Origin of the sequence: Halorientalis litorea (assembly GCF_023028225.1) — an archaeon.
Classification (GTDB): domain Archaea; phylum Halobacteriota; class Halobacteria; order Halobacteriales; family Haloarculaceae; genus Halorientalis; species Halorientalis litorea.
This window is the reverse complement of sequence record NZ_CP095483.1, coordinates 111,669-156,912: the sequence shown is the minus strand read 5'-3', so window position 1 is coordinate 156,912 and position 45,244 is coordinate 111,669. Positions and strand designations below refer to the sequence as shown.

The following is a 45,244-nucleotide window of genomic DNA, read 5'->3' as shown; positions in this document are numbered from 1 at the left end:
GCCGGGGAAGACTGCCACCCGAGGTCTGGTCGGGCCGGATGTATTCGGGTTGTTACTTGGGCCTGTCTGGACGGTCGCACGCCCGGTACACCCTATGTCGCTATACAATCCCGTCAGGATGGCCGTCGACGAACTACTGCGTCGTAACCCTCTCTGGACTATACCTTCGTAGGTAGTAGGGCACTCTTTTCTCGGCCTCTGTCGGTGCTGATGCAGGTGTCGCACAGTCACGGGACCGTGCGACCGGACGTTATATGACGGAGACGGCAGTACTGACCGACAGTGCTGTCCGCAACCACCCTGTTCGGGGAGGATGCACCTATCCTTCGAGACAGGAGTTTCCGGTTGCTCCTCCTCGCGAACCTCACGCCACCGCTGGGAAACGCGCTCGTCTCGCCTCTACTCGACACGCTGGTCGGCCCGCTCGGGACGAGCGAGGCAGAAATCGGCCTTCTCCTGACGATGTTTACGGCTCCGAGCATCTTTCTCATTCCGCTCGCCGGGATGTTGGCTGACCGCATCGGCCGGAAGTACGTCCTCATCGGCGGCCTCCTTCTGTTCGGGGCTGGTGGGATGGGTATCGCCTTCACGACCGACTTCCGGGTCGTACTGGGGCTGCGACTGCTACAGGGCATCGGCTTTGCCGGGCTGACGCCGATTATCGTGACGAGCCTCGGGGACCTCTACCGCGGGAGCGAGGAGGCCACCGCACAGGGAATCCGCTTCTCCACGTCCGGGCTCTCGATGATGACGTTCCCGTTCGTCGCTGGCGTACTCGTCACCATCGCGTGGCAGTTCCCGTTCTTCCTCTACGGCCTCACCGTCCCGACTGCACTGCTGTTGTTCGTGCTCTTCGAGGAACCGATGGGCACGGACCCGACCCGTGGGGAGTCCGGGACCGATATCAGAACGCTAGCGCGCTTCGTCAGCAACCCCCGCGTCGCGGCGGTGCTGGTGGGCCGGAGCGTTCCGAACTTCCTGTACACGGCCTTTCTCACGTACAATTCCTTCGTCGTCGTCCGCGTTATCGGCGGGAATCCCAGCGAAGCTGGCCTACTCATCACCGCCGCGAGTCTCATGCACGCCGTTTCGGCCACGCAGGCGGGCCGCATCACTGACATGTTCGAGACGAGACTCTATCCCCTGCTAGGTGCGACCCTCAGTATGGCAGGCGGTCTGACACTCGTGGGACTTGCCCCGTCACTGCCCGTTGCCCTCGTCGGCGGCGGTGGCGTCGGCCTCGGGTTCGGGCTCTCGCTGTCGCTCTACCGGAGCGTCATCACAGACCTCACCACCGAAGCGACCCGAGGGAGCGTCGTCGGCGTCGGCGCGTCGCTCGGCCGAATCTCCTCGACTGTCGCACCCATCGCGATGGGGTTCGCTGTATCGGTCACCGACCCGATACTCGGGTTCGACATCGCAGTCCGTGGCATTGTCGCTGCCGCCGGCCTGCTCTGTGGCGTCGTCGGCGTGATTTGTCTGCTCGTCGCCAGCCGTTCACCGGAGGTCCGTAGCGGGGACGCCAACCCGACGTGAAGGGCTGGAATGGTTCCGTCCGGTCGGGCGCAATTTTAACTGTCACAGGAACGGTGTGACGGTATGGCACAGTCCATCGTCGAGCGGTTTCGGAAGTTCGATTCGTGTGTTGTCGGAGATGCACTGGACGCACACGGTATCGACGGTGTCGCCGCTGGAGTGACTCCGGTCCGGTCCGAGTATACGGCCGTCGGCCGTGCGCACACGCTCTCGCTTGAACGGGCCGTTCCGGAGGGCGAACTGGCCGAGGAGACGACGAACTTCCCCAACGCGATGCTCTCTGCCCTGCAGGCCGACCGCGTCCTCGTCGTCGACGGTGTACACGGCGTCTCACACTGGGGTGGAAACGCTTCGCGGCTGGCGGCCGAGGCAGGGATGGCTGGTGTCGTCATCGACGGCAACTATCGGGACGTGCCGGACGTTCGTACCGCCGAGTTCCCCGTATTCGGCCGCGGCCCGACGCCACGCTCCGGCCAGCGACGCCTCCACGTCGCGGACAGCGGTTCGACGGTGACCGTTGGCCACTGTACCGTCGAGACGGACGACATCGTCGTCGCGGACGCGACGGGTATCGCCGTCGTCCCCGCGGACCGTGCCGCGGATGTCGCCGACACCGCCGACGACATCCTCTCGGAGGAACTCCTCATCGAGCGGAAAATCGACACCGGCGCGACGGCACAGGACCTCATCGGCGACGACCACGAGTTCTGAGCAGCGCGCGATGGCGACGGGGCCACCGTGCTGAGCCAAGGCGTTCACTATCGTGGAACGAATTTGGCTGAGTTCCCCGTGGATACCGAAACCGACCGATTCGGCCCCAGTACGGACTCGACAAGTCACTCCAACGAGAATTACAAGTATATCAGTGTAATACTTAGCGAGTTGTCCTTCGGCTCACGGTTGGCGGCGGCGGCACACGGGTCCACTCTCGTTGGCGAGGAGTCGTCCTCACCTGTCCGACGCCGTTCAGAGTGACCGAACGGTACTCGACGGGGAGTGATACAGACAGTGGCAACTAGACGACGTTGTGGAACTGTCCAGAGCGAACGTCGCCGGGTCTCCTTTCGACGTTCACTATCGTGGGACGGCGACTATCGGGGCGGCAACCAGTCGGCAAGGGAGGGCTGCAGGTAGATTTATTCGAGCGACGGCCGACGGTGATGTATGGTCTCGATACCGGCTGTACGACAGCGAGAGCTGAAACCGTACTTGGCTTTCCTCCGACGACTCGACGATGACGTGTCGCTCGACACTCGGCTGTTCCACGTGTTGTACGAGTTCACCGAAGCGGACTTCCAGCGGGTGGGGGAACTGCTGGCGGACAAGGGCGTCCGCGCCGGGTTCTCTGTCCCCGGACGACGCATCGAACAGCGCGAGAGTGTCGAGCGTGCCGTCGCTGCCCTCGCGGATGCCGGACACGATATTGTTCTGCACGGACACCGCCACACGTCGTTCATGGACACGCCGTACGAGACTGCCCACGACGAACTGTCGCAGGCAGTGGAGACTATCGAACGCGTTACGGGTACGGCACCGACGGGGTTTCACGTCCCGTACATGCTCGCAAGCGACGGCGCGATGCGGGCGGCGGCGGACCTCGGCGTCGAGTGGGTTGTCGGCCGTCCCGAGTCCGACGAACAGGACGTGCCGACGATAGAACCAGTCTCCCCGTACGACCTCCAGTTGCTCGAATCGGGGACCGAACCGACCGAGACGTTCGAGCACATCACACGGAACCTCGACGACAACGCGCTCGTCCTCGCACACCCGAACATCCACCTGTACCACGACGCGACAGCGGCCTTCGAGGCGTGGCTGGAAGCTCAAACACCCGAACCACCGGCGGCCGCCGTCACTGGGACGGCCGCTGTCGGTCTCCTCTGTGACTGCTTCTCACCGTTCCGCCTCCGGTAGTCGGCCAATACGCTTCCCGTTTGGTCCTCTCCGATAGCCGTCAACGGGTGGCGGTGGTGCCACCGTGAAGGTTATATTGTATGCTACCAAACCACGCACTGATGGCCAAAAGCGGTGAGCAGCGTCCCTCTCGTCACTTCCTCCAGTCGCTACGGTGTCACGTTCTGTCGCCGCCCACGACGGCACTGAAAACCGTGCGGCGGGAACGGGACGAAATACAGGCCGAACGTCGCGCTTTCGAGTCGTTCGCGGACCGGGTCGCCGATGTCCCGTGCGACGCACCGGCACCCGACGTTCCGACGATAATGGTCGACAGCGAGTCCGGTGCAATCGAACGTGTTCGTACTGCGTACCGGGAGACAGTCATGGACACCGACCACTACGCGGATGTCTACGACAACACGCTCCGGGCCGACATCGCCTCGGAGTTCGGCAAGGGCGTCGCGGCGGCACTCTGTTCGGACACGCCGGTACAGTTCACTGACCGACTCCAGCAGTTCCTCCTCGCCGCCGTCGAGGAGAGCATCACGGAACGGGAGACGGTCCTCGACCGTCTCGACGACGAGGAAGCCTCGCTCACGGCCGCGAAAGACGAACTCGTAGACCTCGTCGACAACCTCGACGGCACGCAGATTCCACAGTGGTACGCGACCACGTTCACCGAGCGACTCGACAGACTCGCCGCCGACAGACAGGACAAGATACGGAGCCACCGGTCGCTCGGCCGTCTCGACGGGCACTCGCTCTGTGAGCACCTCTACGCCGAGGAGCCGTGGACGTACCCGGTGCTTACCGCCATCGGTCGCGTCCGCGAAGCCGTCGTCCTGTAAGTCGGGCCACCGAGGGACCGGTCAATCGCTGTCACTGGACGGACTCGAAAACGGAAGGACGTGGCGTCGTTTCGTCGGGAGCGGTCTCGAACCGGTCTGCTGTGGTCAGCCTTCGTACTCTTCGAGGCTGGTCAGGTCGTCGCTCCAGAGGTCGTTTTCGCGGTAGTACTGCTCGGTACCGGGGTGAACTGGGACCTCGCCGTTCCTGACGAGGAACTCGGTGGCGAAGTCCGGGCCGTGTTCCGAGAGGACGGCGTTGGCGTTGTGGACCTGTTCGGTGTTCTCCATGAGGATGCGGGTCATTTCGTAGACCGGTTCCGCCGGGATGTCGGCCGGGATGGTCGTGAAGTACCCGATGGAGATGGTCGGGAACGAGTCGACGCCGATGTCCTGGTCGAACACGTCCGCGGGCGTCTCCGAGTAGATGAGCGGTGGGTCGGCTTGTTCGACCTCCGATTCGCCGAACGGGAACGTGACGACTTCGAGGTCCGTCGTCGAGGAGAGTTCTTGAATCCAGCCGATGATGGTCTGTGTGTTGGCGGTGTAGACGGTGGCGATGTCGATACGGCCGTCGCGCATCGCACCGGCTTGGTCACCCAGCCCCATCACTTCGAGGTCGAAGGTTTGTTCCGGGGAGTCGACGCCAGCGAGGGTGAACGCGTCCGCCATCGTGTCCCACGCGGAGGTGCCCCGCGGTCCCCACGACATGTCGACGGACCCGTCGGTCGGGATGTCGGTAATCGTCTCGATGTCGCTCAGTTCGTCCGTGTTCCGCTTGACGAGGAACACGTCGAGCGTGAAATAGGAGAACGTCTGGCACATCGTCGTCTCCAACTCCGGGTCTTGGTACGGGTCTTGGCCAGTGTTCGCCCGCCAGACCATGGGGGCCGTACTCTGGGCGATGTCGATGTCACCCTGGTCGATGAGGCGGGGGTTGGCCGTGGTGCCGCCGGTGGTTTGGGCACTCATCTCGATGGTGTCGCTGTTCTCGCTGACGATGCTGGAGAAGGCGACACCGGAGGCGTGCGTCGCCGTCTCCTCGCCGCTGGTCCCGATGGTCCAGTTGTAGTTCTGTTGGCCACCACCGCCGTCACCGTCGCCGCCACCGTCGCCGTCGCCGCCGCCACCATCGCCGCCGCCGTCACCGTCGCCGTTCTGTGAACATCCCGCCAGTCCGAGCGCGGCGATGGGTGCCGCGGTTTTCAGAACAGTACGCCTATCGACGTTCTTGTGGCTGTCTGCCATCGACTACCTAATTGGACAGTTGATTAATAAACATTTGGGTGTGTATGACATCCATGTAAAACTGACACACGGCTAGTCGTTCGGACTCGGAAGAACCGGACACGGTGTTTTAGGCCGCTACGTCACGTCGTCGACGGCGACTGTCACGGACTCTGTATCGCCGAAAGAGGGATGGAACAGCGAGTGACGGCCGGTGCCGCCGGTGACCGTCACGACGAACTTTTCGGGACTGGCGGCAATCGGGACGAGTTGGTCGTCGTCGAGGCCACGTGCGTGTCGCGGCAATCCGCCGTCCTCCGGGTCGTACATCCCGTGGTCCCGGTGTCGGTGACGCGGAATGCGGGCGTGGTCGTAGAGGAAACGTTTCACGTCGGTTTTGGTCCAGTCCGCCCGGGCGATGGTTGCCGCGTGCTCCGGCGACAGCACGAGGTGTGGCTCCCCGCGTGCACTCAGGTAGGCTAGGTTAGTCCCCACCTTCGCCATCGTGTCAGCGGCGGTGGTGAGGATGCCTTGGGGGGTGTCGGCGACGTGGTCGTTGACGTTGTGGGGTGATTCGGCACCGAAGACGGTGACCGTACTCTCGGCGGGGTCGAAGCCGCGTTCGACGTGGAGGGGGTCCCACGGCGACGCTTCTTCGTTCTCCGCCACGCAGAGGCCGAACTTGTGTGGCCCCCCGTGTGTGGCTTTGTCGCCTTGTCCCTGCACCGCGCCACCCGCGTTCATGTAGACGAGGGTGAGGGCACGACCGATGGTGGCGTTGGCCCGGGTCCCCTGTCCGTAGGCGTTGTCCGCCCCGTTGATGCCCACTTTCTCCGCAATCGGTCCGTTCACTACCACGGACGGCCAGCAGGGGTGCGTCGTGGCGAGGACGCCGTAGAGGTTGAACTGTTCTTGAAGGCTGGCCTCTAGTGCGGCCAGCACGACGGGGAAGTGTTCCGGTGCGCATCCCGCCATCACCGCGTTCACCGCGGTCGTCTCGACGGTAATCGGCGTGTACGAGGGGGGAATTTCCCCCACTGTCTCTTCGCCCGCCCTGTCGGTGATGGCGAGGAAGTCGTCGACACGCTCGCGGGTCGGCTGTACGACCGGCAGGCCGTCCGGAGAATCGACTTCTGTCATCCGGGACTCAGACCTCGTCCGTGTACCGGCCCCCGTAGCGGTCACGTAGTGTCTCGGGGTCGCTGGTCAGAGCCTCGACCACCTCGTCGCAAATGGCGTCGGTGACCCGCTCCTCGCGCACCACTTCGGGGGCCACGTCGGCGATGGGGTGTTCGAACTCCACGATGGGGAGGCCGGGACAGGACTGGTTCTCTGACTCGAACTGACAGAGCGTGGTAAACTCCTCGGAACAGAACACGACAGTCGGGATACCGGACTCCTCCAGTTGGATGGCGTCGTGAATCGTCCACGACGAACAGGACCCACAGTCGCCGTACGCCGTCAATACCGCGTCGTACTGGCCCAACTCCTCGTAGATATCGTCGGGCGCGGCACTCGTCGCCGTCGGCTTGTACACCACGTCTGAGACATCGATGTCGGCCACCGACTGCAGGTGGGTGCCGACGCTCTGCAGGAAGTGGTCGGAGTTTTTCTTCGCGTTCGACAGCAGGCCGATGCTGGCCCCGTCGAGCGTCGCCGGTCGGTCCGTCAGCACGGACTCGTCCGTCCCGGACTGGCTGGGTGTGGGGTCGAGAATCTCGTCACTCTCGGACATATACCACCATCCACGCCAGTAATCGTCTTATATGTTTTGACGGGGCTGACGCACGTTCAAGACCGAGAGGGCGTTAGACCCGCCGCGTGACCGATTTGGTGTCGCCGAACGAGGAGCAAAACAGCGAGTGGCGACCGGTCCCACCGGTGACCGTTACCACCACGTCCTCGGGCCGTTCGCAGGGTGGAACCGTCGTGTCCGGCGGCACGTCCGTCGCCGGGCCGTGTCGCGGGCGCGTTCCGTCCCTGTCGTCGTCCATCCCTTTCCCGCGCAGTCGCTCGACTGGGATGCGGGCGTGGTCGTAGAGGAAACGTTTCACGTCGGTTTTGGTCCAGTCCGCGCGGGCGATTGTCGCCGCGTGTTCCGGCGACAACACGAGGTGCGGTTCCGCGTTCGCCGTCAGGTACGCCGTGTTCGCGCCGAGTGCCGTCATCGCGTCCGCGGCGGTGGTGAGGACGTCTTGGGGGGTGTCGGCGACGTGGTCGTTGACGTTGTGGGGGGCTTCCGCGCCGAAGACGGTGACCGTACTCTCGGCGGGGTCGAAGCCGCGTTCGACGTGGAGGGGGTCCCACGGCGACGCTTCTTCGTTCTCCGCCACGCAGAGACCCCGTTTGTGGGGACCGCCGTGTGTGGCCATGTCCGTCGTCCCCGGGTCGGCCCCGGCGACGTTCATGTAGACGAGGGTGAGGGCGCGGCCGATGGTGGCGTTGGCCCGGGTCCCCTGTCCGTAGGCGTTGTCCGCCCCGTTGATGCCCACTTCCTCCGTAATCGGTCCGTTCACCACCACGGACGGCCAGTGCGGTTCCGTCGTGGCGAGGACGCCGTAGAGGTTGAACTGCTCTGCGAGGCTGGCTTCCAGCGCGGCCAGCACGACGGGGAAGTGTTCCGGCGCGCACCCCGCCATCACCGCGTTGACCGCGAGTTTCTCGACGGTGACCGTCCGCTCGCTCAGCGGGAACGGACCGACCGTCTCGTCGCCGCTCCGGTCGGTCGCCGCGAGGAAGCTATCGACGCGCTCGCGAGTCGGCTGGACCACCGGCAGACCGTCCGGCCCGACGTCGGCCATCGGGTTACCCGCGCAACTCCGTCAGGTCCGTGTCGATGGACAGACCGAGTTCGTCCTCGAAGGCCTGCGCGTAGCCGATGTACCGCTGTGCGGTCTGGATGTTGGCGATGTCTATCATGTCGCCCTCGTACCGGACGGCACTCTTGCCCTCGGCCTCCGCGTCCCGCATCGCTTCCAGCGCGCCGACCCAGTACTCGACCTCGTCGGCGTCCGGCAGGAAGATTTCGTTCGCGTGTTCGACGTGGGAGGGGTGGATGGCGACGTAGCCGGTGTAGCCCATCTCCTTCGAGAACTGCATGTCTTTCCGCAACCCCTCGATGTCCTCGACGTCGACGTACGTCCCGGCCAGCGGGTACTCGACGCTGGCGGCGCGGGCGTCCATCAGGGCCTGCTCGCGGAGGTGGACTGTTTCGATGCCCTCCCGGCCGGGGCCGGTCCAGTCGAACCCCAGCGCGTAGTTGGTGTCGGTGCCCTTGACCGCACCGCACCCGATGGTCGCCACGCGGTCGGCGGCGTCACAGAGTTCGTACACCTGCCGCATCGCTTGGGCCGTCTCGATGCTGACGTTCAACTCCGTGCTCCCGACTTCGAGTCCCTCGCGGCGTTCGATGTGGGTCAACACGGCGTCCAGTCGCGCCACGTCCTCGGGTTCGCGGGTCTTCGGAACGACGAGTGCCTCGACCTCTTCACGGACCACGGCCTCGAGGTCGTGTGTCGTGAACCCCTCCGTGTCGTTGGGGTGGCCGTTGACGCGGACGTGGACGCGCTGCCCCTTCTCGTGGAGGTCCGCGACGTTGTCGGCCACGATGTCACGTGCCGTCTCCTTCTCGTCTGGCGGGACCGAGTCCTCCAAGTCGAGGACGATGACATCGGCACCGTTCTCGTGCGCACTCTCGACCCACGACTCGCGGTTACCCGGGATGAACAGGGCTGAACGTGTCGGCTCCATAGCCCAAATCCTCGGGTGACGGACTTATAGGTTGTCCCGTCGGGCGGTCTCTCAGATGACGCCGTCCTCGCGCAGTTTTTCGATTTCGGACTCGCTGAGGCCCAATCGTCCGCCGTACACCTCGACGTTGTCTCGCCCTTTCTCGGGCGAGGGTTCGATGTCCGGCAGGTCGGAATCACCCAGCCGAATCGGGAGGCCCGGCACCGAGATGTCGCCGTAACTCGGGTGGTCGATTTCGTTTATCATCCCCCGCTCCTTGAGGTGGGGGTCTTCGGCGACTTCGTCGAGTTCCTTGACCGGGCCACAGGGGACACCGGCGTCCATGAGAATCTCGATGATGTCGTCGCGTTCGCGCTCGCTGGTCCAGCCTTCGACCATCTCGTCCACTTCGTCGAGACGGTTCGAGCGTTTGACGTTCGTGTCGTACCGCTCGTCTCCGACGAGGTCCTCGCGCCCGATGACTTCGAGCAGGGCGTGCCAGTGGTCGTTAGTCACGCCGAAGATGGCGACGTAGCCGTCGGACGCCTCGTAGACGTTGTACGGACTCTGTGCCAGTCCGCTGTGGCGGTTACCGGTCCGCGGGGGCGCGTCGTCGTCGTTGTGGTACGCGCCGAGGGGCGACATCAGCGTGGGGTAGACGGCGTCGTGCATGCTCACCTCGACGTACTGTCCCTCGCCGGTAATCTCGCGCTGGTAGAGGGCCGTCACGATACCGGCCATCAGGTGGATGCCGCCCATGAAGTCGCCGACGGCGATGCCCGCCTTGACCGGCGGGCCGTCGGGGAACCCCGTCACGTCCATCACGCCACCGATGGCCTGAATCGTGAGGTCCATCGCCGGGTACTTCCGGTACGGGCCGTCCTCGCCGAACCCGCTCCCGTGTGCGTAGATGAGCTCTGGATTGTCCGCTTTCAGCGTGTCGTAGTCCAAGCCCAGACGCTCCATCGTCTCGACGGAGTAGTTCTCCACCAGCACGTCTGCGTCGCTGACGAGTTTCTTGAACAGTTCCTTCCCGCGCTCGCTCTTGAGGTTGAGCGTGATGCCCTCCTTGTTCGAATTGAGCATCACGAACTCCGGCGGTTCGCCCTCGTCGACACGGGCACGGAGTGGTTCGCCGTCCGGTGGCTCTATCTTCGTCACGTCGGCCCCGAGATACGAGAGCAGCATAGCACAGTACGGGCCGTTGTATATCTGCCCGAGGGTAACTACGTCTACTCCATCCAGTGCTTGCCGGTCCATACCAATATACCCCGCAATGTCGACACAAGAATCTTGTGTCAAAATCAGATACTTTCGACGCGGGGCTGTACCTCGTTTCCGAGCAGTTCGAGTGCGCCCATCGCCGTCTCGTGGGCCATGCCGGGCCACTGGACCCGGGCGACGACGTGGTCGACGCCGATACGGTCGTGCAGTTCCTCCAGTTCTGCCACCACGTCGTCCGGTGACCCGACGAGGTACCGCCCCTCGCGGGCCGCCTCGAACCGTTCTCTGTCGTCGTCCGGTCCCTCGTCCGCGGCCCCCCACTCCGCCAGCGAGTCGTACTTGTCCAAGAGGTAGGGCATCGCCGTCTCGACGGCGTCCTCTGTGGTCTCGGCGACGTAGATGTCCCGCCGGATGGGGCGACAGTCCGGGTCTTCGTCCAGTTCGCGCTCGTAGAGACCGGTCGCCTTCTCCAACTTCTCCACCGTCGAGACGGGGTCGATGAGCCACGCGTCGCCGCGGTTCGCCGCCCGCCGGACGGCCGCGGGCGCGGACCCGCCGAGCCAAATCGGTAGGTATGGTTCCTGTACTGGCTGGGGGTGGGCGGTGACGTTCTCGTAGTCGTAGAACTCGCCGTCGTACGTGGCGTCTTCGGTGGTCCACAACTGCCGGAGTACCTCGACGCTCTCCGTGACGCGGCCCTGTCGCTCGTCCTTGTCGATGCCGAGCGTTGCGAACTCCTGGTCACGGTAGCCTGCGGCGGCCCCGAGGACGAACGACCCGTCGGTGATGGCGTCGAGTGTGGCGGCCCGTTCGGCCACTAGACCCGGATGGTGAAGGGGGAGCAGGCAGACGCTCGTGCCCACCAGCATCTCGTCCCGGACGGCCCCGGCGGCCCGAGCGAGTGCGGTGAAGTTGTCGAAGTAGATGTCGTCGGTGAAGCGGTGTTCGCCGACGAACAGCGACGCGAACCCGTGGTCCGAGGCGGCCCGGGCCTGCCGAACTATCTCGTCCATACACCTCGCTGGGTCGCGGTCGTTCGGGTGCTGTGTGAGTGCCATCAGGCCGATGTCCATCCTCACGCACCTCCGAAGACGGCCGCCGGGTTCTGGCGGGCCATTCGGTCGAGGTCGGACGCGGAGACGCCGGCCGCCCGCAGTCGCTCGTGGAACTCGCCCAGTCCCGCCGGTGGGGACTCGCGGTCCGGTTGGCCGTAGTCCGTCGAGACGAAGTTTCGCTCGGGGCCGGTCTGCTCGATGGCGGTGACGATTTCCTCGAACATCGCACCGGGTTCGAAGGCGTCGGAGGCCGCCTGCGGTGCGTCGTCGCGGAACAGCGAGGTAATCCCGTCGGCCGTGGTGACGTAACACCGCTCGTAGTAGACGCCCTCGGTGGCGAGTTCTGCTTGCTCCTCGGGTGTCAGTCCCACGCCGTCGCGCGCGGCGTGGAACTCGGGGTGGGTGACCACTACGTCGCCGCCCGCGTCGGTGACGTATTCGACAACCTGCCGCGTCTCCTCGACGCCGATGTGGCCGGTGCCGACGGCCATGTCGTAGGCGAGCGTCTCGTCCAGTACGTCCCGTGCTGTCGCCGAGAGCGACCCCGACTCGTCCAGCAGGTCTACCGTCTCGGGTTCGCCTTGGTCGAGCATGTTCCGTCTGGCGGTCATCGTCGGGAGTTCGACCCGCACCGCCCCCATCTCGCCCGCGGCCGTCACGGCGTCGACGTTGAGGCCGCCGACGGACCGATTGAGGACTATCATTCCGGCAACGTCGATGTCCACGTCGTCGTCACGCTCGACGGTGGCCGCGAGCATCGCCGTCGGGAGGTGGTGGTTCTTCAGTACCAATCCGCCCATTCCCATCGCTGTCGCTTTCCGGGCGAGGGTCAGCGCGTCGTGTTTCCGCGGCCGAACGTCCGGGCCGGCGTGGACGTGGGTGTCCCACGCGCCCGCGACTGGGGTGGTAGCTGTCATGAGACTCGTACCGGTGAAAGGCCGCGCGACGGGAATAAACGTACCGCCCCGCCCGGTGGCTTTAAGACCGAGAACGCGCTGTCACGGTACATGACGCCACTCCGACCGAGCGAGGAGGTCGACTCGTGCAGGTAGCCGTCATCGGTGCCGGGGCACTCGGCTGTCTGTTCGGCGGCCGCCTCGCCGCCGACGGCCACGACGTGACGCTCCTCCACTACAGACAGGCCTACGTCGACGCCATCAACGACGCGGGCCTCCGCATCGAGAGCGACCTCGACGACACCGAGACGGTCGAGGTGTCGGTGCCCGCGACCACGGACGCGGCCGCCGCCGGGCACGTGGACCTCGCGCTGGTGTTCGTGAAGGCCCACCAGACCGGGACGGCACTCGACCAGCACGCCGCCTGCATCGGACCGGAGACGACTGTCCTCTCGCTCCAGAACGGCCTCGGTCACTACGAGGCACTGTGTGACCACGTCGGCGAGGAGCGCGCGCTCGCGGGCGTCACGTACCAGGGTGCGGTGGTCGAAGAACCCGGACTCGTGGAGCACACCGGGAACGGCGTTTCGACGTTCGGCGGCGCGGACGGCGAGGCGACGGCCCGCGTCGCGGCCATCCTCTCGGACGCCGGGTTTCCGGTGGAGACGACCGACGACCCCCGCGTGACAATCTGGCGGAAACAACTCATCAGCCTCCCTATCAAACCCCTCGCGGCACTGACGCGGCTCCCCAACGGGCAACTCGCCGCCGACGAGGCACTGGTCGACCTGATGGACCGCATCGTCACCGAAGCCGAGGCCGTCGCGGCCGCACGGGGCATCGACCTGCCCGACGAGGACTTCCTCGACACCGTGCTGCGGACCTGCGAGGGGTCCGCCGGGCACCGGTCGAGCATGCTGCAGGACGTGCTGGCGGGGCGGAAGACGGAAATCGACGCCGTGAACGGTGCCGTCGTGGACATCGCTCACGAGGAAGGCGTCGACGTGCCCGCGAACGAACTCGTCACGCGCCTCGTCCGCGGACTGGAACGGAGCTATCTGGACTGACTGCAGTCAGAAGTTCACTGCGTCCTGCCCTTTGAGGCCGAGGAACTCCCGGACCTGCGCGGGTGAGGCGGGTTCGCGTCCGGCCACGTCCCACGCTAAATCGACGATTTTCTCGACTTGCTCGGCGTTGCTCTCGGCGAGCGTGCCGCGTTCGAGGTAGAGGTTGTCCTCCAAGCCGACGCGGACGTTCGCCCCCATCGAGACGGCTTGGGTTCCCAAGGGGAACTGCATCCGCCCGGCACCGATGACGCTCCAGGAGGCGTCGTCGCCGAACAGCCGTTCGACAGTCTCGGCCATGTGTTGGAGGTGGGACTGGTCCGCGCCGATGCCGCCGTGGATACCCATGACGAACTGGAGGTGAATCGGCGTGTCGAGGATTCCGGCGTCCACGAAGTGCTTCGCGTTGTGGATGTGGCCCACGTCGTAACACTCCAACTCCGGCATCGTCCCATGCTCGTCGAACATCTCGAAGGCAGTCTTGAGCGACTCGAAGGTGTTCGGGAAGATGTGGTCCCACGTGTTGTCGAGGTACGCCTCCTCCCAGTCGTACTCGAACTCCTCGACGCCCCGAATCATCGGGTACAGGCCGAAGTTCATGCTCCCCATGTTGCAGGAGGCCATCTCGGGCTCCAGTTCTGGCACGACGGCCATCCGCTCCTCGACGGTCTGGTTCATCCCGCCCCCGGTCGTCGGCTGGACGATGGCATCCGTCTCACTCTTGATGCCCGACGCCACCTCGCGGAACAGGTCGAGGTCGCTTACCGGTTCGCCCGTCTCCGGGTCCCGGACGTGGATGTGGATGATGCTCGCCCCCGCCTCGGCGGCTGCGATACCCTCCTCGATTATCTCGTCCGGCGTCACCGGGAGGTGTTCTGACATCGACGGGGTGTGAATCGCGCCGGTGAGAGCGCACGCTACCACGACGTCGTCCATGCTGCGGGTCATGTGTCGGGCTGACAGATGATACCACTCCTCAAAAACGTTACTCCCGGCCGTCCTCGGCAACGACGCCCGCCGACACGAGGTCCGCGACGGTTCCCTCGTCGTAACCGAGTTCCGTCAGTATCTCCCGACTGTGTTCCCCGAGTGCGGGCGGGTCGCGTCGCTGTGTCGCCTCCATCCGGTTGCCACGAACCGGCGTCATCGCCGTCCGCCGTCGCCCACCTTCCACCCCCTCGAACTCTGCGAGGAGCCCAGTCGCTTCGAGGTGCGGGTCGTCCAGCAGGTCCGACGGCTGGTTGACCGGCGCGGCCGGAACGCCCTCCTCGCTGAGTGCGTCGACCAGTTCGGTGCGGTCCCACTCCCGCAGGTTCGACTGGACTGTCTCGACGAGCGCGTCCTCGTGTTCGTGGCGGGCGGCGGCCGTCTCGAAGCGTTCGTCGGCGAGCAGTTCCTCCATCCCCGTGGCGCGACAGAAGGCGGGCCAGTGACGCTCCGTCGTCACGCCGACGAACACGAGTTCGTCCGCTCGGTCCGTCTCGAAGATGTCGTACAGCGCGAACGAGGGATGAGAGGACCCGAGCGCGGGGTGGTCCGACCCGGTGATGTCGGCGTAGGTCATCCAGTATCCCATCCACTGGGTCGCCGAAGCGAACAGCGAGGCGTCTACTCGCTGTCCCTCGCCGGTGGCGTCACGCTCCCGGAGCGCGGTGAGGACGCCGATGGTTCCGTACAGTGCCGCGCCGATGTCGGCGATGGACGTGCCGACGCGGAGCGGTTTGCCCCCCGGTTCGCCCGTCATCGCCGAGAGACCGGACATGGCTTCCGCGACCATGTCCATCCCCGGTCGGTCGCCGTACGGCCCGTCGAAGAAGCCTTTGATGGAGAGGTAGACGAGGCCGGGATTATCGCGCGCGAGGTCATCGTAGCCGACGCCAAGGCGGTCCACTACGCCGGGACCGAGGTTCTCGATTACCACGTCAGCCGTCGCCACGAGGTCACGGTAGGCGTCCCGTCCCGCCTCGGACTGGAGGTCCAGTGCCAGCGAGCGTTTGTTCCGGCTGAAGGCGTCGATAATCGCCTCGCCGCTCGTACCAGCCTCGCGGACCACGTCGCCCGTCTCCGGGTGTTCGACCTTCACCACGTCCGCACCGAGATCGGCCAGCAGCAGGCTGGCGAACGGTGCGGCGACGATGTTCCCGACTTCGACGACGCGTGTTCCGTTGAGCGGGCTCGTGCTGTCGCCCATACGCCGTTCACCGCGCTCTGGGCAATAACAGTACCGACGGTCACTCGTCGCTGACGACGAAGTAGGAGACGCGCCCGAGTGCCACCGTCTTGCGTTCACCCTTGTACTGGGTGGTCACTTCGACTTGGATGACCGCCAGCGAGGACCCGGCGCGCCGTATCTCCGCGTCCGCTCGCAGGTCATCCGTCGACGGGCGGAGATACGAGACGTTCAGGTCCGCCGTCGCGTAGTCCGCCGTCTCGGGGTTCGAGAGCACCGTCCGCAGTGCCGTCCCGGCGGCGTTGTCGACGAGCGTGGCGACGGCCCCGCCGTGGACGAAGTCCGTCCCGGCGTTCACGACATGCTCGCTGTGCGGGAGCGTCAGCGTCGCCGTCCCGTCGTCGACGCTCTCGATTGCGATGTCCAGCCACGAGAGTAGTTCCGTGCCGTCGCGGAGGGCTTCCGACTGGGCGCGCCCGTAGTCCGGGTTCGATTCGGTCATTTGTCGGTGCCAATTCGGGGACGGGACAAGAAGGTTCCCCCGCTACCGGTGGGCCGCGAGCGTGGCACGCACGGCGTCTGCCCCCTCGGCGAACCGCTCGCGTTCCCACTCCGAGAGCGACCACTCGCGGATGGTCGTCACGCCGGCGTCGCTCACTTCGACGGGCACCGCGAGTGCCACGTCGGACTCGCCGTACTCGCCGTCGAGGGGCGTCGAGAGGCACAGCACGTCCTCCCGAGCATCGAGTATCGTCTCGACGGTGCGCGCGACGCCGGCCCCCGTCACCCAGCGCGACGAGTCGGCCGCGCCCCGCATCTGGACGATGTCGTACGGAATTTCGCGCACGTAATCGACGAGGTCGTCACGCTCGTCGTCCGTCACGGTCACCGACTGGCCGTCGATGGTCGCCCGCGAGAACACCGGCACGACGTGTTCGCCGTGCTGGCCCACGGTCGGTACCTCGACGGACGCAGGCGGCACGTCACGGCGCGCCGCGAGGCCGTGTGCGGTGCGGGCAGTCTCGGAGAGCGCGTAGCCGAGGAACCACGAGCGGTCCCACCCGACGAGGTCTGACAGCCGCTGTACCATCCAGTCGAGGGGATTCGTGACGACGAGGACGGGCACGGGGTCGATACCACGGAGTGCCTCGGCGACGGATTCGGCGACGGGGACGTTCTCGGGGAGGTACGTCTCGCGGCCGCCGCGCTGGTCGCCGCCCCGTTGGCGTGGCGCGCTCGCGGTGACGACCACGCAGTCCGCGTCTGCGAGCGCGTCCACCGAGACGGGGCCACCGCGGACCGTCCCGGTCACGTCGTCCCCGTGGGTCCCGCTGTGTTGGATGTCGATTCCGTGGCCGCGGGCGGCGTCGCCGTCGGTATCCAACAGCGTGATGTCGGGGTCGGACCGCCCGTGACGGAGCGCGAACGCGACTGTCGAACCGATGGTTCCGCCGCCGCCGACGATTGCGACGTGCATACGCGCTCTCTCGTGGGGACCCTCAAAAAACTGTGTCTTGGGTTGTCACACCGACCTATCGCTCGGGTTTCTCGGAGTGGGTCGGGACGCCGCGGACGGTGAGAACCTCGCCGATGACGAACGAGGCGGCGTCGCTGACGAGGAACTCGACCACGTCGGCGATCTCCTCGACGCGGCCGATGCGGCGGTCGACGGCCGAGCGGTCGATGCCGGCGGGGTCGACGTCGCCCGCCGAGACGGCACTCTTCGTGGCGATGAACCCCGGCGCGACACAGTTGACCCGCACGTCGTCCTCGGCCCACTCGTGGGCGAGCGACTTCGTGAAGTTCTCGACCGCGGCCTTCGCCGCGCCGTAGTGCGTCTCGTTGGGCGAGGCTTCCTGCCCGCGGACGCTGGAGACGTTCACGACGGACCCGCCGCCGTCTTTCAGCGCGTCGCTCGCTGCGTGGGTGCAGTTGAACACGCCGTTGAGATTGATGTCGAGGATGGTGTCCCACGCGTTCCTGCTCATCTCGTCGAACTCGACCATGAACGCGGCCCCGGCATTGTTGACGAGGATGTCCAACCCGCCGAACTCCTCGACGGTGCGCTCGACCATCGACTCGACGGACGCCTCGTCGCGCACGTCACACTCGATGGGGAGCGCGCGGCCGGGCCGGTCGCTCTCGTTTATTTCGTTGGCGACCGGGTCGACGTTGCCCTGCTCTCGCGAGCAGACGACGGTGTCGATGCCGTCCGCCGCGAACTGTTCTGCGATTCGTTTGCCGATACCGCTCGAGGACCCGGTTACGATAGCTACTGACCCGGGAATCCGAAACTCGGTCGTCACCATGCTAACTCGGTCCACACCACGAAGTCACCGTAGATAAAACTGTAGGGCACTGCGCGCGAGACGCTACCGGCGGCAGCAAAGAGTATATTACCCAACCGCCAGTACGTCGTTACCATGCCGGACAGTAACACGAGCGAGCAGGCCGACTCGGAGGGCCGTGGCTCCCGATTGCTCCGGGCCAAGTACGCGGCACTGCTCGCGCTCGGTATCGGTGGTGTGATTTACCATCTCTGGTTCGCCTACACGGGCGGCATCGAGATGGACAAACACATGATCATCCACCTCGGGATGATGATGCTCGCTGTCGGCATCGCTCAGTTCGACGTCAGGGCACTCTCGGGAGGACTCCTGCATCGACTGGACAACCTCGTGGTGATTCCGGTCGAGTCAGCCGCTGGCGTCGCCGTCGCCGTCTACTTCTGGACGAACTACAACCGACTCGCCTACCAGTCCATCGGCATCTACACCGAGATGGACTTTATCGTCGGCACCGTGTTGATACTGTTGTCGCTGGATTTGACCCGCCGGGCGTTCGGTATCATGCTCCCGCTGGTCGGCCTCGCGGGGCTCGTGTACGCGCTCTTTGGCCCGTACTTCCCCGGAATCCTCAATCACCAAGGCCTGCCGCTCGAACGGCTGGTGACCTCCTCGACGGTGGCGTTCAACGGCATCTACGACATCATCCTGCAGGTGTCGGCGACGTACATCGTGATATTCATCATCTTCGCCGCGTTCCTCGAGTCCTACGGCGCGCTGGGATACTTCATCAAGGTCGGCGCGAAGGCCGGGAGTTACTTCAAGTCGGGCATCACGCAGACGGCGGTGATTTCGAGCCTCGGGATGGGGTCGGTCAACGGGAGCGCGGCCGCCAACTCGGCGACGACGGGTGCGTTCACCATCCCCCTGCTGAAAGACCAAGGTATCGACAGGAACACGGCCGCTTCCATCGAGTCAGTGGCCTCGTCGGGTGGCCAGATTATGCCACCCATCATGGGTGCGGCGGCGTTCATCATGGCCGATATCACCGGGACGAGTTACACCCACATCATCACTATCGGACTCCTCCCGGCACTGTTGTTCTACGGCACAGTCGCGTTCGCAGTCCACTCGCTGACGCTCAAAGAGGGTGCTGACCTCGAAGAACTGACCGGAAACCTAGAAGAGGCCGATACCGAATTCGACGACGACTCGGAGGATGTCGTCCGGACGGTGGACGACATCTCGCTCGGCACACAGTCTGACCGGTCTGGTATTCTCGATGACACGAAGAAGTCAGGAGGTGTCCTCTCGGCACTCGTCGAGGGGATGTACCTGTGGTTGCCGGTGCTCGTTCTGGTCTACCTATTGATGGTGTTGCGGTTCACGCCGCTGTTCGCTGGCTTTTGGACTATCGTGGTCACGATTCCGACGGCGTTGGTCCAGCGGATACTGACGACAGACGACAACCGCGAGGCGGTGCGGACGTTCGTCGGTGACACGCTTGACGCGTGTCGGTTGGGTATCGTGAACACGGCTGCAATCGCACTGGCGACGGCAGTGATGGGCATGTTCGTGGGCGTGTTGAATCTAACTGGGTTCACGCAGACGTTCGCGCAGAGTCTGGTGAACCTCTCCGGCGGTGTGTTCGCGCTGTTGCTGCTGTTCGCGATGGTCGCTGCCATCCTCTTCGGGATGGGCATGCCGACGGTTGCGGCGTACATCGTCAGCGTCCTCCTCATCGCGCCGTCGCTGGCACAGCTCGGCGTGCGCATCGAGACGGCCCACTTCTTCGTGTTCTACTTCGCGATTCTGTCGGCGATTACGCCGCCGGTAGCCATCGCGTGTATCATCACGTCGGAGTTAGCGAACGGGAAATTCTGGCGGGTCGCCAAGAAATCGCTTCTCTTGGGTGCCCCACTGTTCGTACTCCCGTACGTGTTCGTAGCCAACGAGGAGTTGCTGTACTGGAGCGTACCCGGGACACTTGTCACCGCCCCGCTCGCGTTCCTCGGGTTGATAGGCATCTCGAACGCGTTGCTGAAGTACATGAACGGTCCGCTCAGTCGCCTCGAACAGGGCGGGTTGCTGGTGGCATCAGTGGGCGTGCTGTTCGCGCCGGTGCTGCCGATGAACGGGTCGATGGCCCTCGGCATTCGAGTCGCGTGTGCCGTCGCACTCCTCGCGTTCCTCGGCTGGAAGAACGACGTGCCGGCGCAACTCCGTCGTATCGCCGGGGCGGCGTAGCGTCGTCACCCGGTCCTACTGGTTCTGATAGTTCGGCTCACGGTCTTCCGCGAACGCCGTGACGCCCTCCTTCGCGTCCTCGGACTGGAGGAGGTGGTACTGGAAGGACTCCTCCAACCGCATCGCGTCCGACAGCGACATGTTCCGGCCACGGATGGCGAGTTCCTTGACGGCCTGCACGGCGAGCGGTCCGTTCGAGAGGATACGCGCGGCGAACTCCTCGGCGGTGTCCATCACTTCGTCGTCGGGGACGACGCGGTTGACCAAACCCCATTCGGCGGCCCGTTCGGCGTCGACGTGGTCGCCGGTCAACAGTATCTCCATCGCCGCCGTGTAGGGGAGTTGGCGGGCCGCTCGTTGCGTGCCGCCGTTGCCGGGGAGGATACCGCGTTTGACCTCCGAGAGACCGAACTCCGCGCTTTCGCCGGCGATGCGGATGTCCGTGGCGAGCAACAGCGTCGTCCCGCCTGCCAGACAGTAGCCGTCGACGGCCGCGATGACCGGCTTCCAGATTTCGAGACCGTTGTTCAGTATCTGCTCCTCTTGGGTCCGCCAGAACTCCGGCCACTCGACGGTCCCGGGTTCGACGGCTTCCTCCAGGTCGGCCCCGGCGGAGAACGCCCGGTCACCCGTACCGCTGACGATGGCGACCCACGCGTCCTCGTCGGCTTGGAACTCGCGCCACGCCGCCGAGAGGGCGGCGTACGTCTCCGAGTCCATCGCGTTCAGTTTGTCGGGGCGGTTGATTGTGACGTGTGCGAGGTGGTCCTCCACGTCGTACAGTACCTTCTCCGTCTCGGCGAGGATGCTGTCCGCCATGGCGACAGTCTGTGTCCGCGCGTGGCTTACAACTATCGGTGGTTGCGGGGGGTAGGCGGTCGGTGCCGCCCGGAGTGTCTCGACACGACGGGCCTCGACCGATGAGACGTAACTCGCCCCTACGCTACAGCTCCCACGTGTCGCCTTCGTGGGAATCGAGCCGTGCGGTCGTCGCTTCGGTCAGGGAGTAGTCGCCGTCCTCGACGACGACGAGGCCATCGTCCCGGAGGTGTTCGAGGTGGGCGTAGGACTCGCCGGGGCCGTGGAGGACGTGGATGTTTTCGAGGCTCCCGAACAGGTCCGCACTGACGGTCCACGCGTCGGCTGACCCGCGGCGTTCGAGTACTCGCAGGACGCGGAGGGCACGCTCCTCGTGGTGGGTCTGGATGTGCCGCGCTCGCGCAGTCGGGTCGTCGATGTGGTCGCGGTGGCCCGGCCACGCTCGCTCGAAATCTCGGGCCGCGAGTCGGTCCAGCGTGTCGAGGTACTTTGCCAGCGGCGCGTCGACGCGCACGTCGGCACCGCCCACGTTCGGGGTGTACTGCGGGAGGAGTGCGTCTCCGGTGAGTACCTCGGTTCCGCCCTCGACCACGAACGCACAGAGACCGGCGGTGTGGCCGGGAGCGTGGAGGACCTCTAGCTCGTCACCGGCCACGTCGAAGCGGTCACCGTCGGTGAATGTCTCCACCGTCGCGGGTTCGCCGTACCCGTCCTGTGACCCGTCGAGATAGCCGACGAGACCCTCTTGTTTCGCCTGCGGCATCCCCCACTGGTCGAACAGATTTTCGTACGTCTCGAACAGGTCGCTCCACGCGTCCTCGTCGCCGCTGGCGAGGAGCGCGTCGTCCTCGTGTACGTACACGGTGGCGTCGCTTTCGGCCTGAATCTCGCCGACCAGTCCCGAGTGGTCGGCGTGGTAGTGCGTGAGGAAGACGCGCTCGATGTCAGAGAACGAGAGTCCGTGGTCCGCGAGTCCCGACTGGAGCTGTGCCCGCGTGTCGGGTGTCGAGATGCCGGTGTCGACGAGCGTCGTCGGTCCCTCTGTGAACAGATACGCGTTGTTTTCGCCCTCGAAAACTGTGTTGCCAAGTGACAGCCGGTGCATGGCCCGGTGTTGGTCACACCGTGTCAAACCGGTTTCGGTCGGTCGAGGGTGCGGTTTTAATTACCGTGGCCAGCAATGCTGGGCTATGTTCGAAGTCGTCCTCGCAGTCGACACTGACACAGACCGCGCCCGCAATCAAGCCGCCGCCATCGCCGAACTGCCGGATGCCGCCAACTCCGTCACCGTGACGGTGTTACACGTGTTCTCGGAGCTACAGGGCGACGAGGGCCGTCAAATCGACATCGAAGACTACGCCGACGTGCCGGATGCCGTGCGAGTCGCCGTCGAGACACTCGAAGAACACGGCGTACACGCGACGGCGCGAACCGAGAGCGGCACCCCCGAAGCCGAGATACTCCGGGTGGCGCGCGAACTCGACGCCGACCGCATCGCCGTCGGCGGCCGCAAGCGCAGTCCCGTCGGCAAAGCCGTCTTCGGGAGCGTCTCGCAGGGACTCATCCTCAACGCCGACCGTCCCGTTCTCACCGTCGGGAACTACGAGACGGAGTGACTCCGGTCGCGTCGGTGCCGGAGCGGCTACTGCGTGGAGTCCAGCGCGCCGCCGTCGACCGGTATCGCCGCCCCGGTGACGTAACTCGACAGGTCCGAACTGAGGAACGCGACCAGTTCCCCGAGTTCCATCGCGTCGCCGAACCGTCCGAGCGGCACCTCGTCCGCGGCGACGCTGGCACTGCCCGAGTCCTCCCGGCGGGGCGTGTCGAACAGCCCCGGCATGATCGCGTTGACTCGCACGTCGTCCCCGAACTCGTAGGAGAGGCACTTCGAGACGCCCATCGTCGCCATCCGGATGCAACTCGACAGCGGGTTGCTCGGCGACGCCTCCTTGGTTATGAGCGAGGTAATCGAGACGATGGTGCCGCCGCCGTCGGCGCGCAAGTGCGGTTCGGCCGCCCACACCGCCCGAACGACTGCCATGACGAGCAGGTCGAACGTTTCGTACCAGTCCTCGTCGGTCGTCTCGAAGAATCCTATCCGTGGCGGTCCGCCCGCGCTGGTCACCAGATGGTCGAGACGGCCGAATTCCTCGACCGGTCGGTTCACCAACTCCACGATGGCCTCGGGGTCGGTGATGTCGGCGCGGTGGCCGACGACGGCCACGCCGTCGGCTGCCGCTTCTCTCACTTCCTCGACGGCCGCGTCCAACTTCTCCGGGTCCCGGCCGTTGACCACCACGTCGACGCCCTCCCGCGCTAGGGTCTTGGCCGACGCCTTCCCGAGACCGCTGCTCGATGCCGTCACCAGTGCCGCGTTCCCGTCGATGCCGTAGTTCATGGGTCGTGTCCCTCACTGTCGGTCCGTGCCGTTCGTCCTCGTGTCCGTCTCATCGGCCTCGGTACTCCGCCTCTCGGTCCTCGAGGAAGGCCTCGATTCCCTCTTCGCGGTCCTCTGTACTGAACAGGAACGACCCGGCGACGCGCTCGAAGTCGAGTCCCGCTTCCTCGTTCAAGCCGCGGTTCATCGCTTCCTTCGCCATCCGCTGGGCGACCGGTGCTTGGCTGGTCAGTTGCCCGGCCATCGCGTCCACCTCGTCCTCGAACTCCTCGGCCGGGTAGACGTGATTGGCGAGTCCGATGTCCTCGGCTTCGTCGGCCTTCACGATGCGGCCCGTCAGGACCAGTTCCTTCGCCATCCCGGTTCCGACCGCCTGCTGGAGGCGTTGGGTCCCGCCACCGGCGGGCAGGACGCCGATGGTGACCTCCGGGAGGCCGAACAGGGCGTCCTCCGAGGCGAGGCGGATGTCACAGGCCAGCGAAATCTCCGTGCCACCGCCCAGCGCGGGGCCGTCGACGGCGGCGATGGTCGGCTTGGGTAGATTCGCGACGTAGTTGTACAGTCCCTGCGCGTGTTTCGTCACGTACTCCATCGCCTCCATGTGGTCGAACTCGGAGAACGAGTCGATGTCGCCGCCCGCGATGAACGCGCCGTCGCCGGCACCGCGGAGGACGACGGCCCGCACCTCGTCGTCGTCGGCCACGTCCTCGAAGGCCGCCCGGAGTTCCTTCCGGGTCGGGATGTCCATCGCGTTGCGCTTCTCCGGCCGGTTCACGGTGACTGTGGCGGTGCTGTCCTCTCGGTCGACTACCACGCGGTCTGACATCGGCCAATGGTTTCGCGTGTGGTATAATAACTCTTGTCAGGCGTCGACCGACCAGCCGACGAACTCCTCGTCTTCCTCGATTGGTATCGACAGCGCGCTGAGGAACCGCTGGGTGGCGAGGTAGTGCGTCGCCAGCAGCGTCACGCCGACGAGCGTCGACTCGTCGAGAAACTCCGCGGCGGCGGCGAAGACGGCGTCGTCCACGTCGTCGGTGGCGACGGCCTGCGCGTAGGACAGGACCGCCGCTTGCCGGTCGTTGAGGGCGTCGAGGCGGTTCTCGGAGATGGCGGCGAGTTCGTCGTCCGTCACGCCCTGCTCGCGAGCAACCGGGAGGTGTTGGTGCCACTCGTAGGCGGCGTCGAGTTCCCGGCCGACGGCGAGGATGACGCGCTCCACGTCGGCCCCGTCGAGGCCGCAGTCCTTCCACAGTGCCGACCCGTAGCGCATGTACGCCTGCAGCGTGTCGGGGTTGTTCGCCATGACAGTGAGGAGATTGATTTCGCCCATCGCGTCCTCCGAGAGCAGGTACTGGTAATCCTCCGGAAGGTCCGACTGCGTTCGGTAATCGAGCCGTGGCATAACACAGTACACGGACAGCATCGTCAAGAATCTCCCGGTCACGAAGCGGGGGATGCCAGCCGCCCGGAAGAAAGCCGAATGACCGCATCCCACGCACGGAACCGCCGGAATCACATGACTTATTTTCCGGTGGCCGGAAGTCGGTTGGCGTGGAGAAGCAGTGGCGCGTGTTGGGCGTCATGTTCGTCGTGCAGGTAGTCGGGAGCTTCGCGTACATCGCCTTTACCGTCCTCACGCCCTTCTTCAAGTCGGCTTTCGAGGCGTCGACGGGCGAAATCGGGTTGCTCGTGACGCTGCTGTACCTCGGCTACTTTCTCTCGCTGACGCCGGGCGGCATCATGACCGACCACGCGGGCGAGCGAGTGACGCTGATGGCGGGACTGGGGAGCGTCGCGCTGGTCGCCGTCGCGCTCAGTGCCGTCACCGAGTACTGGATGCTGGCCGGGGGTATCCTCTTGGTCGGACTCGCGTACGGTACCATTCCGTCGGGGACCAACAAAGGTATCTACGACGCGTTTCCGCCCGACCAGTTGACCGTCGGCATCAGTGTCAAACAGGCGGGCGTGATGGTTGGCGGGGCGGCCTGTGCGGCCCTCCTCCCGTGGGTGGCACAGACGTGGGGGCTGGCGCCGACGCTCGCGCTCGTCGGCGTCCTCGTGTCGGGGACGTTGCTCCCGCTGTACGTCTACAGGGGCGAGGACCCGGCCTCCGCCCGGCGGGTGCCGTCGACCACACACGTCGGCGAACAGTACCACCGGATGTGGGGACTCGCGACCGAATCCCGGGTCTTCCCACTCCTCGTCAGCGGCGTGTTGTTCGGCGTCTCCCAGTTCACGCTGATGGCGTACGCCGTCCTCTACCTCACGGAGTCGCTCCTCCTCGCCCCTACTATCGCGGGACTGGTGTACACAGCGATGCAGTTGGCGGGACTCGTCGCTCGAACGGCTCTCGGCGTCCTGACCGATTCGTGGTTCCGCACTCGAAAGCACGTCGTCCTCGTCGCACTCGGTGTGGTCGGCGCGCTCGGCTACGTCCCGCTCGCCGTCCTCACCCCGGGGGCCGAGTTGTGGCTCGTCGTCGCCGTGAGCCTCGTCGTCGGTGCTGTGTCGCTCGGGTACAACGGCGTCTACCTCACCATCGCGAGCGAATTGGCCGAGGCGGACGAAACCGGCGTGGCGACGGCCATCGGCATCTCGGCCGTCATGGTCGGTGCGGTCACGTTCCCGCCGTTGTTCGGGACGCTCGTGGACGTGACGGGAAACTACAGCCTGCCGTTCGCGTCTCTGGGCGTCGTCATGCTCTGTGCCGGGGCGTTCGCGGCGCGCATCGACACTGGCGAGTGAGCGCGCTCAGTCGAGCGGCATCGGGTCGATGTCCTCGTAGCCTTTCAGCAGGTTCCGTGCAATCGTCTTGAGGTGGATTTCGGTCGGCCCCTCGCCGATGCGGCGCACACGGGCCTCGCGGAGCCACCGTTCCAGCGGCAGGTCGCCGTCGACGCCCATCCCACCGTGAATCTGGACCATACGGTCGAGCACTTCCCACAGCGTCTCGGTGGACTGGTACTTGGCGATGGACGCCTCGTGTCGGATGTCGTTGCCCGCGTCGAACTCGGAGGCGGCGTGGTAGACGGAGTACTTCGCGGCTTGGAAGTCGACGGCCGACTTGGCAATCTTCCACTGGACAGCCTGCTTGGAGGCGAGTGTGTCGCCCCCGACGACCCGGTCGTTCGCCCAGTCGATGCCCATCTCGATGGACTGGTGAATCGGACCGAGGCAGTTAGCGGCGTACAACACTCGGGACTCGCCGAGACACTCTTTCGCAATGCCGAGACCCTCGCCCACCTCGCCGAGGACGTTCTCCTCGGGGACGCGCACGTCCTTGAGCGTCACCTCGAAGGGATACTCCGGCCGGATAACCGGCATGGACCGGCGGGAGATGCCGTCGTCGTCCGTCGGGACGAGGAAGGTGGTGATGCCGTGTTCGTTCACATCGCTAGTCTTGGGTTTCGTCCGGGCGAACAGGATGATGAAGTCCGCGTCGCCGGCCCACGAGATGTAGTGTTTCGTGCCGTTGATGACCCACTCGTCGCCCTCTTTCTCCGCACGGGTCTCCATTCCCCGTGGGTCGGACCCGGCGGCCGGTTCGGTCAGCCCGAAACAACTCTGCATTTCGCCGTTGATACAGGGCTGGAAGAACCGCTCTATCTGGTCCTCGTTCGCGGTTTCGAGATATGCCGACGGCTCCCCGACGGTGAGACCTGGCCCGAGTTCGATAACGCCGAGTCCGGGCTGGTACAACCCCATCTTGTGTTTCGAGAGTTCTTCGAGGACGACACACCGCTCGACGAGGCTCAGGCCGCCGCCGCCGTACTCTTCGGGGACGCCCATCGCCCAGAAGCCAGCTTCTTGGGCCCGCTCCCGGAGACGTTCGCGGTCGTCCTCGGGTATTTTGATCGGGTGGGGTCGGACGTTGTCGGTCAACTCTGGGTTCTCGGGGTCGAGTTCGTGATAGCGCTCGATCTCGTCGCCCACTTTGTTGAGTACCGGTCGGAACTCCTCGTCGACGAACCGGCGTATCTCCTGCCGCAGCATCCGCGTCTGTTCCGAAAACTCTAGGTTCATCGTACCACACCTCGCTTCGGAAAGCGTCGAAGTAAGTGTTGTGGTGACCCACAGCAGGCGATTACTTGTACGCGATATCTAGCTCAAGTTCGTTCCGGATGCCGAGTATGCTGTCGGGGAGTTCCTCGGTGAACCAGTCGCCCCGCATCCGGTGGGCCGGCCCCGCGACGCTGATGGCACCGACCACCTCGTCGGATTCGTTCTCGACGGGGGCGGCGACGGCCCGCAACCCTTCGATGTGCTCCTCGTAATTGAACGCGTAGCCGCGTTCACGAACCTCCGCCAAGGCCGCGAACAGTTCTTCCTCGTCGGTGATGGTGTTCGCGGTCAGTTCGGGCAGTCCCTTCCGCTCGATGACCCGGTGGACCTCGGACTCGGGGCTGAACGCGAGGATGGACTTGCCCGCCGCCGTCGCGTGGAGCATCGACCGCCGCCGGCCGAGGCGACTCCCGGTGCTGACGGCACGTTCGCCCGTGGCGATGCGGACGTAGACGCCGTCCCCGTGTTCCTCGACGACGAACTGGACTCGCTCCCCGAGGTCCGCGGCGAGTTCCTGAATCTTCGGCTCGACGAGCGTGTATATCTCGTTGCGGTCCTTCACGAACTCCCCGAGTTCGAGGAATCGAAGGCCGAGCTTGTACTCGCCGTCCTCTTGGACGATGTACTCGTTCCGCCTGAGCGTCGCGAGGTGATTGTGGACCGTACTCTTCGGCCACCCGAGGCGGTCTGCGAGTTCCGTGACGCCGACGCCGTCGTGTTCCCGCAGGAGTTCGAGGATGCGAATGGTCTTGTTGACCGCTTCGACTTCGTTCTCGTTCTCGCCGAGGTCAGGGGCCATACCACCCTCATGAACACACACCCTTGTAACGTTCACGCTGGCCGAACACCGCGGCGTTGCCCAGTATAGGCTGATTCAGCCCCCTCCGTGTCCTCTGTGGAGACACGACCCGAACGATGGTGTTCTGTGTGAATGAACGCGCTTGACCGAATCGAACCAACAGACAGCTCGGTGACTTACGCCGCTACTTCTTCCGGAGAGACAAAAATACGAAGAACGGACGTGAACGCGCCTCTCCAGCCGGTCGGATACTGCAAAAATGTTCACTGATACTGAACCAACTGAGGTGATTGTTCTCGTGCCACACGGAATGCGTTCAGAACGTCTCGAACTTATCACGCCGGTAGAGGTTCATCTCACTCACCGTGTCGACATCTTCCTGCCGGAGCATGAACCGGATGGCCGCACCGATCGCCTCGGGGTCGGTCACCGCTCCTTCGTCGTACCTGTCTTTGGACTGCTCACCCCGGCCGGACCCGAACTCCGTCCGGACTTCCGAGGGGTTGACGACAGAGACGGCTACCCCGTCGCCGCCCACCTGTCCCTGTAGACTGTGTGCGAACCCGCGCGTCCACCACTTCGTCGCGGCGTAGACGGGGTTCGAACTGCGGGGGTACTGACCGGCGAAACTCGCGACGAACACCACCGTGCCGTCCGTCTTCTTGAGGTGGGGGAGTGCCGCACGGGACGCGTAGAACATCCCGTCGGTGTTGACGTCCATCATCGTGTGATAGTCCTCGTCGTCCATCGTCTCCACCTCGCCTTCGAACACCAGTCCCGCGTTGTTGACGAGTGCGTCGAGTGCTCCGTGTTCGTCGACGGCGGCTTCGACGAGTTCGTCGACTTGCTTCCGCTCGGTCACGTCGGTTGACACCGGCGTCGCCGTGATGTCGTGTTCCCGTTCGAGTGTCGTTGCGATGTCTTCGAGTCGGTCGAGTCGGCGGGCCGCGAGGACGACGTTCGCGCCCGCTGTCGCGACAGCGTGTGCCGTCGCGCGCCCGATACCGGCACTCGCGCCCGTGATGACTACCGTGTTGCCGTCGATAGACTGCATACGGCACGGGACTACCGAGACGGGCAAAAGCGTTTCCCGCAGACTCGTTCGCTACGTAGCCGACGGTCCACACGACGACCCACGCGGCTGTTCAGTATCGTAGGACAGCCGCCCAAAGGTAAATTACATACATATACGTGTAATGCCTGGCGCAGAGACCGCAGCTAAACAACTCAGTTTTAGTAGAATATCTTACTATCTAGAACTCGGATTTAAAAACAATGACGAGAAAGGCATCGTTCAGATGCAATACCATTCACTAATGTGTTATATAAAATTTACTTGTACTCTCTCGCGGTAGAACCGTACTACCGGTACCTGCCGCCGGCCGAAAGAGCTGGCTGTCTCGGTAAAAGCCTCCTACTGGTCCGAACCGGCGGTTCCGGGCCGTCGGGAGTGCGGGCCGTGCCGCATGCCTGCATCGACCGACCGGTCGCCCCCGAGCACCGTCTCCGGGTCAGGAATCTCGTCGCCACGCCTCCGTGAGCCGTTCTCGCTCGCACGTACTCTCATATTATGTGCGATATAACAATCCGGCTTCTCCGCGGGCCTGTGGACATGATACGACGCACAGAGAGGACGCGGAAAACCAGTCCCACGGAGAGACGCCCGAAACGATGAGCTACAAGGAATCCGAGTCGGGAATGGCGCGGGTCCTCCTCAGCCACGTTCGGCATCACTCGGACCTCCTCCTCATCGTCGGGTACGCCGCCGTGATGGACGCCGTCCTCATCGACGGTGGATTCGGCGGGCCGCTTGGAGTGCTCCTCGGGCTTCCCTTACTCGCGTTCGTCCCGGGCTACGGACTGCTCGCCGCCTTGTTCCCGCGACAGTACAGAACCATCCCCGGCGAGCGGTCGTTTGCAGAGGTGGGCCGAGGCGCGCTGAGTGCGTTCGAGCGAGCGACGCTCTCGTTCGGCGTGAGTGTCGCGCTCTTGCCACCGTTTGCCCTCACGCTCGAACTGCTCGGCGTCGGCTTCGGTTCGACGACTGTCGTCGCCGCGCTGAGCGTCTTCCTGTTTGTGGTGGTCGTTTTCGCGCTGATTCGCCGGCTTCGCGTCCCGGAATCCGAGCGGTTCACCGGGTCACTGCTCGACTGGGGGACACGACTTTCTGCGACCCTCTCCTTCGAATCACGGCTCGACGCCGTGCTGACTGTCGTCCTCGTCGTCGCGGCACTCGTCGCCACGAGTGCCGTCGGTGTGGGCATTGTCGCGCCGTCCGACGGCGAGACGTTCACGAACGTCGCGCTGTTGACCGAGGACGCGACCGGGAACCTCACCACCGCGAACCCCGAGTCGAACCTCACTATCGGTGAACCCCAGTCGTACGTCGTCGCCGTCGAGAACCACGAGGACCGAACCGTCGGGTACACGCTCGTCGGGGAGATACAGCGCGTCGACCGCACCGACGGGAGGGTCGATGTCACACAAGAGCGGGAGTTCCTCCGACGGTCGGACACTCTCGCGTCGAACGAGTCGTGGCACGCGAACATGTCCGTGACGCCACGGACGACCGGTGACGACCTGCGAATCACTTACCTCCTCTACCGTGGTGACCCGCCGAACAACCCGAACCAAGCGAACGCCTACCGGTACGTCCACGTGTGGATAGACGTGTCTGACACACCGGCCTGACCGGTCTGTTCGACGTGGATGGCCGGTTACCCCCGCGGTGTCGGGCCGTAGGGTCGCCATTACAAAGACTGTTTCACGCTGATTCATCGACGAGATGGAGTCGTACCCGTTCGTCGACCAGCCAACGCGTCGCCCGGAAAGTGTAACTCGGACGCTACCCCGTCGCCGACGGGGCGGACAGTGGGGTGAACCGCCGTGATGTTCGGCCGCCGAACCGCGAGTGACTGTTCGGTGGGTATCCTCGGTGTCGGAAACATCGGGAAAGTTCACCTCGAATCCGCCCGAGCGATGCGCGGGGTCAGCGTCGTCGCGGCCGCCGACACCGTCGCGGCGAACCGGCAGTACGCGCGACGCCGGGGTGTCGAGTCCGTGTACGAGGACTACGACCGGTTGCTCGCCGCGGAGTCACTCGACGCCGTCGTCGTCGCACTCCCGCCGTTCCTCCACGCCGACGCCGTCGCGGCGGCGGCCGAGCAGGGGTGCGACGCCTTCGTCGAGAAGCCACTCGGCCGGTCCGTCTCGGAGGTAGACCAGATGCTCGATACTGCGGAGCGTGCTGGCATCTACGTCGGCGTCGACCACACGCTTCGGTACCTGCCCGGCGTCGAGGCTGTCAAGGAGGCCTACCGCGAGGGACGCGTCGGCCACGTCCCGTTCGGGGCCGTCTCCCGTGTCAACTACGGCCCGTTTCAGCGGCCGCCAGCAACACGGGACTTCCCCGACTGGCATCTCGACCCGAACGCGGCCGGCGGTGGCGTCCTCGTCGAACTCGGCATCCACCTGTTCGACGTGGTGGACTGGCTGTTCGGGGACGTGCGCGTCGTCGCGGCCGAGACTGATAGCCAACTCGCACTCGACGTCGAGGACACCGCGACGGTCCTGTGCCGCTCCGAGTCGACCGGGACCCACGTCACGCTCCACTGTGGGGCCTACCAGTGGGAAGATTTGGACGAGTTCAACATGTCCCTCCGGTTGGAGGGCGTGACCGGCACGCTGGACTACGACGAATTCGCGCCGTCGAACTTCTACGCGAACGCGGCGCGGAGCGGGCTTCGGAACGTTGCCAAGCGGATACTCGGGGAGCGACCGGACTACTACGCACCGACGTACTACCTGCAAGCACACTACCGGGCACTGCAGGCGTTCATAGAGGCCGTCGACGCCGGAGAGGAACCGCCGGTGAGCGGAGACGAGGGCCGCCGGACGCTCGAACTCGTCGCCGCAGCCTACGACGCGGCGGAGACGGACGCTGTTCCGCTGGAGGTTGCATGACGGTCCACGGACTCCGACTCTCGGACCTCGAAGAGGCCACCTGTCGCAGTGCCGCCGACACGCTCGTCGAGCGCGTCGGTATCGACGGCACCGAGGGCGTGACCATCGTGGCCGATGCCCACTACCCGTACCACCCGACGACGGGCATGGTCACGAATCCCGTGGTGGTTTCGGCACTAGCGACGGTGCTGTCCGAACACGCGGACGGTGGGGACGTGACGGTGTGTCTCGCCGATGGCGGGGAGGTGGACCCGGCCCGTGTCGGTCGGATGCTCGGGTACGACCGGCGTACCGTCGCAACCCCGGACGTATCGCTCGATGGTGTCCACGCCGACAGCCCCGGCACGCTCGGTGCCGCCCGAGTCCCCGACGCGCTCCTTGACGCGCCCGTCGTCGTCGTCCCGAGTGGCCGCGTGGACCACGAGACGGGCATCGCTGGCGCGCTGACGACACTCACCCGTGCCGCTGGGGGCGACCCGTCCCGGACTGGGGACGTTCGGACCGTCGCTCGAACAGTCGACCCGGTCGCCGCAGTGGTCGATGCGACGTACACCTTCACCGGTGACCCCTACCGCGCGTCGGCACTCCTCGCTGGCCCCGATGTCGAGGCCATCGACCGGATTCTCACCTCGCTCTTGTCTGTCGACCCCGACGAGGTATCCTCCGGCAATTCCCTCGAAGGTACTGAAATGCCGTCGGTCCGCGGCATCGACCTCGACACTCTCCGACAGAAACTCCCCGACGGCGAACCCCCAAACCCTGACGGCCCGAGCCCCCTCGTTCGAGCAGGGTACCGCCTCTACACGGCGGTCAGCGGCGACATCTACCCGCCACACCTCAGGGGGGAGCGATGACCGGGATGCAGCCGGTGTTGGTGACGGGTGCGACGGGGTTCATCGGGACACACCTCGTCCGCGAACTCGACGAGAGGGGGTGGGACGTTCGTGCGACTCGGCGGCCGACCTCGGATACATCCGCTCTCTCCGACACCGACGTGAAGTGGGTGACTGCCGACGTACTCGACGCGGCGACGGTCCGCGACGCCGTCTCCGGCTGTCGGTCGGTCGTTCACTTGGCAGGTATCGGTTTGGCGTCAGGGCCGCCCGAACGAGTCCGCGAGGTGAACGTCGCCGGGACGCGTAACGTGTTGGCGGCAGCGGACGATGCCGGTGTAGCGCGCGTTCTCTTCGCCAGTACCGCCGGCACACGCCGGAGCGAGGGGGTGGCCGACGAGACGGACCTCGCACCGCCAATCGGACCGTATCAAGAGGCGAAGCTGTCTGCCGAAGGACTCGTACAGGAGTACTACGACGACGGGTTGGACGTGGTGACAGTTCACCCCACGTCGGTGTTCGGGCCGGGTGACACCGAGTTCACCGGGCGACTGTTGCGGACGGTGACCGACCCGAAACTGTTCGCGTCGCTCCCCGGCGGCGTCAGTTTCGTGGGCGTCACGGACGTGGCTAGAGGGATGCTGGCCGCGCTCGAACGTGGCGACCCCGGAGAACACTACATCCTCGGCGGGCAGAACCTCACTTTCCCGGCAGCACTCGACCGCATCGCCGAGACGGTGGACGGTTCGAGCCCACTCCTCGAAGTCCCTGCCCCAGTAGTCCATACACTGGGCCACGTCGCCGAGGCGAGCGACGAGTACCTCGGCGTCCGTTTCTTCCCCTTTACAGCCGATATGGCTCGACTCGCCACGACGGAACTGTTCTACTCCTCGGAGAAGGCGGCGTGTGAACTCGGCTACGACTACCGCCCGCTCACCGACCACGTTCCGGCGGCCATGGCGTGGTACCGGGACACGAACGACTGACTCATTCGAGATACCCGAGTGACTCTAGCCGTGACTGTACGTCGGCCTCGCTGACGCCATCGGTCGCTGTCTCGTCGTCAGCCTCGCTTTCCACTCGCGCGAGCGTCTCACGGAGTACGAAAGTCACGTAGTCGGCCGACGACTCGAAGTCGGTCACGCGTACCCGCTCGTCCACACGGGCCACGACACGTGACGGGAGTTCGACCGCTTGCCGGTCTTCAGTGTCTCGACTGGGTTCGCCCGTCGGGCCATCGGACTGCAGGTCTGACATCGTTGTCGAGGGTCGGGCCACAGGCAAAGTTATACCGCGGCTACTGTGGTACATCCCGAAAGAATTTTGCGCCGTGTTACCGACACACATTCCAATGCTGGCGACACGACCGAACTGAACCTCATATTCAAACTTGCCCATGCCGCCGCGTTCGGTCGGTTGCTTCCTGCATTGAAGCAGTACATAACTTTGGTCCGAACCGGACAGACAAGCGGTACATGAGTCAACACCGAGCGGTCGAACGGGACCGGACGGTCCCGTCGACGCCGGTCCGAGCGGACGCCACCGCTATCACCGTCGCCGACGTCCAGGTCGATGGCAGCGATGTCGTCTGTACAGTCGACGTTCCCGGCCGACTACAGCGGTTCTTCCGCGACGACACATTTTCTGTCAGTTACGATGTCGACGTTTCGACCGTTCCCGAACACGTCCTGACGATACCGGTGGTGGGCCACGTCTGTCCCGTCGCATGGGCAACCGGCACCGACGTGACAGTAGGAGCCATCGACCGCGAGTTCGCGGACTCACTCCCCACTGTCAGGGCCGCACTCCACGAGATGTACCCCGAATTCGTGACGACGGAGGGTGAGGTGCGACCGACAGAAGTCGTCGACGAGCGACCTGATCGCCCGTTCGGAGAGACGGCACAACTGTTCAGCGGTGGTGTCGACTCTCTCACGACGTACGTTCGGCACCGCGAGGAGAACCCGACGCTGATTAGTATTCACGGGTGGGTCATCGACGACGACAATGCCCAGCGGTGGGACGAGACGCAATCGTACTTCGAGGAGTTCGCGGCACAGCGTGGACTCACTCACCGGACAGTTCGCTCGAACATGCTGTCGTTCCTGAACGTACCGATGCTCGACGCCCACTACCGGCAGTACCACGGCGGGAGTTGGTACAGCCACGTCGGGCACGGACTGGGGCTGTTGAGCCTCTGTGCACCGCTCGCGTACGCCACGGGGATTGGGATGCTCCGTATCGCCTCTTCCCACACCGAAAAATACGAGGGCATCCCGTGGGGCTCACACCCGACTATCGACGACGAGATCAACTGGTCCGGGACGCGGGTTGCCCACGACGGCTACGACCTCTGCCGGCAGGCGAAAGTCGAGCGAATCGCCGAGTACGTCCACGAGACGGGCGACGACGACTTCACCATCCGGACCTGCCTGTACGACGAAAACGGCGGCAACTGCAACGCCTGTGAGAAGTGTTACCGAACGATGCTCGGACTGCGCTTGGCGGGACTGGACCCCAACGAGTTCGGGTACGACTACTCACACGACGTCCTCAGCGATGTCGTCGACGGGTTCGAGAACAACGAGTGGATTCTGATAGAGGACAAGCCGTTCTACTGGCGGGAGATACGGTCCCGGGTCCCCGACGACGACAGCGACGAACCGCCGGAAGTGCGTGCGTTCTACGAGTGGCTCCGGGACGCTGACTTCGACGAGTTCACCGAAGCGGCAACCTCGCCACTGAAACACCGCGCGGTCCGCCTCGCCGCACGGCACACACCGTACCGCCTGTACGCGCCGCTGTACCGACTCTACGACGGTGTGATGGACAGGCTTTCGGGCGGCAGTGCGTGAAGAAGGTCAGACGTCCAGTACTTCGCCGACGGTGTTTCGCATATCCCGGACGAACGGCCGTGGGTCGTCGACGGAGAGGTAGTCGAAGCGTGGGTGCCGGACGAGGGATGTCCCGATGTCGGCGACCGATTCACCGAGTGACGGCCGTTCTACGAGCGGGTACTCCTCGCTGAGGACGCTGTGGAGATAGAGCAGTTCCCCACGGAGCAGGTGTCCGGCGACGCCCACGTCGAAGTCGGCGTCTATCTCGTCGCCACGGCCGGTGGCGAGGAGCCAGTAGTAGTACGGAAAGTCGACGCCGGCTTGAATCGTGAACGGGAGCGACGTCCAGAAGCGCGGGTTTATCTCCATCAGTTTGAACTCGTCCGTCTCCGGGTCACGTAAGAACTCGACCATCGCCAGCCCGTGCCAGTCGAGTTCGTCGAGTAGTCGCCGCCCCGACGAGGCCAGTTCGGGGATGTCCACGGACTGCCGGAAGGAACTCGGTCCGCCGCTGTACTTGTACCCTCGCCGCTGGCGATGCTGGAACGTCGCGACCGGGTCCCCCTCGTCGTACAGCGCGAAGAAGGCATACTCGTCGGAGTCGGGAATGTACTCTTGGACGAGCGGGACGTGCCCCATCTCCTCGCGGTACGACTGTATCGAGGGCCGCTCGCCGCGTGCGACGTAGTCGGTGGAGTTGTCGTGGCGGTGGCTCTCCGCGAAGGCGCGGTGATACTCGGCCGCGTGGAGCGTGAAGCGCGGCTTGACGATGACCGGTCGGTCCCAATCCTCGAACTCGTCGAGCGTCGTCGTCTCCGGGGTCGAAACACCTGCCGTCTCCGCCGCGTCGAACAGTTCGACCCGGTCCTGTACGCGTCTGAGCGTCTCCAGCGGCGGCCACAGCGGGCTGACGTGTTCACCGAACTCCCCGCGACGCTTCGCGAGGACGTACACGTCAGTCTCCCGCATGGGCACGATAGCACTTACGTCGTCCCGGCGCGCGAGCGAGAGGAGCGCGTCACCGTACGCGGTGAGGCCGTCGTCCGGGTCCGGGACCCGATAGGTCTCGTCGGCGTACTTCGAACTGAACCCCGGTGGGTGCTCGTGTTCGGAGACGGCGATGGTCGGGATGCCCTTACGCCCGAGCGAACGGAGGACGGCGACGCTGCTGGCGGCACTCTCCAATGCCGGAACGACGACACCGTCCCCAGTGGCGTGTGTCTCGAAGCCCATCTACTACGATGCAATCCGGAGTGACGGGTTAGTTATACGCCGGCTTTGGTCGAGCGACTGTTTCTGTCTCACGTCGCTGGCCACTCGCGTTCGCGCAGGTCGAACAGTCACAGGTGCAGTCTGGGGACCCCCTTGGAGTAGCCCGCCGCCGCGCCTCGGTAGGGGCAGGATAACAATGTCTCGACCGTGGAAACGCGCTCGTAGCGGTTGCTCTCCGACGATGACTGATAAACCGAACCTCGTTCTCCTGACGATAGATAGCTTGCGCGCAGACCACTGCGGGTTCATGGGCGACGACAGGGGACTGACCCCGAACATGGACCGCCTCGCCGAGGACGGCCTCGTCTTCGAGCGGGCGATATCGCCGGGCCCCTCGACACTCGACGCTTTGCCGGGCACGTTCACCGGAGTCGACCTCGCCGCCAGCGAGGCCGACACGCGTGACCTGTGTCGCCACCACCTCCGCGCGACCGACCCGATACCGGAACGGCTCTCGCGATTGGGCTACGAAACGGGGGGTTTCACCGCGAACCCGTGGACCTCGCGGTACTTCGGATTCGACCGGGGGTTCGACCACTTCGAGGACTTCATGGCCGAAGCAGACGGCGAGGGCGATACCGGCGATGGGTCACGACTCGCCTACGGCCTCCGGCTGTTGAAGAACTGGTCGCGCGAGGCCGGGATGGTCGCGTCGTGGGACTCCTTCTACGACGAGGTGGTCGAGTGGACAGAGTCGGCCGGCGAACCGTACTTCTGCTGGGTGTTCCTCGTCGACGTGCACATGCCGTACCTGCCGGTCCCGGAGTTCCGGTCACAGTCGCGGCTCGGGACGTACGCGAGTAACCTGTGGCTGTACCTCACCGGCCACGACCCGGACGTGTTCGAGGGCGTGGCCAGCGACCGTCTCCGCAGTGCCTACGAGGATACGATTCGGTACACCGACGACCGACTCGGCCAGTTCGTCGAGGACGTGGGAGAGGAGACGACGGTGGTCGTCCACGCGGACCACGGGGAGGCGTTCGGAGAGCGTGGCGTGTACGGCCACGGCCCGACGCTCTCGACGGAGCAGATACACGTGCCGCTGTTCGTGGCGAACGGCCCCAGTGGCCGGGTTTCGGAACCGCTCTCGTTGCGGCGACTTCCGGACCTGCTCACGACGCTCGCCGACGACGGCGACCCGAGTTCGCTGACTGGGCCGGTCGCCACCGCGCGCAACCGGAACCCCCGGTACACGGTCCGGGGGTGCGAGTGGAAGTACGTCGAGACACCGGACGGTGACCGCCTCACCGTCGTGGACGACGACGGGACGCGGCCCCTGTCGAATCCTGCTCTCGAATCGCTCGCGTCGTCGGTAGTCGATACGTGGTGCCGGGGAGAGCAGGACCGTGAGACGATTCGCGCTGCGTCCCGGACGTTGGCCGCCGAACACATGCTGTGAACGAAGCGTCGGGCCGCTTCCGTCCGGTCGCCGCCTCCGAGTCAAGGACTGTATAACAATGCCTCGGTCGGGACTACGACCGCCCAGCATGCCTCTGGAAACAGCAGTCGTCGGTGCGGGGGTTGTTTCTGACCACCACCTCTCTGCACTCGATGCGTGTCCACGGACGACCCTCGTCGGTATCTGCGACGTAGACAGGGACCGCGCGCGAGACGTGGCTGACCGCTACGGTATCGACGCCTACACAGACGTTTCGGCCCTCCTCGACGACCGTGTACTCGACTGGGTACACCTCTGTACCCCCGTCCAAACACACCGTGACCTCGCGGCGCAGTTCATCGAGGCCGGTGTTCCCGTCCACATCGAGAAACCCATCACCGAGACTGTCGCTGAAGCCGAGCAACTGCAACGACTCAGTGAGCAACACGGCGTTCCGGTGTCTGTCACGCATCAACATCTGTTCGACCCGGCAGTGCGGACGGCCCGTGAGCGCGTCGAACAGGGAGCCCTCGGTGAGATTCGTGGTGCTGACCTCATCTACACAGGCGAGACGTGGCCCAACATGGCGAACCGTGGCGAGTGGGCCTTCGAACTCGTCGGCGGCGAGTTCGAGGAGGGGCTGCCACACCCGTTCTACACCATGCTCGGTGTCGTCGGCTATCCGGCGAGTAGAGAGCAGGTTTCCGTCCAGACGAGCAAGCACGGCGAGTACGACCGTGGCTTCGCCTACGACGGGGTGCAGGTGAGCTATCCCACCGAGGACGGGGCACTCTGTAGCATCGAGTGTTTGGCGGGGTCGGCACCGCAGAAGTTGCTGGTCGTCCACGGGGAAGACCACTCGCTGACTGTCGATATGGTGTCACAGACCGTCGTCGACGTGGGGAAGAACTTCAACGGGTCCGCCATCGCCAAGGTGCGGAACAACCTCTCGCGGGCCACGGACCGATTCGTCGGCACCGCACGCAATGTGCTCGCGGTCGGACGGGACCGACTCGACGGGGACTGGGAGTCCGCGAAGCAACTCGACTCACACTACTACCAGATAGACGCCGAAGCCGCGGCCCTCCTCTCTGGGAGAGAGATGCCGGTCCCCCTCACGGAAGGAGTGTGGACAATCACGCTCATGGAGTGTGTCCGCGAGGCGAGTCGCGAGGTGGAGACGGCCGTCGCGGACGCGTAGCCTCAATTGGACGCCGCTTCGTCGGCATCGCGAACCAGCAGGACCGGGACTGGCGAGGTTCTGAGGAGTTTCGTCGTCACGCTCCCGAGGACGTACCGACTGAAATCCGTCTTCCCCTGCGTTCCCACCGTCACGAGGTCGATGTCCTGTTCCTCGATGTAGTCGAGGATTTCCCGGTACGGCTTGCCGAGGGCGACCGAACTCGTGACCGACTCGACGCCGGCCGACTCCGCGGCCGCAACTGGGTCGTCGAGGACAGTTTCTCCCCGTTCGGCCAGTTCCGCGTCGGTGAGGACGGACCGCACGTCGAACCCGAGGTTCGCCGTCTCGACGACGTGGAAGAGGTGGAGGGCCGCCGCAGTCTCCGTCGCCACGCCGACGGCTTCGGACAGCGCGAGGTCGGAGCCACGACTGCCGTCCGTCGGGAGGAGGACCGACTGCGGCGGGTACTCGAACGCACCGACCGTGTCGGGATTGACGACGAGTACCGGGACTGCGGCGGTGTTGACGACCGCCTCGGTGACGCTCCCGAGCAAGAGGCGGTCGAGCCCGGTCCGCCCGTGCGTGGGCATCACGACGAGGTCGATGTCGTACTCCCGCGTGTAGTCCGCTATCGTCTCGGCGGGGTCGCCCTGCAGCACGTCTGTCTCGACGGGCACACCCCGTGCCCGGGCCTTTTCGGCTAGCTCCGCGACTCGTTCCTCGCCTTCTTGTTCGAGCGCGTCGACGACGTTACCTTGGATTTGGGTGACACTGTCGCGCGCGGTGTCCGCGACGTTGAGAACAGCGACCGTCGCGCCGTGTTCCGTGGCGATATCGAGGGCTGTCTCGAACACGTCCGTAACGGCATCGCTGCCGTCTGTGGGAAAGAGGATGCGGTCGTACATATCTGTGACATCGGGTACCTGCCATATATATACGTGGGCTGCCGCAGGAGGGGTCGGTTGCAACATATAAGTGCGGCGGAAGTTCTCGCTTCGTTGGAGATACCCGCTCCCTATTTGACCGCTCACGTGGATGATAGGCATACTATGTACGACACCATCCTCGTCGGGACGGACGGGAGCGACCCCGCGAACCGTGCGGTCGAACACGCACTGCTGCTGGCCGAGAAGTACGACGCTACCGTCCACGCCATCGCCGTCGTCGACACCAGTCGGTACGGTGAACCGGCGTTGAGCAGCGCGGAACTGGTGTTGGAGGAACTCGAGGACCGCTCGAACGAACTCCTCCACGACATCGCCGAGCGGGCAGACAACCGCAGCGTCGACGTCACCACGCGGACGTGCCACGGCGACCCGCACTCGGAAATCATCGACTACGCCCACGATATCGACGCCGACCTGACTATCATCGGCTCACAGGGTGCCTCCGAAACCGTACATCACATCGGAAGCGTCGCGTCCCGCGTCGTCCGTGGGACCGACCGTGCCGTCCTGTTGGCGTGAGCGACGTGCGGCGAACTGGCCGACAGTGTACACGTCACCTACTGGGCGTCGCTATCGACGAGTTCGAAGAGCGAATCGAACTCCGCAGGCAACTGCCCGCGTACCTGTTCCATCTCCGTCTCCGGGACTGTCTCGGCCACGACAGCCAACACGACTTGTGCGTGGTACGCGGCATCCGCTTGGTCGCTGTGGTCGGACAGCTCCTCCCGTGACCAAACGCGTTCGACGAACTCGTCGTAACCGAACCGTTGGCCAGACTCGGCGTCGTGAAGGTATCGGTCTATCTCCATCGGGAGCGAACTGGCGAGGTCACTCGCTTCGCCCGCCTGAATCCGCTCGCCGAGCGTCGTGAGCGTCGCACGTATTGCTCTGAGTGCTTCGCCTGTGTCGGCGAGTTCGAGTCGATGCTGGACCTGCCCGGTGAAACTGTCGAAGTCCACGTTGTGTGCCTCCACCCCTCGTTTCAATGTACTCACACATAAACCGGTGGCCGGTCTCCGCCGGCGACCAATCCCGGGACGTGACACCAACCATCGGATGTTTAGGGGACGGGCGTCGAACGGGACTGTATGTACGACAGCATTCTGGTTCCGACCGACGGGAGCGTCGGCTCGGAGAAAGCTATCGACCGCGCTATCGACATTGCGAAGCACTACAACGCCGACCTGCACGTCGTCCACGTCGTCGACACGCGTATCGGTATCGACGGCGGAGCCGGGTCGCTGCTCGACGGACTCGAGGCTGCCGGCCGGGAGGCAATCGACCGCGGCGTCGAACAGGCGTCGGAGGCGGACGTGTCCACCGTCGAAGGTGCGGTGGCCAACGGCATCCCGTTCCGAGCGATTCTGGACTACACCGAGGAGAACGATATCGACCTCGTCGTGATGGGGACACACGGTCGGACAGGGCTCGACCGCTACCTGCTCGGGAGCGTCACGGAGAAGGTCGTCCGCATGTCGGACGTGCCGGTTCTCACGGTACCGCTCGGCGAGGACGACGAGGAGTGAGCGGTCGGTCTCGGCCGCGCGCTATCCCTCTACGGTTCTGGTCGCCGGTACCGGGTCTACCGGTTCGGTGAGAACCCGGTCGCGCCAGATGGCGTAACTCGCCAGAATCCACGCCAGCCCCGGGTGTTCGTCGGGGAGGTCCGCCCGAAGGCCGTCCGGGACGAATTCGGGCATCGGGTACTTCTCGAACACGTCGGCGAGTGGTCCCTCACGGAAGTACCGTCCTTCGGGGAGATGTCCGTTGCCCTTGGGTTTGCCAGTCCGGTAGTCCAGGAGCCGGCGTGCCAGCAGTTTCTTCGGGACGTGTTTCTCCGAAAGTCGGTCGAGGAATCGCTCCGGGGTCGGAATCGACAGTGCCGTTTCCGCGACGGCTTTCCCGGCGTAGGGGGTGGACATCGACACCCCGCGGGCTTGTGCCACCTGTCGAGTCGTGTCGACGGTATTCTCACAGAAGTATTCGACCCACTGTCCGACTTCGATGTGCGTGTCAAAATCAGCGGGAAACGACGTGCTCGGCACCCGGTCACGGACGTACCGGAACCGTTCTCGCTGGCGGTCAGTCACCGTCTCGGGAGAAACGATGCGTTCCACGAGGCCGAGCGACTGGTACTGGACGGACTGGAGCGCGAAGCCACGCGGGTGAGTCGGCGGGCGGAGGAGTTCGCGTGCGTACTCCCGATGCGAGCGGAGTTTCCCGATGACGGGCGAGAGGTGACGAAGCGGCCGGGTCAGCCACATCAACCGGGCCGCGGCGGCACCCATGCCGAACAGCGAGTCCGCGAGGAAACCGTTGACGTACGTGTCGGCTTCCCGTTCCGGAACACGAGGTCCTGCATAGGAATCTGTATCTGCTGGAGGGGCATCCCGAGTGCGCCGATATCGCCGTTTCGACGTCGCGCGGTTCGGGGTCCGGGAGCGTCTCGACGAGTCGCGTCGTGGGTGTCCCAACCGCGGGGTCCTAGCGGAGCGACTCGCCGTGGCCGAGGCGTCCGACCTCCGCAACGTACGTCCCGACCGGTGTAGCCCGGTAGAGAATGTGGTCGACGACTGCGGTATCGGGGACTGTTCGGTCGGCTGTGTCGAGGCGCGACAGCGCGTTTCGGAATTGGTCCGTGACGACGACGCGACCGTCCGACCCCCGCAAGAAGTAATATCGGGGTCACTGAAGCAACATCCCGACTTTCCGAACGTCGACGAGGCCGCTTGCGGTGGCGAGTACCGCCCACACTGCGACACCGACGAGGACGACACCCGCCAACGAGAGGAGACCGGAGACGTAGGGCAGCAAGGCCACGACGGCTACAGTCATCCCGCCGGTAATCCCGAACACGAGTCCAGCCATCCGGACGAGACGGCCGACGGCAAGCGGGAGTTCGCTGGCGATGACGTACAACTCGACGGCGACGAGACCCGAGACAGTAATCACGGTGGCACCAGCCGCGCCCGCGACGCCGAAAACCGGGATGAGCGCGACGTTGAGTGCCACGTTCGCCGCCGAGGTGATGCCCTTGGCCGTCGCACGGGCGTTCGCTCGTCCGAGGTAATCGAGGCCGTCGTTTGTTATCTTGTCCAGCGCGAGCAACAGGGCGTACACGCCGAAGATTTGAACTGCGGTGACTGCACCGCTGTACTCGGCTCCGAAGACGAACGTCACGGCGGGGTCGGCGACGACTATCATTCCGGCCGCCGCGGGGACGTAGATAGCGACGGTATGTGCGAACGCCGACTCGTAGAGCGCGGCGGCCTTGTCGAGTTCGCCGTTGGCCTTGTGCGTGCCGAACTGCGGAGAAACGGTGAAGCCGAGTGAGGACGCCGGTGTCATCACGAACTCCGAGATCTGCTTTGCCAGCGTGTAGTACGCGACTGCAGTCGGGTTCATGAAGTAGCCCACCAACACCGTGTCGACGCGCTTGTCGAGGACGCCAGCGACACCACTGGCAGTCAGCGGGACGCTGTATCGGAGCAGTCGCGTTCGGAGGCCAGCGACCATCTCGGCATCGGGCTCCCAGTTCCGGTAGAACTGGCGGTAGAGGACGACGACGCCGAGAGCGGTTCCGAGAGCGGCGGCGACGACGAACCCAGCCAGCGCGCCCGCGACGCCGAGGCCAGCGAGGACGCCGGCCGCGACGAGTATCGGCTGGGAAACGCTGTCGACGGTTTTGACTATCGCCGTGTACCGTACGTCGTTGAACGCCTGGAACAGTGCGTAGAGGTGTTTCTCGAACGACCGCGTGGCGATGAACCCGACGCCGACGAGCAACAGCGGTGCGAGTGCCGGTTCGCCGATGGCCGCTGCGATGTGGCCACGAAAGAGAGCGACAGCGAGGCAGACGACGGTGACACTGACGAGATTGACCGACAGGCCGAAGCGAACGATGTGCGGCACTTGGCCGGGCCGTGTCTCGGCGTACTCGGTGACGTAGCGGGCGACAGACCCCGGTAAGCCGAAATTACTGAACAGAAACGTGATGCCGAGAACCGACAGTGCGAGAAAGAGTAGCCCGTACTCCGCAGGTGTCAGCAGGAACCGCGTCAGCAACAGGAGGATGCCACCCTTCGCCAGCAATCGGGCGATATCTGCCGCCAGCATCGCACGAAATCCGGCCAGCACGGGGTGCCTGTCCGGCATCTCAGTCTTGGACGTAGTAGAGTCGGAAGTCACCGTTCGAGAGTACCCTGTCGACCCCATCGCCGGTCCCAAGAGCACGGAACCCGTCGTCAGAGTACCGGAGGCCACGGAATGCCACCGTCTCACGCTGGACGTCCGACCGCGAGACGACGACGTAGCGTGGCCCCTCGAACTCGATCGTCAGGTCGCTACCGAGACGCCCGTATGGAACGCGGCTCTCGCGGCGTTCGCTCCGTGGGCCGAGCGTGAGGACACCCTCTGTCGCGTCGCGGTAGCGGTCCGGTCCCGTCCGAATACCGACATAGCCGACAGCGGGGGATTCGTTCTCGAACGCCATCTCGTGGCCAGCGAGTTCCGCGTCGGTGACGTGCCCGTTCGCTTTGTAGATGAACGGCGACGGGAACACCGTCAGCAGCGAGAG

45 protein-coding genes (1 of these 45 running past the window's edge) are annotated in these 45,244 nt (G+C 65.0%); 17 read left to right on the top strand and 28 right to left on the bottom strand.

Features of this window, described 5'->3' with window-relative positions; all coding sequences use genetic code 11:
• The first annotated feature begins 282 nt into the window (after nt 1-282).
• The 4 genes from MUG95_RS15740 (at nt 283) to MUG95_RS15725 (ending at nt 4,280) form a co-directional block, all read left to right on the top strand.
• The gene (locus MUG95_RS15740) at nt 283-1,536 is read left to right on the top strand and encodes an MFS transporter (protein WP_247010584.1); all 1,254 of its coding nucleotides are present in this window, start codon (nt 283-285) and stop codon (nt 1,534-1,536) included.
• Nucleotides 1,537-1,599: 63 nt separating this feature from the next.
• Nucleotides 1,600-2,247 (top strand): RraA family protein, encoded by a 648-nt coding sequence (locus MUG95_RS15735; RefSeq protein WP_247010583.1) that lies wholly within the window; start codon nt 1,600-1,602, stop codon nt 2,245-2,247.
• Nucleotides 2,248-2,700: 453 nt separating this feature from the next.
• Complete coding sequence (locus MUG95_RS15730; RefSeq protein ID WP_247010582.1) at nt 2,701-3,450, top strand: polysaccharide deacetylase family protein; 750 nt, start codon at nt 2,701-2,703, stop codon at nt 3,448-3,450.
• A gap of 101 nt (nt 3,451-3,551) precedes the next feature.
• Complete coding sequence (locus MUG95_RS15725; RefSeq protein WP_247010581.1) at nt 3,552-4,280, top strand: DUF7260 family protein; 729 nt, start codon at nt 3,552-3,554, stop codon at nt 4,278-4,280.
• Between the two features lie 105 nt (nt 4,281-4,385).
• On the opposite strand, the gene MUG95_RS15720 is transcribed toward MUG95_RS15725, so the two are convergent.
• The 8 genes from MUG95_RS15720 to MUG95_RS15685 all read right to left on the bottom strand — a co-directional run bounded on the left by MUG95_RS15720 (nt 4,386) and on the right by MUG95_RS15685 (nt 12,429).
• Entirely contained in the window at nt 4,386-5,525 is a 1,140-nt protein-coding gene (locus MUG95_RS15720) for a TAXI family TRAP transporter solute-binding subunit (RefSeq protein WP_247010580.1), read from the bottom strand.
• A gap of 117 nt (nt 5,526-5,642) precedes the next feature.
• Entirely contained in the window at nt 5,643-6,644 is a 1,002-nt protein-coding gene (locus MUG95_RS15715) for a hypothetical protein (RefSeq protein ID WP_247010579.1), read from the bottom strand.
• Between the two features lie 7 nt (nt 6,645-6,651).
• Nucleotides 6,652-7,239, bottom strand: a complete 588-nt coding sequence (locus MUG95_RS15710; protein ID WP_247010578.1) for a UGSC family (seleno)protein — start codon at nt 7,237-7,239, stop codon at nt 6,652-6,654.
• A gap of 73 nt (nt 7,240-7,312) precedes the next feature.
• Nucleotides 7,313-8,305: a hypothetical protein gene (locus MUG95_RS15705; protein ID WP_247010577.1), complete on the bottom strand. Its 993-nt coding sequence runs from the start codon at nt 8,303-8,305 to the stop codon at nt 7,313-7,315.
• A 4-nt stretch (nt 8,306-8,309) separates the two neighbouring features.
• Nucleotides 8,310-9,254 (bottom strand): HpcH/HpaI aldolase/citrate lyase family protein, encoded by a 945-nt coding sequence (locus MUG95_RS15700; protein ID WP_247010576.1) that lies wholly within the window; start codon nt 9,252-9,254, stop codon nt 8,310-8,312.
• Nucleotides 9,255-9,305: 51 nt separating this feature from the next.
• Nucleotides 9,306-10,493 carry a CaiB/BaiF CoA transferase family protein gene (locus MUG95_RS15695; RefSeq protein WP_247010575.1) on the bottom strand — a complete coding sequence of 396 codons (1,188 nt, stop codon included), beginning with the start codon at nt 10,491-10,493 and terminating at the stop codon, nt 9,306-9,308.
• Between the two features lie 44 nt (nt 10,494-10,537).
• A complete protein-coding gene (locus MUG95_RS15690; protein ID WP_247010574.1) occupies nt 10,538-11,530 on the bottom strand; it encodes an LLM class flavin-dependent oxidoreductase in 993 nt (330 codons plus the stop codon).
• A 2-nt stretch (nt 11,531-11,532) separates the two neighbouring features.
• On the bottom strand, nt 11,533-12,429 hold the full coding sequence (locus tag MUG95_RS15685; RefSeq protein WP_247010573.1) for a DUF6282 family protein: 897 nt from the start codon (nt 12,427-12,429) through the stop codon (nt 11,533-11,535).
• A 125-nt stretch (nt 12,430-12,554) separates the two neighbouring features.
• Between MUG95_RS15685 and MUG95_RS15680 the strand changes: the two genes are divergently transcribed.
• Nucleotides 12,555-13,475 (top strand): ketopantoate reductase family protein, encoded by a 921-nt coding sequence (locus MUG95_RS15680; protein WP_247010572.1) that lies wholly within the window; start codon nt 12,555-12,557, stop codon nt 13,473-13,475.
• A 6-nt stretch (nt 13,476-13,481) separates the two neighbouring features.
• Here the strand turns inward: MUG95_RS15680 and MUG95_RS15675 are convergent, their stop codons facing one another.
• Genes MUG95_RS15675 through MUG95_RS15655 form a run of 5 tightly spaced genes read right to left on the bottom strand, consistent with a single transcriptional unit; the run spans nt 13,482 to nt 17,951 of the window.
• The gene (locus tag MUG95_RS15675; protein ID WP_247010571.1) at nt 13,482-14,420 is read right to left on the bottom strand and encodes a beta-keto acid cleavage family enzyme; all 939 of its coding nucleotides are present in this window, start codon (nt 14,418-14,420) and stop codon (nt 13,482-13,484) included.
• 37 nt (nt 14,421-14,457) lie between these two features.
• The gene (locus tag MUG95_RS15670; RefSeq protein ID WP_247010570.1) at nt 14,458-15,663 is read right to left on the bottom strand and encodes a CaiB/BaiF CoA transferase family protein; all 1,206 of its coding nucleotides are present in this window, start codon (nt 15,661-15,663) and stop codon (nt 14,458-14,460) included.
• 40 nt (nt 15,664-15,703) lie between these two features.
• Nucleotides 15,704-16,144, bottom strand: coding sequence for a PaaI family thioesterase (locus MUG95_RS15665; protein WP_247010569.1), 441 nt, complete (start codon nt 16,142-16,144; stop codon nt 15,704-15,706).
• Between the two features lie 42 nt (nt 16,145-16,186).
• Complete coding sequence (locus MUG95_RS15660) at nt 16,187-17,119, bottom strand: malate dehydrogenase (protein ID WP_247010568.1); 933 nt, start codon at nt 17,117-17,119, stop codon at nt 16,187-16,189.
• A gap of 55 nt (nt 17,120-17,174) precedes the next feature.
• Nucleotides 17,175-17,951, bottom strand: coding sequence for an SDR family NAD(P)-dependent oxidoreductase (locus MUG95_RS15655; protein WP_247010663.1), 777 nt, complete (start codon nt 17,949-17,951; stop codon nt 17,175-17,177).
• A 114-nt stretch (nt 17,952-18,065) separates the two neighbouring features.
• Between MUG95_RS15655 and MUG95_RS15650 the strand changes: the two genes are divergently transcribed.
• On the top strand, nt 18,066-20,174 hold the full coding sequence (locus MUG95_RS15650; RefSeq protein ID WP_247010567.1) for a TRAP transporter permease: 2,109 nt from the start codon (nt 18,066-18,068) through the stop codon (nt 20,172-20,174).
• Between the two features lie 15 nt (nt 20,175-20,189).
• Here MUG95_RS15650 and MUG95_RS15645 read toward each other — a convergent pair whose 3' ends face one another.
• Together MUG95_RS15645 and MUG95_RS15640 are read right to left on the bottom strand one after the other, a co-directional pair.
• Nucleotides 20,190-20,993, bottom strand: coding sequence for an enoyl-CoA hydratase/isomerase family protein (locus MUG95_RS15645; protein ID WP_247010566.1), 804 nt, complete (start codon nt 20,991-20,993; stop codon nt 20,190-20,192).
• A gap of 124 nt (nt 20,994-21,117) precedes the next feature.
• Complete coding sequence (locus tag MUG95_RS15640; RefSeq protein WP_247010565.1) at nt 21,118-22,098, bottom strand: MBL fold metallo-hydrolase; 981 nt, start codon at nt 22,096-22,098, stop codon at nt 21,118-21,120.
• A gap of 85 nt (nt 22,099-22,183) precedes the next feature.
• Between MUG95_RS15640 and MUG95_RS15635 the strand changes: the two genes are divergently transcribed.
• Entirely contained in the window at nt 22,184-22,609 is a 426-nt protein-coding gene (locus tag MUG95_RS15635) for a universal stress protein (protein ID WP_247010564.1), read from the top strand.
• A gap of 26 nt (nt 22,610-22,635) precedes the next feature.
• Here the strand turns inward: MUG95_RS15635 and MUG95_RS15630 are convergent, their stop codons facing one another.
• From MUG95_RS15630 to MUG95_RS15620, 3 genes are read right to left on the bottom strand one after another with little or no spacing between them, the layout of a single operon-like run.
• Nucleotides 22,636-23,391 carry an SDR family oxidoreductase gene (locus tag MUG95_RS15630; protein WP_247010563.1) on the bottom strand — a complete coding sequence of 252 codons (756 nt, stop codon included), beginning with the start codon at nt 23,389-23,391 and terminating at the stop codon, nt 22,636-22,638.
• A 49-nt stretch (nt 23,392-23,440) separates the two neighbouring features.
• Nucleotides 23,441-24,217: an enoyl-CoA hydratase/isomerase family protein gene (locus MUG95_RS15625; protein WP_247010562.1), complete on the bottom strand. Its 777-nt coding sequence runs from the start codon at nt 24,215-24,217 to the stop codon at nt 23,441-23,443.
• 36 nt (nt 24,218-24,253) lie between these two features.
• Nucleotides 24,254-24,796 (bottom strand): carboxymuconolactone decarboxylase family protein, encoded by a 543-nt coding sequence (locus MUG95_RS15620; protein ID WP_247010561.1) that lies wholly within the window; start codon nt 24,794-24,796, stop codon nt 24,254-24,256.
• Nucleotides 24,797-24,945: 149 nt separating this feature from the next.
• On the opposite strand from MUG95_RS15620, the gene MUG95_RS15615 reads away from it, so the two are divergent.
• On the top strand, nt 24,946-26,139 hold the full coding sequence (locus MUG95_RS15615) for an MFS transporter (RefSeq protein ID WP_247010560.1): 1,194 nt from the start codon (nt 24,946-24,948) through the stop codon (nt 26,137-26,139).
• Nucleotides 26,140-26,145: 6 nt separating this feature from the next.
• Here the strand turns inward: MUG95_RS15615 and MUG95_RS15610 are convergent, their stop codons facing one another.
• The 3 genes from MUG95_RS15610 to MUG95_RS15600 form a co-directional block, all read right to left on the bottom strand.
• Nucleotides 26,146-27,417, bottom strand: coding sequence for an acyl-CoA dehydrogenase family protein (locus tag MUG95_RS15610; RefSeq protein ID WP_247010559.1), 1,272 nt, complete (start codon nt 27,415-27,417; stop codon nt 26,146-26,148).
• A 61-nt stretch (nt 27,418-27,478) separates the two neighbouring features.
• Nucleotides 27,479-28,255 (bottom strand): IclR family transcriptional regulator, encoded by a 777-nt coding sequence (locus MUG95_RS15605; RefSeq protein ID WP_247010558.1) that lies wholly within the window; start codon nt 28,253-28,255, stop codon nt 27,479-27,481.
• Between the two features lie 316 nt (nt 28,256-28,571).
• Entirely contained in the window at nt 28,572-29,309 is a 738-nt protein-coding gene (locus MUG95_RS15600) for an SDR family oxidoreductase (RefSeq protein ID WP_247010557.1), read from the bottom strand.
• A 617-nt stretch (nt 29,310-29,926) separates the two neighbouring features.
• Here MUG95_RS15600 and MUG95_RS15595 point away from each other — a divergent pair.
• From MUG95_RS15595 to MUG95_RS15580, 4 genes are all read left to right on the top strand, one after another.
• On the top strand, nt 29,927-30,946 hold the full coding sequence (locus MUG95_RS15595) for a DUF1616 domain-containing protein (RefSeq protein WP_247010556.1): 1,020 nt from the start codon (nt 29,927-29,929) through the stop codon (nt 30,944-30,946).
• A gap of 198 nt (nt 30,947-31,144) precedes the next feature.
• Nucleotides 31,145-32,218 carry a Gfo/Idh/MocA family protein gene (locus MUG95_RS15590; RefSeq protein ID WP_247010555.1) on the top strand — a complete coding sequence of 358 codons (1,074 nt, stop codon included), beginning with the start codon at nt 31,145-31,147 and terminating at the stop codon, nt 32,216-32,218.
• The gene (locus tag MUG95_RS15585) at nt 32,215-33,072 is read left to right on the top strand and encodes a hypothetical protein (RefSeq protein WP_247010554.1); all 858 of its coding nucleotides are present in this window, start codon (nt 32,215-32,217) and stop codon (nt 33,070-33,072) included. The genes MUG95_RS15590 and MUG95_RS15585 overlap by 4 nt, the downstream gene beginning before the upstream one ends.
• Nucleotides 33,069-34,037 carry an NAD-dependent epimerase/dehydratase family protein gene (locus tag MUG95_RS15580; protein WP_247010553.1) on the top strand — a complete coding sequence of 323 codons (969 nt, stop codon included), beginning with the start codon at nt 33,069-33,071 and terminating at the stop codon, nt 34,035-34,037. The genes MUG95_RS15585 and MUG95_RS15580 overlap by 4 nt, the downstream gene beginning before the upstream one ends.
• Before the next feature lies 1 nt (nt 34,038).
• Here the strand turns inward: MUG95_RS15580 and MUG95_RS15575 are convergent, their stop codons facing one another.
• Nucleotides 34,039-34,308, bottom strand: a complete 270-nt coding sequence (locus tag MUG95_RS15575) for a hypothetical protein (protein WP_247010552.1) — start codon at nt 34,306-34,308, stop codon at nt 34,039-34,041.
• A gap of 218 nt (nt 34,309-34,526) precedes the next feature.
• Between MUG95_RS15575 and MUG95_RS15570 the strand changes: the two genes are divergently transcribed.
• Nucleotides 34,527-35,906, top strand: a complete 1,380-nt coding sequence (locus MUG95_RS15570; protein ID WP_247010551.1) for a hypothetical protein — start codon at nt 34,527-34,529, stop codon at nt 35,904-35,906.
• A 6-nt stretch (nt 35,907-35,912) separates the two neighbouring features.
• Here the strand turns inward: MUG95_RS15570 and MUG95_RS15565 are convergent, their stop codons facing one another.
• Nucleotides 35,913-37,121 carry a carboxylate--amine ligase gene (locus MUG95_RS15565; protein WP_247010550.1) on the bottom strand — a complete coding sequence of 403 codons (1,209 nt, stop codon included), beginning with the start codon at nt 37,119-37,121 and terminating at the stop codon, nt 35,913-35,915.
• A 220-nt stretch (nt 37,122-37,341) separates the two neighbouring features.
• On the opposite strand from MUG95_RS15565, the gene MUG95_RS15560 reads away from it, so the two are divergent.
• Together MUG95_RS15560 and MUG95_RS15555 are read left to right on the top strand one after the other, a co-directional pair.
• Nucleotides 37,342-38,559, top strand: coding sequence for a sulfatase (locus tag MUG95_RS15560; RefSeq protein ID WP_247010549.1), 1,218 nt, complete (start codon nt 37,342-37,344; stop codon nt 38,557-38,559).
• 88 nt (nt 38,560-38,647) lie between these two features.
• Complete coding sequence (locus tag MUG95_RS15555; RefSeq protein ID WP_247010548.1) at nt 38,648-39,739, top strand: Gfo/Idh/MocA family protein; 1,092 nt, start codon at nt 38,648-38,650, stop codon at nt 39,737-39,739.
• Between the two features lie 2 nt (nt 39,740-39,741).
• Here MUG95_RS15555 and MUG95_RS15550 read toward each other — a convergent pair whose 3' ends face one another.
• A complete protein-coding gene (locus MUG95_RS15550) occupies nt 39,742-40,626 on the bottom strand; it encodes a universal stress protein (protein WP_247010547.1) in 885 nt (294 codons plus the stop codon).
• A gap of 144 nt (nt 40,627-40,770) precedes the next feature.
• Here MUG95_RS15550 and MUG95_RS15545 point away from each other — a divergent pair, with 144 nt between their 5' ends.
• Complete coding sequence (locus MUG95_RS15545) at nt 40,771-41,187, top strand: universal stress protein (RefSeq protein ID WP_247010546.1); 417 nt, start codon at nt 40,771-40,773, stop codon at nt 41,185-41,187.
• A gap of 38 nt (nt 41,188-41,225) precedes the next feature.
• Here the strand turns inward: MUG95_RS15545 and MUG95_RS15540 are convergent, their stop codons facing one another.
• A complete protein-coding gene (locus MUG95_RS15540) occupies nt 41,226-41,627 on the bottom strand; it encodes a DUF2267 domain-containing protein (protein ID WP_247010545.1) in 402 nt (133 codons plus the stop codon).
• A 129-nt stretch (nt 41,628-41,756) separates the two neighbouring features.
• Here MUG95_RS15540 and MUG95_RS15535 point away from each other — a divergent pair, with 129 nt between their 5' ends.
• Nucleotides 41,757-42,194, top strand: coding sequence for a universal stress protein (locus MUG95_RS15535; protein ID WP_247010544.1), 438 nt, complete (start codon nt 41,757-41,759; stop codon nt 42,192-42,194).
• A 21-nt stretch (nt 42,195-42,215) separates the two neighbouring features.
• On the opposite strand, the gene MUG95_RS17065 is transcribed toward MUG95_RS15535, so the two are convergent.
• The 3 genes in view from MUG95_RS17065 to MUG95_RS15520 are tightly spaced (at most 1 nt apart) and all read right to left on the bottom strand, a layout consistent with a single transcriptional unit that may run on beyond the window.
• Complete coding sequence (locus tag MUG95_RS17065; protein ID WP_372608213.1) at nt 42,216-43,430, bottom strand: asparagine synthase-related protein; 1,215 nt, start codon at nt 43,428-43,430, stop codon at nt 42,216-42,218.
• Nucleotides 43,354-44,823 carry a flippase gene (locus MUG95_RS15525; RefSeq protein ID WP_247010542.1) on the bottom strand — a complete coding sequence of 490 codons (1,470 nt, stop codon included), beginning with the start codon at nt 44,821-44,823 and terminating at the stop codon, nt 43,354-43,356. The genes MUG95_RS17065 and MUG95_RS15525 overlap by 77 nt, the downstream gene beginning before the upstream one ends.
• A 1-nt stretch (nt 44,824) precedes the next feature.
• Nucleotides 44,825-45,244, bottom strand: the end of a protein-coding gene (locus MUG95_RS15520) for a hypothetical protein (protein ID WP_247010541.1). It continues 1,395 nt past the right edge of the window; the window shows 420 of its 1,815 coding nt (coding positions 1,396-1,815); the start codon falls outside the window, past its right edge; its stop codon occupies nt 44,825-44,827.

What these genes read in the sequence shown, in the direction of transcription:
- MUG95_RS15735 (WP_247010583.1), top strand. Translation starts at nt 1,600, where the DNA reads ATGGCACAGTCCATCGTCGAGCGGTTTCGGAAGTTCGATTCGTGTGTT.
- MUG95_RS15730 (WP_247010582.1), top strand. Translation starts at nt 2,701, where the DNA reads ATGGTCTCGATACCGGCTGTACGACAGCGAGAGCTGAAACCGTACTTG.
- MUG95_RS15725 (WP_247010581.1), top strand. Translation starts at nt 3,552, where the DNA reads ATGGCCAAAAGCGGTGAGCAGCGTCCCTCTCGTCACTTCCTCCAGTCG.
- MUG95_RS15720 (WP_247010580.1), bottom strand. Translation starts at nt 5,525, where the DNA reads ATGGCAGACAGCCACAAGAACGTCGATAGGCGTACTGTTCTGAAAACC.
- MUG95_RS15715 (WP_247010579.1), bottom strand. Translation starts at nt 6,644, where the DNA reads ATGACAGAAGTCGATTCTCCGGACGGCCTGCCGGTCGTACAGCCGACC.
- MUG95_RS15710 (WP_247010578.1), bottom strand. Translation starts at nt 7,239, where the DNA reads ATGTCCGAGAGTGACGAGATTCTCGACCCCACACCCAGCCAGTCCGGG.
- MUG95_RS15705 (WP_247010577.1), bottom strand. Translation starts at nt 8,305, where the DNA reads ATGGCCGACGTCGGGCCGGACGGTCTGCCGGTGGTCCAGCCGACTCGC.
- MUG95_RS15700 (WP_247010576.1), bottom strand. Translation starts at nt 9,254, where the DNA reads ATGGAGCCGACACGTTCAGCCCTGTTCATCCCGGGTAACCGCGAGTCG.
- MUG95_RS15695 (WP_247010575.1), bottom strand. Translation starts at nt 10,493, where the DNA reads ATGGACCGGCAAGCACTGGATGGAGTAGACGTAGTTACCCTCGGGCAG.
- MUG95_RS15690 (WP_247010574.1), bottom strand. Translation starts at nt 11,530, where the DNA reads ATGGACATCGGCCTGATGGCACTCACACAGCACCCGAACGACCGCGAC.
- MUG95_RS15685 (WP_247010573.1), bottom strand. Translation starts at nt 12,429, where the DNA reads ATGACAGCTACCACCCCAGTCGCGGGCGCGTGGGACACCCACGTCCAC.
- MUG95_RS15675 (WP_247010571.1), bottom strand. Translation starts at nt 14,420, where the DNA reads ATGACCCGCAGCATGGACGACGTCGTGGTAGCGTGCGCTCTCACCGGC.
- MUG95_RS15670 (WP_247010570.1), bottom strand. Translation starts at nt 15,663, where the DNA reads ATGGGCGACAGCACGAGCCCGCTCAACGGAACACGCGTCGTCGAAGTC.
- MUG95_RS15665 (WP_247010569.1), bottom strand. Translation starts at nt 16,144, where the DNA reads ATGACCGAATCGAACCCGGACTACGGGCGCGCCCAGTCGGAAGCCCTC.
- MUG95_RS15660 (WP_247010568.1), bottom strand. Translation starts at nt 17,119, where the DNA reads ATGCACGTCGCAATCGTCGGCGGCGGCGGAACCATCGGTTCGACAGTC.
- MUG95_RS15655 (WP_247010663.1), bottom strand. Translation starts at nt 17,951, where the DNA reads ATGGTGACGACCGAGTTTCGGATTCCCGGGTCAGTAGCTATCGTAACC.
- MUG95_RS15650 (WP_247010567.1), top strand. Translation starts at nt 18,066, where the DNA reads ATGCCGGACAGTAACACGAGCGAGCAGGCCGACTCGGAGGGCCGTGGC.
- MUG95_RS15645 (WP_247010566.1), bottom strand. Translation starts at nt 20,993, where the DNA reads ATGGCGGACAGCATCCTCGCCGAGACGGAGAAGGTACTGTACGACGTG.
- MUG95_RS15640 (WP_247010565.1), bottom strand. Translation starts at nt 22,098, where the DNA reads ATGCACCGGCTGTCACTTGGCAACACAGTTTTCGAGGGCGAAAACAAC.
- MUG95_RS15635 (WP_247010564.1), top strand. Translation starts at nt 22,184, where the DNA reads ATGTTCGAAGTCGTCCTCGCAGTCGACACTGACACAGACCGCGCCCGC.
- MUG95_RS15630 (WP_247010563.1), bottom strand. Translation starts at nt 23,391, where the DNA reads ATGAACTACGGCATCGACGGGAACGCGGCACTGGTGACGGCATCGAGC.
- MUG95_RS15625 (WP_247010562.1), bottom strand. Translation starts at nt 24,217, where the DNA reads ATGTCAGACCGCGTGGTAGTCGACCGAGAGGACAGCACCGCCACAGTC.
- MUG95_RS15620 (WP_247010561.1), bottom strand. Translation starts at nt 24,796, where the DNA reads ATGCCACGGCTCGATTACCGAACGCAGTCGGACCTTCCGGAGGATTAC.
- MUG95_RS15610 (WP_247010559.1), bottom strand. Translation starts at nt 27,417, where the DNA reads ATGAACCTAGAGTTTTCGGAACAGACGCGGATGCTGCGGCAGGAGATA.
- MUG95_RS15605 (WP_247010558.1), bottom strand. Translation starts at nt 28,255, where the DNA reads ATGGCCCCTGACCTCGGCGAGAACGAGAACGAAGTCGAAGCGGTCAAC.
- MUG95_RS15600 (WP_247010557.1), bottom strand. Translation starts at nt 29,309, where the DNA reads ATGCAGTCTATCGACGGCAACACGGTAGTCATCACGGGCGCGAGTGCC.
- MUG95_RS15595 (WP_247010556.1), top strand. Translation starts at nt 29,927, where the DNA reads ATGAGCTACAAGGAATCCGAGTCGGGAATGGCGCGGGTCCTCCTCAGC.
- MUG95_RS15590 (WP_247010555.1), top strand. Translation starts at nt 31,145, where the DNA reads ATGTTCGGCCGCCGAACCGCGAGTGACTGTTCGGTGGGTATCCTCGGT.
- MUG95_RS15585 (WP_247010554.1), top strand. Translation starts at nt 32,215, where the DNA reads ATGACGGTCCACGGACTCCGACTCTCGGACCTCGAAGAGGCCACCTGT.
- MUG95_RS15580 (WP_247010553.1), top strand. Translation starts at nt 33,069, where the DNA reads ATGACCGGGATGCAGCCGGTGTTGGTGACGGGTGCGACGGGGTTCATC.
- MUG95_RS15575 (WP_247010552.1), bottom strand. Translation starts at nt 34,308, where the DNA reads ATGTCAGACCTGCAGTCCGATGGCCCGACGGGCGAACCCAGTCGAGAC.
- MUG95_RS15570 (WP_247010551.1), top strand. Translation starts at nt 34,527, where the DNA reads ATGAGTCAACACCGAGCGGTCGAACGGGACCGGACGGTCCCGTCGACG.
- MUG95_RS15565 (WP_247010550.1), bottom strand. Translation starts at nt 37,121, where the DNA reads ATGGGCTTCGAGACACACGCCACTGGGGACGGTGTCGTCGTTCCGGCA.
- MUG95_RS15560 (WP_247010549.1), top strand. Translation starts at nt 37,342, where the DNA reads ATGACTGATAAACCGAACCTCGTTCTCCTGACGATAGATAGCTTGCGC.
- MUG95_RS15555 (WP_247010548.1), top strand. Translation starts at nt 38,648, where the DNA reads ATGCCTCTGGAAACAGCAGTCGTCGGTGCGGGGGTTGTTTCTGACCAC.
- MUG95_RS15550 (WP_247010547.1), bottom strand. Translation starts at nt 40,626, where the DNA reads ATGTACGACCGCATCCTCTTTCCCACAGACGGCAGCGATGCCGTTACG.
- MUG95_RS15545 (WP_247010546.1), top strand. Translation starts at nt 40,771, where the DNA reads ATGTACGACACCATCCTCGTCGGGACGGACGGGAGCGACCCCGCGAAC.
- MUG95_RS15535 (WP_247010544.1), top strand. Translation starts at nt 41,757, where the DNA reads ATGTACGACAGCATTCTGGTTCCGACCGACGGGAGCGTCGGCTCGGAG.
- MUG95_RS15525 (WP_247010542.1), bottom strand. Translation starts at nt 44,823, where the DNA reads ATGCCGGACAGGCACCCCGTGCTGGCCGGATTTCGTGCGATGCTGGCG.